At 49.7% G+C, this 57671-nt stretch carries 40 protein-coding genes (1 of these 40 cut by a window edge); 11 read left to right on the forward strand and 29 right to left on the reverse strand.

Annotated elements, in window-relative coordinates; translation table 11 throughout:
- Window positions 1-288: 288 nt before the first annotated feature.
- The gene (locus EKK48_19220; protein ID RTL39181.1) at window positions 289-1827 is read left to right on the forward strand and encodes an aldehyde dehydrogenase family protein; all 1539 of its coding nucleotides are present in this window, start codon (window positions 289-291) and stop codon (window positions 1825-1827) included.
- Here EKK48_19220 and EKK48_19225 read toward each other — a convergent pair.
- The 8 genes from EKK48_19225 to EKK48_19260 form a co-directional block, all read right to left on the reverse strand.
- Window positions 1824-2477, reverse strand: a complete 654-nt coding sequence (locus tag EKK48_19225; GenBank protein RTL39182.1) for a histidine phosphatase family protein — start codon at window positions 2475-2477, stop codon at window positions 1824-1826. The two genes, EKK48_19220 and EKK48_19225, sit on opposite strands and share 4 nt — an antisense overlap.
- Window positions 2478-3275 (reverse strand): 3-deoxy-manno-octulosonate cytidylyltransferase, encoded by a 798-nt coding sequence (locus tag EKK48_19230; GenBank protein RTL39183.1) that lies wholly within the window; start codon window positions 3273-3275, stop codon window positions 2478-2480.
- 258 nt (window positions 3276-3533) lie between these two features.
- Complete coding sequence (locus EKK48_19235; protein RTL39184.1) at window positions 3534-4085, reverse strand: hypothetical protein; 552 nt, start codon at window positions 4083-4085, stop codon at window positions 3534-3536.
- Between the two features lie 59 nt (window positions 4086-4144).
- Entirely contained in the window at window positions 4145-4357 is a 213-nt protein-coding gene (locus tag EKK48_19240) for a hypothetical protein (GenBank protein ID RTL39185.1), read from the reverse strand.
- A 64-nt stretch (window positions 4358-4421) separates the two neighbouring features.
- Window positions 4422-6224 (reverse strand): hypothetical protein, encoded by a 1803-nt coding sequence (locus EKK48_19245; GenBank protein RTL39186.1) that lies wholly within the window; start codon window positions 6222-6224, stop codon window positions 4422-4424.
- 90 nt (window positions 6225-6314) lie between these two features.
- Window positions 6315-7463, reverse strand: coding sequence for a hypothetical protein (locus tag EKK48_19250; protein ID RTL39187.1), 1149 nt, complete (start codon window positions 7461-7463; stop codon window positions 6315-6317).
- Window positions 7464-8154: 691 nt separating this feature from the next.
- On the reverse strand, window positions 8155-8805 hold the full coding sequence (locus tag EKK48_19255) for a hypothetical protein (GenBank protein RTL39188.1): 651 nt from the start codon (window positions 8803-8805) through the stop codon (window positions 8155-8157).
- Between the two features lie 369 nt (window positions 8806-9174).
- Window positions 9175-9894: a response regulator transcription factor gene (locus tag EKK48_19260; protein ID RTL39189.1), complete on the reverse strand. Its 720-nt coding sequence runs from the start codon at window positions 9892-9894 to the stop codon at window positions 9175-9177.
- A gap of 127 nt (window positions 9895-10021) precedes the next feature.
- Between EKK48_19260 and EKK48_19265 the strand changes: the two genes are divergently transcribed.
- On the forward strand, window positions 10022-11524 hold the full coding sequence (locus EKK48_19265) for a hypothetical protein (protein ID RTL39190.1): 1503 nt from the start codon (window positions 10022-10024) through the stop codon (window positions 11522-11524).
- A 514-nt stretch (window positions 11525-12038) separates the two neighbouring features.
- Window positions 12039-15548, forward strand: coding sequence for a HAMP domain-containing histidine kinase (locus EKK48_19270; GenBank protein ID RTL39191.1), 3510 nt, complete (start codon window positions 12039-12041; stop codon window positions 15546-15548).
- A gap of 45 nt (window positions 15549-15593) precedes the next feature.
- Here the strand turns inward: EKK48_19270 and EKK48_19275 are convergent, their stop codons facing one another.
- The 3 genes from EKK48_19275 to EKK48_19285 form a co-directional block, all read right to left on the reverse strand.
- Window positions 15594-16748 (reverse strand): hypothetical protein, encoded by a 1155-nt coding sequence (locus EKK48_19275; GenBank protein ID RTL39192.1) that lies wholly within the window; start codon window positions 16746-16748, stop codon window positions 15594-15596.
- A 108-nt stretch (window positions 16749-16856) separates the two neighbouring features.
- On the reverse strand, window positions 16857-17612 hold the full coding sequence (locus EKK48_19280; GenBank protein RTL39329.1) for a tetratricopeptide repeat protein: 756 nt from the start codon (window positions 17610-17612) through the stop codon (window positions 16857-16859).
- 307 nt (window positions 17613-17919) lie between these two features.
- On the reverse strand, window positions 17920-18153 hold the full coding sequence (locus tag EKK48_19285) for a hypothetical protein (protein ID RTL39193.1): 234 nt from the start codon (window positions 18151-18153) through the stop codon (window positions 17920-17922).
- Window positions 18154-18412: 259 nt separating this feature from the next.
- On the opposite strand from EKK48_19285, the gene EKK48_19290 reads away from it, so the two are divergent.
- The 3 genes from EKK48_19290 to EKK48_19300 all read left to right on the forward strand — a co-directional run bounded on the left by EKK48_19290 (window position 18413) and on the right by EKK48_19300 (window position 22555).
- Window positions 18413-19210 carry a hypothetical protein gene (locus tag EKK48_19290; GenBank protein RTL39194.1) on the forward strand — a complete coding sequence of 266 codons (798 nt, stop codon included), beginning with the start codon at window positions 18413-18415 and terminating at the stop codon, window positions 19208-19210.
- Between the two features lie 168 nt (window positions 19211-19378).
- Window positions 19379-22036 (forward strand): GNAT family N-acetyltransferase, encoded by a 2658-nt coding sequence (locus EKK48_19295; protein RTL39195.1) that lies wholly within the window; start codon window positions 19379-19381, stop codon window positions 22034-22036.
- Between the two features lie 135 nt (window positions 22037-22171).
- Window positions 22172-22555 (forward strand): hypothetical protein, encoded by a 384-nt coding sequence (locus tag EKK48_19300; protein RTL39196.1) that lies wholly within the window; start codon window positions 22172-22174, stop codon window positions 22553-22555.
- A 45-nt stretch (window positions 22556-22600) separates the two neighbouring features.
- Here EKK48_19300 and EKK48_19305 read toward each other — a convergent pair whose 3' ends face one another.
- From EKK48_19305 to EKK48_19330, 6 genes are all read right to left on the reverse strand, one after another.
- On the reverse strand, window positions 22601-23794 hold the full coding sequence (locus EKK48_19305; protein ID RTL39197.1) for a PAS domain-containing protein: 1194 nt from the start codon (window positions 23792-23794) through the stop codon (window positions 22601-22603).
- Between the two features lie 117 nt (window positions 23795-23911).
- Window positions 23912-29212: a hypothetical protein gene (locus EKK48_19310; GenBank protein RTL39198.1), complete on the reverse strand. Its 5301-nt coding sequence runs from the start codon at window positions 29210-29212 to the stop codon at window positions 23912-23914.
- A 164-nt stretch (window positions 29213-29376) separates the two neighbouring features.
- Window positions 29377-29832 carry a response regulator transcription factor gene (locus tag EKK48_19315; GenBank protein ID RTL39199.1) on the reverse strand — a complete coding sequence of 152 codons (456 nt, stop codon included), beginning with the start codon at window positions 29830-29832 and terminating at the stop codon, window positions 29377-29379.
- A 96-nt stretch (window positions 29833-29928) separates the two neighbouring features.
- Window positions 29929-30789, reverse strand: coding sequence for a hypothetical protein (locus EKK48_19320; protein ID RTL39200.1), 861 nt, complete (start codon window positions 30787-30789; stop codon window positions 29929-29931).
- Window positions 30790-30935: 146 nt separating this feature from the next.
- Entirely contained in the window at window positions 30936-32309 is a 1374-nt protein-coding gene (locus EKK48_19325; protein ID RTL39201.1) for a LysM peptidoglycan-binding domain-containing protein, read from the reverse strand.
- A gap of 15 nt (window positions 32310-32324) precedes the next feature.
- A complete protein-coding gene (locus EKK48_19330; protein RTL39202.1) occupies window positions 32325-34466 on the reverse strand; it encodes a hypothetical protein in 2142 nt (713 codons plus the stop codon).
- 248 nt (window positions 34467-34714) lie between these two features.
- Here EKK48_19330 and EKK48_19335 point away from each other — a divergent pair, with 248 nt between their 5' ends.
- Complete coding sequence (locus EKK48_19335; protein RTL39203.1) at window positions 34715-35287, forward strand: hypothetical protein; 573 nt, start codon at window positions 34715-34717, stop codon at window positions 35285-35287.
- Window positions 35288-35458: 171 nt separating this feature from the next.
- Here the strand turns inward: EKK48_19335 and EKK48_19340 are convergent, their stop codons facing one another.
- From EKK48_19340 to EKK48_19365, 6 genes are all read right to left on the reverse strand, one after another.
- Window positions 35459-36565, reverse strand: a complete 1107-nt coding sequence (locus EKK48_19340) for a hypothetical protein (protein ID RTL39204.1) — start codon at window positions 36563-36565, stop codon at window positions 35459-35461.
- A gap of 84 nt (window positions 36566-36649) precedes the next feature.
- Window positions 36650-37114 (reverse strand): sel1 repeat family protein, encoded by a 465-nt coding sequence (locus tag EKK48_19345; GenBank protein ID RTL39205.1) that lies wholly within the window; start codon window positions 37112-37114, stop codon window positions 36650-36652.
- 247 nt (window positions 37115-37361) lie between these two features.
- Entirely contained in the window at window positions 37362-38102 is a 741-nt protein-coding gene (locus EKK48_19350) for a response regulator transcription factor (GenBank protein RTL39206.1), read from the reverse strand.
- A 62-nt stretch (window positions 38103-38164) separates the two neighbouring features.
- The gene (locus EKK48_19355; GenBank protein RTL39207.1) at window positions 38165-43522 is read right to left on the reverse strand and encodes a hypothetical protein; all 5358 of its coding nucleotides are present in this window, start codon (window positions 43520-43522) and stop codon (window positions 38165-38167) included.
- Between the two features lie 75 nt (window positions 43523-43597).
- Entirely contained in the window at window positions 43598-45364 is a 1767-nt protein-coding gene (locus EKK48_19360) for a hypothetical protein (GenBank protein RTL39208.1), read from the reverse strand.
- Window positions 45365-45560: 196 nt separating this feature from the next.
- Window positions 45561-46634, reverse strand: coding sequence for a hypothetical protein (locus EKK48_19365; GenBank protein RTL39209.1), 1074 nt, complete (start codon window positions 46632-46634; stop codon window positions 45561-45563).
- Between the two features lie 558 nt (window positions 46635-47192).
- Here EKK48_19365 and EKK48_19370 point away from each other — a divergent pair.
- Window positions 47193-49106, forward strand: coding sequence for a hypothetical protein (locus EKK48_19370; protein ID RTL39210.1), 1914 nt, complete (start codon window positions 47193-47195; stop codon window positions 49104-49106).
- Window positions 49107-49273: 167 nt separating this feature from the next.
- Here EKK48_19370 and EKK48_19375 read toward each other — a convergent pair whose 3' ends face one another.
- The 5 genes from EKK48_19375 to EKK48_19395 all read right to left on the reverse strand — a co-directional run bounded on the left by EKK48_19375 (window position 49274) and on the right by EKK48_19395 (window position 53807).
- Window positions 49274-49600: a hypothetical protein gene (locus EKK48_19375; GenBank protein ID RTL39211.1), complete on the reverse strand. Its 327-nt coding sequence runs from the start codon at window positions 49598-49600 to the stop codon at window positions 49274-49276.
- A gap of 78 nt (window positions 49601-49678) precedes the next feature.
- Window positions 49679-52057 carry a heavy metal translocating P-type ATPase gene (locus tag EKK48_19380; protein ID RTL39212.1) on the reverse strand — a complete coding sequence of 793 codons (2379 nt, stop codon included), beginning with the start codon at window positions 52055-52057 and terminating at the stop codon, window positions 49679-49681.
- Window positions 52054-52683, reverse strand: coding sequence for a cation transporter (locus EKK48_19385; protein RTL39213.1), 630 nt, complete (start codon window positions 52681-52683; stop codon window positions 52054-52056). Before EKK48_19385 ends, EKK48_19380 begins: the two co-directional genes overlap by 4 nt.
- 79 nt (window positions 52684-52762) lie before the next feature.
- Entirely contained in the window at window positions 52763-53029 is a 267-nt protein-coding gene (locus EKK48_19390; GenBank protein ID RTL39214.1) for a hypothetical protein, read from the reverse strand.
- Between the two features lie 376 nt (window positions 53030-53405).
- Entirely contained in the window at window positions 53406-53807 is a 402-nt protein-coding gene (locus EKK48_19395; protein RTL39215.1) for a hypothetical protein, read from the reverse strand.
- A 394-nt stretch (window positions 53808-54201) separates the two neighbouring features.
- On the opposite strand from EKK48_19395, the gene EKK48_19400 reads away from it, so the two are divergent.
- The 3 genes from EKK48_19400 (at window position 54202) to EKK48_19410 (ending at window position 56154) form a co-directional block, all read left to right on the forward strand.
- Complete coding sequence (locus tag EKK48_19400) at window positions 54202-54642, forward strand: hypothetical protein (GenBank protein RTL39216.1); 441 nt, start codon at window positions 54202-54204, stop codon at window positions 54640-54642.
- Window positions 54643-54788: 146 nt separating this feature from the next.
- On the forward strand, window positions 54789-55490 hold the full coding sequence (locus EKK48_19405; GenBank protein RTL39217.1) for a YdcF family protein: 702 nt from the start codon (window positions 54789-54791) through the stop codon (window positions 55488-55490).
- Window positions 55491-55680: 190 nt separating this feature from the next.
- Window positions 55681-56154, forward strand: coding sequence for an ArsR family transcriptional regulator (locus tag EKK48_19410; GenBank protein RTL39218.1), 474 nt, complete (start codon window positions 55681-55683; stop codon window positions 56152-56154).
- Between the two features lie 142 nt (window positions 56155-56296).
- Here EKK48_19410 and EKK48_19415 read toward each other — a convergent pair whose 3' ends face one another.
- On the reverse strand, window positions 56297-57671 hold the 3' portion of the coding sequence (locus EKK48_19415) for a TolC family protein (protein RTL39219.1). 137 nt of this gene lie beyond the right edge of the window; only the last 1375 of its 1512 coding nucleotides appear in the window; its start codon lies beyond the right edge, outside the window — the gene reads right to left on this strand; it ends in the stop codon at window positions 56297-56299.

A 57671-nucleotide genomic window follows, 5' to 3' on the forward strand; every position in this document is an offset into this window, starting at 1 on the left:
GTCGATAAGAAATTAGATGGCATAGGCAGTTACCTCATCTCACTCGATAAGCACTTTCGAGCCCACGATAGGCGCTTCGAACGTTTAGAGCGTCGTGTCGATCGCATTGAAAAGAGACTGGGCTAGCTCGATTTTCTGTTGAGGTGGATTCCCCTGCCTCGCCAAGTCGCAGGATTGACTTTCGTTTTCAAGAAGACGTCAAAACCTGATTTGGCGCTAAAATACACACTTCTGGTGCAAACAGTCGCGCACCAAACTCTTCCCTCTCACTTCGGACAAGGAGAATACATGAGCACGGTTACAGAAACCCGCTTTGGACTGAGCAGTGAACAATCCGCTATTCACATCGGCAATCGAGCGACCAAAGCACATGGCGCAAAACTTGAAGTCCGCTCACCCATCGACGGTGAACTGATGGCAACACTGCAGATAGCCAGTTCAAAAGACGTAACAGCCGTGGTCGAGGCAGCAAATAAAGCTTTCCAGTTCTGGCGGAATGTACCTGCTCCAGTTCGAGGAGAATTCGTACGCCGCATCGGCGAAAAAGCACGCGAACGCAAGGCTCAACTGGCTGAAATACTTTCCAATGAAGTAGGAAAGACTACGCAGGAAGCCCTTGGCGAGATTCAAGAGTTTATCGATGTTTGCGATTTCGCTGTCGGGCTGTCACGCCAGCTACACGGGCTGACGATCGCGTCTGAGCGCCCCGCGCACCGCATGATGGAACAGTGGCATCCACTCGGTCCGATCGGCGTCATAACAGCGTTCAACTTTCCTGTGGCCGTCTGGGCTTGGAATGCCATGCTTGCGTTTGTTTGCGGTGATTCTGTAATCTGGAAACCCTCGGAAAAGGCTCCCCTCTGCGCTTTTGCCTGTCAGCAAGTAGTGAATGATGTCATTTCAGAATTTGACGTAGTCGACTTAAAGAATGTAGCTCTGTCAAACATTGTTGTCGGATTAGCTGACGTTGGGGAGGCAATCGCATCATCGCCAGAAATTCCTCTGATATCAGCGACTGGTTCAACGCGAATGGGCATCGCAGTAGCCCAGACAGTCGCGAAACGTCTGGGTAGGTCATTGTTGGAGCTGGGCGGCAATAACGCAATGATTGTCACACCAACAGCAGATCTCGAAATGGCTATGCGCGCAATCGTATTCGCTGCAGTCGGCACGGCTGGCCAGAGATGTACAACATTGCGACGCCTGATTGTTCACAAATCCCAGGCAGATGCCCTTGTATCAAAGCTCAAAAAAGTCTATTCCAATCTGCCCATCGGCGATCCGCGCGAGCCAGGGAAATTGATAGGTCCGTTGATAGACAAAGCCGCTTTTGATCAAATGCAAAACGCACTGGCAAAAGCTAAGGCAGAAGGCGGCAAAGTCTTTGGCGGAGAGCGCGTTGAGAAAGGCGTTCCAGCAAACGGCTACTACGTTAGCCCAGCACTGGTTGAAATATCATCTCAAACGGAAATCGTACAGCACGAGACTTTTGCCCCAATTCTCTATGTGATGACGTACGAAAATTTCGATGATGCGGTCGCCCTTCAAAATGGAGTTCCACAAGGATTATCCTCTGCGATTTTTACCTCCGACATGCGCGAAGCCGAACTGTTCATGTCTCCCTCGGGCAGCGATTGCGGCATAGCAAATGTCAATATAGGCACAAGTGGTGCCGAGATTGGCGGAGCCTTCGGCGGTGAAAAACAAACCGGTGGCGGTCGTGAATCTGGCTCAGACTCATGGAAAAATTACATGCGCAGAACAACCAACACAATCAACTACTCAAAGGAGTTGCCGTTAGCTCAGGGTATTAAGTTCGACGTCTAATAAGTCAAAAGTCCCTGCAGACTTTCAGGCTGTTCATTCCAGAGTCGCAACGACGATGAACCATTATCGACATCAAGCAAGCACACTTTGCCCGTCGCAACCTTGAACGAATGGTTTTGAACTCTTTTTTCAAACTCTGTTTCCACAACCTTGAGGAAATAGCGCAGTCTGCCATTGCTGCTAACCACCAGTACATGAGCATTGTTCGGATAACGCTCAGCTATTTCGTGGACAAATTCTTTCACTTCGCGGGTCACCGTAGCTTCGTTGCTTGTCCATTTGCAGTTTTCCGGCCAGATGCTGCGATCAACCCAAGCACGCAGGGCTTCCTCTCCGAATTTCTCCACAATCTCGTTATCAGAAAGCCCACTCCAGAGCCCATAGTCAAGCTCGGTGAGCCTTGCATCCGGTATCAAAGGCGGTGGCAGCGACGAAGCCTCGGCAACGATTTCGGCAAACTTTTTGGTTCGTTGCAGTGGTGCAAAATAAATTGCTGCAAGCGGAACATCCTTAAGTACCGCGGCTGCCCGAGCGGCCTGTGCTAACCCTGACTCAACCAGCGGCAAGTCGTTCTGGCTGCCGACCCAACAAACTTTATCGTTCGGACCGAATGTATTTCCATGTCGAGCTAATATCAGTTTCAATGGCAGTTACCTCACAGCAAACTCGAACAGTTCACCTTGCTCCGCGATAATCTTCTCGACACGTTCAATATCGTCTGGACTATCCACTGACCAGTGCGTTCTGCCTCGATAATCTACAGGCACAACCCTTATTGGAATACCGTTTTCGAGAGCGCGCAGCTGTTCCAGCGACTCAACTTTTTCCAGAGGGCCGACCGGAAGCTCCAGGTATTTTCGCAAGGTTTCATAAGTGTATGCATAGAGCCCGATATGACGGTAAAGAGGAGCATCTGTCGTCGTCGAACCGGGGCGTATGAAGGGAATCATCGACTTGGAAAAATAGAGGGCGTTGAAATTTTTGTCGAACACCACGAGCGTGCCACCGACGATGCCACTAGATTTCTGAGCAGCGAGATCTCTATACTGCTGCAAAGTCAGCTTAGATGCCGGTGTCGCAAGCTTAACGGTCGGATCATTTTTCATCGCAGCGATCAAGTCACTCAGCACCCACGGCGGCGTCAAAACTGCATCGCCCTGCAAATTGAGCACAATATCGGGTGTCTGCTTTACTGTTGTAAGCGCCTCATAGACCCGTTCAGTGCCGTTTGTGCAAGCGTCTCCTGTACGCACGACCGTAGCACCAAAATCTTTCGCCGCCGCCTCGATGCGATCATCATCTGTGGCAATGATCAATAAGTCTGGTCTCGCCTCTTTAGCGATGCGCCATGTTCTTTCGAGCATTGTCAAACCGCATATCTGAGCCAGCGGCTTTCCAGGAAATCTGGACGAGCCGTATCTAGCCGGAATTACGATAGCTGACTGCATTTTTAGTCTCCGGAATGTGAACTAACTGATGCTAACAGCTAACAGCTGACAGTTGAACGCCCACCCGTCTGATGTACACATTAAGCTCCTTTCCGTTTGGACAGAAACACTGCCATCTCCTCGTCGATTCGATACTGCCAGTCACCCGATTGCAATAGACCGGTCTACTACAATCGGAGAATTTTTTTTGAATTGAAGACCCCCGAACAATTGTCCGGGAGTCTTCTTGATGTAAAAAGGTCACAAACTCTGTGAACCTCAGATCCAGTCATTCTTCGGGTTGATCCCGAAAATTCGCTGCAGGAAGCAGCTTCCGAAGCCAAAAATGGCGCCCAGCAAAGCAGCCTTACCGAACAAGTGGTCGATAAGAACATCGAGGGCGGGCGGATGCTCCATAGAGAACTCGAAGTAGCCGACCATCGTAATCACTGATGCCAAGGCACCGAAGCCCAGAAAACTGCCACCGATAACTGAGCCGCCGTCGACATTTGGCCAATCGAAATACCAGCTCATCAGCGACAGAACCAAGCCCACCGCAAGAGCGAGTCCCAGGTTGGACCACAAAACGACTTCCGACGGATCGCCCACTCCGAACACCACTAAAACGGCGCCAGCCAGCGAACCCAGGACGATAAGGGCGGTGTTGAACCAGCCCGCCAGTTCAGGAGGCAACCGTTTGCGAATGAACGAGAAGGCCCAGCCGATCGCGGCAAGACCGATGAGATAGGGGATGAAGACCGGGCAGGCAAACAAGAATCCTACGCCTGCGACCACAACTACCCCACTGAAAAGAAGTCCAAGACCGTGCATTTCAACCTCCACTATTTGGATGAAATCGGAGCAGCAGAATTGCTGCTCCGTATCTGGTATCAAATGGTGATCACCACCATGGCTACTGCTGTCAGCGCGAAGCTGGCAGCCTGACAGTACTCGCCGAACAGGGCAAAGACGACGGCGATGATGATGAAGAACGCAATGAAGCTCATCCACCACTGGTGCCCCGGACCTTTGTGCCATTGCTCGTTGATGTAGTTACACAGCTTCTTCATCGGCTCGTTGATATAGTTCCAAAGCTTTTTCATTGGCTTCTCCTCTCACTTTTGGAACTGAGTCAAATGAGCTCCCGAGGGAACTCATTTGTTGCGCTCACACGGCGCCCGCCACCCAGGATGCATACTCGTCATGGGTACGACCGGACAGGTATTTCTTCTGCCAGGCGGTCGTCTCGTCCAGCTCTCCCGTGAAGGTTGAGCGTCCGGTCGAAACCAGATACCGCCACATGAAGTGGCTGTAGACGTCCATGATGTGTGTGAAATATGCCTGCACAAGCAGTCGATTCTCGCTCATTACAAGCATGGTGTCGTCGTTGGAGAACCCGGCCTTCATTCCAAGATTGTCGCTTGCTGCGCCAATGACGTAAGGATCAGCGCCGAACGGATCGACGACGATTACCTTCGAGTGAATAATGGCATGAGCATCCGGCAGTTTCAGCAACTCGCTGTGCCAATCTTGCCAGCCATTTTCCAGAGCCGCCGCCGCAATGATAGTTGGAGTCTTCTTGCGGCTGTTGAACACGGCGATCTCTGTCGGCACACTGGCGGCGGGCTGAATCGGTCCTCCAAACCGCAGCCGCTGCACATCGGGGAAATGATCGTCAGAGATTTCGAGCTGGCTCTTTGGCAGTGCTTGCGCCGAACTCACAGCGCCTCGAATGAAGAGGTGCGGACGCCGCTTCTGCAGCCAGGTGACGACATCGAGAAACGAAGGAGCGCCTGGATAGAAGGCCAGGAAATAAATGCCCTGCTTTGCGTTGAGCAAGATTTCCTTCGTTCTGTGGGTGCTAACAGCCAGGTCCAGCAGCGGAAATGTGCGCTGCCCTGGTGTTTTCTTCGGTCTGGTCCGTGATTTCGTCGATGGCGAGAACAGAGCCTGTACCTTCGTGCCGTCACCGAGAGTGATGGGGTCCATCACAACAGCGTTGGCAGCCCGAAGTTCGTCGCTTTGCATGGGATCGGCGCTGCAGTCAGCCAACACCAGATCATGATGTGCCTTGCCGATAGCGGCAAATTCAGTTGATCTGAACTGAATTGCACCATTCGCTTGAGTGCACACCCCAGTCAAGGTCGGGTTCACACTGCCCAGAGCCCACATAACCGGCTTGCCGTGCCGGTCAAGGAGGACCGCTGACTTGTCGTGACCAAGCGAACTCGAAGGCAGAAACCTGTCTGTCAAGTCACAACCTTCGTCGTGCAGTCTCTGCCGAGTGGCAGCGTTCGTCTCGTCATTCTTACCGGCGTTGGCCAGAATCATGCTCCAGACGTCTTTGTGCTCTACCAGAAAGTCGACGATGAACGGTGCGGCAAGCTCGTAGTACCGAGCAAGCACATGTCCGCCCGTCCGCTTCGCTTCTTCGTAGGGTTCCTTGATGAACGCAGGCAAGCTGGCACCAAGAAACCTGGCGATTTTGCTCTGCGGGTCGTTGATAGCCTCGACCAGAGCGATCGGGTCGGGTTTGCCATCAGTTCCCTTGGGCAAAAGACTGGCAATCTTCTGCGAAGAAACCAGATGCCCGCGATTGAAGCAAGCCCTGACGAACGGACCGTAGTCGACGCCAAGAGTCACTTCCTTTGTGGTCACGGACTTGCCGGGACGCAAATTGCCCGGCTTGCCGAGCATAGGAGTGATCTCCCAACGATAAGTGCCGCCTTCCAGCGCCTCACCGTCGGTCCACTTGCAGCCCTGAATAGGGTGGGTGCTGGTATCACCCTCGGTTCTGGCAAGCTCGCCTTTGAATTTGACATAGCGCGAGCTGAGAACGACTGACTTGCCGGTCTTGCTGTCGATTCGACGAATCGAAAAGCCCAGACAATCCTCAATCAGTTCGTCCCAAATCCACACGAGGATGACACCCGCGTTGTTTGCCAACGCGACTGCCTTGAGCGATTTCATTTCAAGTTCCTTTCGCTGATTTTCCGAGCACGCTATTGGGCTCGAACGAAAAATCAGAGGTGGCACCGCCGCCATAGACGGTGCTCTCCTTTAGTCGTCTAGAAAAATCACCAGATCAGCTTTCTCTCCTTCCTTGCCAGGGACCGCAGCAACAGGCGGCTTCGGCGGCTCCTTGGCTTTACAGGCAAGGGCATACTTACGATCGACGTCTTCCCTCAACTTTCTCTGTTCATCCGTCTTTGCGACAAGCAACAGCTTCGAGAGCATGTGCTCGAAGATCCTGATTGCTACGCGCTGGTGCCTCTCGAAAGACTCTCGCCGGTAGCCATTCCGACCGCTGGTATGGTCGAATTCGGGCAGCGAGACGATGCTGATTTCGAAAGCAGTAGAGAAATCGCCCGCCTCCAGGAATCTCCATTGAACAGGCGAAATCTCCAGAAACGTATGCGCATTCGGGTCGTATTCCGGAGTTCCATAAATGCCCATACCCAGCAGACCCTTCACTCTGCCGATATGCCAGTGTTGGCGCCGCAACTGGGTCAAGCCGGTGGCTCCTTCGTACCACCCGGGAGCTGCAGCGTGCTGACAGGCGCAATAGACCTCAGTCGCCGCGACGCCCGCTTCTTCGGCTCGAAATTGAAGCCAGGCGTCACTGTTGAGAATCTTGTACTTGGTCTCGTCGAACTCGTCGAAGTTCGGCCGAAAGTTGTCGAGCCAGATCAGACCAAAACGAGGAGCGATTCTGGTCAGCTCGGCTATGACGTCGAAGTCACCATGCCTATCGACGTAAGCTATGTAGTTTCGAATCACCTGGCCATCAGGCCTGTGAGTAGGCGTTTTGAAGACCAGCGGAGCAGACGGCAAAGAATCGAGCGCAGACAGCAGAGCCGCCCGCTCGAAACGCTGCGAATGCTGGTCTATGTGTTGCAACTCGGGGTGGTGAGAGTGCGGTACGCCACTATGGTGTGAATGGACGATGACGTTGTCATGCGAATGCGACTGTCCATCATGTCCATGTCCAAGCAACACGGCCTCGTGAATGACGCCATCGCGAGATTGCTCACCACCGCAACTGGCGCCCACTTCATGGTGTCCGGAATAGGCCGCGGAAAACTCGCCTGATCCGGAACTGCCAAATGCTACATATCCCCCCTGATGGTCTCCATCATTTCCAGCACCATCAATACCCATGGCGCCGTGTGGACCATGTCCATCTCCATGTCCATCTCCATCTTGCATTGCTACCTCCAAAGTTCGAGTCCGACACAAGTGACCATGTCACAAGCGGAAAGCGCGTCTATATGGCAAGAAATGAGTACTGCGAAAATGCCCTAAGAAAAAAAATGGATGAAAGATACCTTCAGAGTGAACTTCAAAGAGCACTAAAATCAAGACTAAGCACCATTACCTTATTTATTTAAGGTGATGAAGCTACGCACGCTAGCGCTCCCACGCTAATCAGCAACGCTAGAATAGCAAGTCTGGCTGACACAGCTGATTCCGCTTCGCGAGCACCGCTAGCTGCGCCACCACATATAGTGGCACAAACCAAAACAGACGACTCGATCAAATCGAATCGTCCAATATAAAAATTCTGTTTTTAAGCGTTCGCTAATTTTGAAAAGCCACACAGGAACAGTATGGCAATATCAGCTAAAACAGCGACTCTTTCAAGAACCTTCGCCGTTCATTGCCAAATACACTCAAAGAGTACAGGCAATTGAGGATGGTCGTAGCCCATCATAGTGAGCACGTCATCAAATACGTATAAAACGAGTGAAATGCTGAAATACAAAAACAGCGAAAGACATATTGAGGTAATTGAGATAACGCCTCGCCAGAGAAACATTTCACCTCTCCAAATCAGAGCCGTCCATAGTAAACGCAGCACCAATACGTTCTCACAATCGATGCTGCGCTAAGTGCAATCCTAGTTAGCGAATGTCTTTTTCCACCAGGAAGTTTGACTCGTGCGCTCTTCAAGATTTTTCAGCATTTCGCGATGCTCACGCAATTCTGTTGTGAGGAAATCGATTGATGAATGCTGATCTTTGAGAGCATATAACTCTTTGGCTGCGGAATTGGCAGACTGGGTTTGTTCTCGCAAGATTTTCAAATCCGCGCAAAACTGATCCATTTTGGCACTCAATGATTCGATTCTAGCTATTGCGGCTTCGAAACGTTCCGCTTTCAACGAAAGCACTTGCAGTTCACGGGCAATGATGTCAACCTTCGCCGTCATTACGTTGTTCAGATTGTTCTTTTCTTCTTCAGATAATTTCTGAATTGGCGGCTGCACCTTCGCCACTCGCCACTCAGGTCCCTTCGGACCATCGACCTTACGACCTAACAGTCTTCCTTCCTTTAGAAGTCTCTGAATCTGGCGCGGCGATTTACGATAGATTTTTGCAGCATCAGAAACATTGATCTCGCCATCGCGCTTGTCTGCGAACATTTCGATCACTGGGCTGAGCGTAACGCGCGCATCCAGCGGCTCTTTGGCCTCGTCTGCTGTCTCGGGGTTGAAGTCCTGCTCATTGTATTCAATCACAGGTTGCTCAGTGCGATTCACGAATAACATGTTCAATCTCCTTTCAATAATCTGCGCATTTAAGCGATATTTAGTTGATGGGCAATAGTGGTGCACGATCGTCGAAATTAATGGAACATCGCGCTTTCTGCATATCCGATACGCTTTCTCAGTTTTGGAGAGTACTGCGTCGGTCTTGAGAACACAATAGTGAACGTGGTATCAAATGAGCATAAAACTGGAATCGTAAGAATACGCTAATCAAGCACTGGTGCGTATTTTGCGCATAAGGATGAGGGTTGTACCACAATCAGCCGGAACCGGGAACACTAAATGTAGTGGCATGTTAGGTGCACGCGAGACGCGTGCGCTCCATGTTAGGTGCACGCGGGACTCTTGCGCTCCATGTTGCGCGGGACGCTATGCGTCGGATTCCGAGGCGCTTCTGTTTGCCTCAGTTGTATCCCCGGTCATATCAATCTGGTAGCCAACTTTGGGAATATTCCGGATCAACGATGGCGTATCGGGCGTGTCAATCTTCAAACGCAATCTATTTATGCATGCTCTGACGGTATCAGGAGAAGCTTCAGAATCTGAGCTCCAGACGCGCTGCATCAGCTCAGCTGTCGTAAAAACATTATTGGGATTACGTACAAGAAACTCGAGCAAAGCCAGCTCTAAAGGCGGCAAATGCACTTCAACTTCATCCTTCCAAACGAGGTGATTGGCAAGATCGATCTTCAATCCTCTAAAGCATATGGCCGGTGCATACTGCTTGGTTTGCCGCCGCATAGCAGCGTTGATTTTCGCAGACAAAACACGCACATCACAAGGCTTGGTGACATAGTCGTCAGCACCAGTGTTGAAACCAGTTTCTATTTCACTGATATTGTCGCGACCGGTTAGAAATAAGACTGGAGTATCTGCTCCTGTCTTTCTGAATTCTGCCAAAATCGATGGGCCATCCATTTCCGGCAAATTCCAGTCAAGCACGATCACATCGAATTCGAAAAACTTCAGACGCTCTAAAGCATCGAAACCCCGCTCGCAATGCTCCACGGTGTGATGCTGGTGCTCAAGCCAAGTGATTAAGCTCTTCGCAAGCTCTCGATCGTCTTCAATTATCAGAATTTTTGCCATTGACTATCATTATAGCGGTCCCTGAAAGAGAACTATATTCGAACTCTGCAAGCCTCGTCAAATCGGACAAAAGTCGCGTATTTGACGATGATTTTACAATTTATCCGTACCCTGAAACATTGAATAAGTGCGCAATCGGTCAGGCAACAAAGTTTTTAGTGAGCGCTCGATGCGCAATGCACCAGGAATAGAAATGGAAGCCTTCGATAAGCCAGTACAATCAAAAACAGATACCGAGAAGGAAACTGTCAGTACAAAGCTGCTCAGAGAAGCAGAGCTGGCACTGGTATCAGTTCCGCTTGCAGCCAAAGACGCACTGCAAAATCACAAACTGGAAACACTTGGAAAAGCAGCGGCATCAGCTGGTTTGACAATTGGCATGTCTTTCCTCTCTAAATCGACAGCTATACCTCTGACAGCCGCCGGCATCGTAGCAGGTGTATCAGATCTTGCCTCAAACGGTGGAAAAATAGCTGACGCTTTTGTCGACAATTGGCAATCAGATCGCAATTGGCAGAAAAACCTGAATACAGTTCAGAATACGTTGGGTAAGTTTTCAGTTGATTTCGCCATTGGAAGTCTCGCAGGCACCGGAACCAACATGGCAATGCAAAAGCTAGCCTTCAGACCAAGCGCCGAAGTCATTCCCTTTCCACGTGCCAACTTCCCTGTTATCCCCGGTTCAGACTTCCAATCAACAATTGTCAGCGAAGGACGCCTGCGAAAGTTCGATATACATCTTCCAAAAGATTTGAATCCGTCGGCACCCACAGATGTTCTTCTAGCATTTGATGGAGTGCAGATCAATCGCCAACCTGCCATTCCGGGACTGAATAAACTAGCCGACAAACACAATTTCATCGCAATTGTTCCTCATGCAGATACGAACATCTCGCTGCCTGGCTTCAAAGTCTCATCATGGAACGCGCCAGGAGTGGGTGTATTCACCCCGGGCAAACCATTTTTCGGACACAATCGACCGTATGACGATACGAGATTCGTACACGATATTCTCGACCAGGTAGACAAGCGCATTCCTATAGGAAAAATTGGACTGGCTGGATTCTCGGAGGGCGCCGGCATGGCCATGCACCTGGCCGGCATCTTGCCCAAAGAAAGACTTCTTGGAGTAGCATCGCTGTCAGGCGCTGTGCTCGGCACTGAAGCTCCAATGCACAAAGGCTTAACGACCTTAATTGTCCTCGGTGGAAAAGACAAAACCCTACCAATTGAAGGCGGCAGTAATGGTCCGACGAAGTGGCTCGACTGGCTCGGACATCGTAAAGTTACTGAACTTTCAAAACCGCTCTCATTAGCTCCAAGGCTAGCCGAGCACCACGGAATAACAAGTCAACCTGTGATCAGCGAAAGCAATGGCGTAATCGAAACAGTCTACAGCGCAGGCGAATCGTCGCCAGCTAAAGTACACCAGTTTCTCATCAAAGCCGGTGAGCATGCCTGGCCAGGAAAAGATGAACCTCCAGCCGGACTGAATGCGCGCTTAATGCGATTGGTAAATGGAAATCCTTCTGATTTCGATATAAACGAGCGCATCGCGAATCTGATTATGAACAGGGGAATTCAGAGAAACTTCGACGCACCGCCCACGATGCACGCCCGGGTCGCCTGAGTATTCGCGACAGTTCTATAAGCTAGCGTGACCTGACTGAGAAGCTTGCAAGACCTTCGTCAAAGATGGTTGTGACACCTGTCAAAAAAGCTAGCGTGATCTGGGCCAGCGTGATTCGAACGGGTGTGCTCCGGATATGCCGTGCCCACTTGCCACGCTTAAAAGAGTCGCTTGTCAGAAGGAATTCTTTTGACAACCACAGCGTTACTAGCGCGAAAAGACAACTCACAAACTCGCCACAGCGTCAGCACGACACAGAGATGTCGTTGTTAAAGTCCATTGCAGCCCGGCACCGCTGATTCGGTTAATTGCGGTCGAGCAGCAAATCAATGGCGTAAAATTATGAAGTCAGCCGTATAAAATACACGTAAAATGCGCTTATTGGACAGAGAGGCTTAAGGATTAGATGGTTAGTGCGCTCTGTTCATCCACGAATTCAATACCACAAGGCATCACACGGCACAAAAGACAGGTATGTTCTCATACCAACACTTTAAAAGCTGGCAGACCATAGGTGAAAACATTAGATGCTGTGCAAGCCGAACCGACTCTGACCTCAGAGAAACCGAAGCGCCCCTACACTCCGAGCATTCTTCGAAAGGGTCTGGTTCTGGTCCTCGTGCCCAGCATCCTGGGCAGCGCTCTAATGCTATTGCTGAATGGAATCTGGTATTCGACCAGTAAACTAACTTTTGAATCTCAAAAGAAGAGCCAGATCGTTTTCAAACTAAATAACGCCTTCTCAGGGCTGATCGACTACGTTTTCGATTTGATGACGTATAGCTTCAAACCGACTGAACGAATTAAAGAGCGTCAGATTGAAGTAAGAAAAGTGCTGGCAAATGAGCTAAAAGAGCTGAAAGAAGCAGAACAACTCGATCAAAAAAAATACGCTGAGATCAAATCGATTGAAAAAGAACTCCTGGAAATCGTCGACGAAGCTGACAAACTCGCCTCAGACCTGGCAAATAAGCCGCCCCAGAAGAGCGTCTCTCAACCGATCACAAAAATAAGCGAGTATCAAGACAAGGAAGGAAACATACGACACGTCGGGCCAAAAGAGTTCGACAACTACGCTTCCAGCGTGCAAAAGGGCAACATCCACATTCGTCTTTACCCGCGAGAACGCTCCCCCGAGTCTAATGAATTCGGGCTCGTCATCACATTTCCAGATGGAAAAAAATCAGTATCAACAAAAAACGGCAAGCTCGGCTATGTCGAATATCCGACAGGTATCACGCAGTACTTCGGACCGATGGATGGTGACAACTATCGATATGAGAAACGAAAAGATGGGGTTATCGTCAAAACGTTCACTGACGGCTCATTTGAATATGACTACCCCAACGGTGCCAAGAAGTACACAACCAGAAATGGCGATTTGGCCAGTCCAAAACCACGTTCGGTGCGTAACACTGTTGCACTGGGCGATTGGGAACCACCAGTCAATAGCAACTACAAAGACAACCGGGACCGGTTCGCAAATATTGCCAGCCTGGTTTCACACGGACAACAGCTCGCCGACAGTGTCGAATCAGTAATCAAATCTGAGAGATTAGCACAGCAGAATGCTCGCTCCGAGCAAGACTTCTTGAGATTACTGTCCAAGGTTATTGTGGTTTTTAGCTTCCTCAGCGCAGCAGGACTTTCTGCCTTCGTTTTGATGAATTTTGTCCGACAGATCATTCTGCGCTTGCGCGTACTGAATACGAATGCCGCAGGTCTCTCACAACTGAAAAAATCAACTACTCACCTGGACGGTGACGATGAACTAACTTACCTCGATAAGGTGTTTCAAGAAACAGAACAAGAGTTAGCGGAAGCAGCGGAGCAGCACAAATCAATTATGCAGATGGTGGCGCACGACATGCGATCACCGATTATGGCAATGCAAATTTACATCGAAGTATTTCAAGACATGGCGCAGGAATTGCTTCAAGAAGCAGCAGCGCAGTGGTGCGACAGCATCAAAACCGGATCGAATCGCGTACTTGCGTTCGTCACCGACTTGCTAACGTTAGAGCGACTGGAGTCAGGTGGCGTTACGCTGCAACCGGTCGAGATTTCATTGAAAGAGCTGGTCGACGAATGCGCAAATGCTTCACTACCAGACAAAAATACCAAACAGATAGTCATCGAGAATCAATGCCACCTCGACTCAATTTCTGCCGACAGGGAGAAAGTCAAGCAAGTAATCGCCTCTTACCTCGCTATCGCGGTTCGATGCGCATCCCCGCAATCGGTAGTAGTGGTCGAAACCGAGCGAACATTTGACACAGTCAAGTTGAGCGTAACTGAAAATAGTGGCTCCTGGACCAACTCAACAAACAAGACATTCGGCAGATTTCAGTTACCACAAGATCGAGATGAGAACTCAGAGTTCAGACTTTCACTGGCAACAGCGAAGCTGCTGATTGAAGCACATGGTGGCGAAGTTGGTGCCCTAACCGCTCCAGGCGTAGGCAGTAAATTTTGGTTCTCACTGCCGATAAGAAGACTAGCCGCGCCTGAACCAATGGAAACCACTGCAAGCAACAAAGTATCTTTGAGAGAGTTTTTCAAACCAGGCTTAGCCAGGCATTCTGTAATAATTGCTCTATTTCCGCTGTTGCTGCAGGCGGCCTGGTTACTATGGATTAACAGACAGCTCGACGAATCGGAACGCCTGCAACGCATCGAACAGCGCCAGTCAGACCTGGTTGCACTAACAAACAACATTGTAATGTCAGTGTTTAGAGCTAATAGTGGCATGGCAGGCTTTCTTGTTCAGAAGGACCCAATATCGAGAGATTTGGCGACGAGAAACTTCAAACTGCTGGATGAACAACTCACACAGCTAAATCAACTAATGCCTGATGATGGCAGCCAAAATAAAACTTGGGACGATCTGAGAGTATTTGTGCAGGACGAGCTGACCCAAATGGAGAGAACCCTTTCACAGGAAGAAGACGACAGTAATACCGGACTTACCGAAATGGGTAACTTACTCAATCGAGTCGGTGATTTATTCGCCGAAGTTCCGGCACTGATGGCTGACGACTTGAAAAAACTGGCAGTAATTCAAGCAAAACAAGAAGAATTCAGATTACAGGTACAAAATCTGATCGTCCTCACCATTCCCTTTAACATTGCCCTTTCACTTGGACTGCTCTGGCTATTCAACCGCAACATCACTAGCCGCTTGTACGTTGTCGTAAATAATGCTCGCAAACTGCCTGGTCGCGAACCGCTAGATGCAGCACTGAAAGGCGATGATGATATCGCTAACCTCGATATATTGCTGCACAATGCGGCTGAAGAATTGGCACGATCGGATGAGCAACGACGTGGAATGATGGACATTGTGGCGCATGATATTCGCTCGCCTCTTGTTGCCGTTGAAACTTCACTGTCGCTCTTAGAGCGCGGTGTTCCAGCTGATTTAGATGAAAAGGCTGCCGACTGTCTGAAGTCAGTGAGAAACAACGTCAATCGAGTGTTGACCCTGGCAGATGACTTGCTAACTATCGATAGCCTTAAGGACAACAGCATCGAAATCAGGGTCAGACGCTGCGAGATGGGTCAGATTGCAAAAGATGCAGCTGACTCGATTAGAAGCCTTGCACAGGCGAAAAAGATTGATATCAAGATCGATTGTCCTGATATGACGATATACCTCGACGATCAACGCATGATGCAAGTTCTCATCAATTTGCTGACGAACGCTATCAAGTTTTCCGACAACAATACAAAGATTACCATCGGTGCCCGCAAACAGAAAAACGGTTTGCAACTCTTCATCGAAGATGAAGGAAAAGGCATGGACGCAGAGACTGCCAGCAAAGTATTCGAAAAATACGTCACCGGCAAGCAGAAAGAGAAAGCATTCGGTCTGGGATTGGCCATCTGCAAGTTAATCGTAACCGCGCATGAGGGAACGATAACTGTCGACAGCCAGATCGGGCGAGGCAGTACGTTCTTTATAACGCTGCCGCACGCGCTAGATCCAAGCGCTTGCCGGTCAACCAACGAATCGCTGGTTTAGATCACGAGATCAGACTAGTCCAAAGAACGAACATCAGGATTCCGATTAGTTATCGAATTCCGCCTTTCCATCGGCTGAAAGGTGACCGTGATAAACCTTGCCTTTGATAGTCCAGGTCATATTGTAGCGACCGTTTGTGTCACGCTCACCGTGTGCTTCTGTTACACCACTCATTGTGATGTCTTGATGATTGCTTGCGGCTCTCGCCTGGATTTCGGCACCATCGCCACCGTATTTAGTGGTGAAACTCTTCACACCGCGACTATCACGCTCCGATGTCGTCGTATAAGGAGTCCTCATGTCAACGTAATTTGCCTCGTCGTGGTACCCAAGATTGTGCAAAGCGTTAGTGAGATATCCTCCGCCCCAATAGTGCACACGACTATCATTTAGACGTCCACTTTCGGTCGTTTGCTGAGTTCCAGAGGCAGTTGTCTCAGTATTTCGTGCATGTGCTTCCCGACTGTTTACGTTTTCACCATAAGGAGTTTCGCCCTGACCTTTAGGCATCTCACTAAAAGACGCAGATCTCAAATCTGCTGCCGGAGCGTGCATTTCGCCCGGCTTAAGATGCTTCGCCCATTGATTGACAGCATCTTTACCGTGATAGCCGGCTTCCGCAGCCATTCTTCTCTGAGCATTCGCAATATCAGTATTGCTCGCATGCCAGTCGTTCATGCCGCGCTGATGTGCTTGCGCTTCAAGAACCTGGCGGGTAGCGCCCCAGGCGCCCTGCTTTCCACCATCAACGTTGTAAACTCCAGATCCGTCGGCTTTAATCTGGCCGCCACCCTGGTCGTTAGGTACAGTAACGTTCTTACCTTTACCAGCGGACTGTTGTTCACCGACGATTCGATGACCATTACCATCAGTGGCAACTGGACCTGCTTTTCCACCGTCCTTCATGTGAACTTTATTGCCGTGCGAATCCTGTCCAAGCAATTCGCCTTTTGAGCCAGTTCCTGTTATGAAAACATCAGGAAACCCGTGGCTATGAACGTATTGATTAGCTGACGTCAAAGCATTTCTCACATTCTCAGAATTGGAATATGTGCCACCAGAGCCGGTGCCATGATCTGAGCCATGCTGTCTGGCTTGTTGCACTTCAGTGTACAGACGTCCGATCGGGTGTTCGTCGTGTCCACCCTCTGTAGGGGTCTTATGCTGTTTCGCTTCTGGTTGTTCTGTTCGAAGTGCCATGATGTGCTCCATTTTGAAAATCAGCCGCTCGGCGAGGTTTCAATTGCCTGCCTTACAAGTGAGATTAGTCTAAACATCCACCCATAAAATAGAGATAAAACGCATTCACTAATTTGCGAGAGCCAGGCTTGCCAGCGCCGGGTTTATCTGAATAGCCCGGTAATAATCGGCCTGCGCCAACTCCTCCTGGTACAAAAACGAGTATGCGTGCGATCGGAGCCAATAAGCAATTGCATTACCGGAGTCAACTTCCAAATATCTGGTCAAATCCTCGACGGATTGCCTGAACTCCTTGAGCGCCAACAGTGCCTGCCCACGGATCAAAAATGCGAAAATGAGCTCCCGAGATGATTCCAGCGCGATACTACAATCTTTAACTGCCTGCTCGTACATCTTTATGACGTTCAATACGGCAGCTCTCTTTAAATAGGATTCGCCAGAACCACTGATCGCAATATCGTGGTTCAAGTCTTGCAATGCTCCATAATAGTGCTCACGCTTATATAAGATCGTTGCTCGATTTGCATAAGACAAAGAAGTTTCAGGCGCGAGCGAAATAGATTTATCAAAATCTCTGAGCGCCAAATCATCTTGTCCCAATTGCGCGTAAATGCAACCACGCGCATTGAAAGCCTGTTCAAAACTCGAATTCAGTCGCACCGCCGCAGTAAAGTCTGCAAGCGCATGCTCCAATGAACCTCGCTGATAATGCGCTAAACCTTTATTGTAGTAATCCAGAGCGAGGTTATCGTTGAGGATTATCGTGTTACCGCAATTCTCCACAATTCGTGGCGTTTGCCCAGTCGAACAAAAGACCGCGCTTCTGCTCTGCATGGACTGGGATGGACCTGAGTGCATCTCCATTCGTCACCTACCTCTACAAAATCTGAACACGTTCAAATCATGGATAATCGTGAATAAAATCGATATCAAATCTGATTCGTAATAATACGCAGAGCCTGACAGTTTCAAGCTTTCAAAGAATCGAAAGGATGTACAGCCATCCTTTTGTATACAGTGGAAATCGCTGGTAGCCGAAAAGGCAACAACAACAACAACAACAACAACAACAACAACAACAACAACAACAAACCGCTGCTAGCAAGAGAGAAAGCCGCTATTCACTCCATTGAATAGCGGTTGCCGAGGAATCAAAAAGCAATCTACTTATCTAACAACCTGCCGACGGCGGAAGTCCGACACCATAGTCGACAATTTCCCATTGCATTGCCGTAACCTGCGTGCGACCAGAATGGATAGCCTCAGATGGAGTGAAGCTAGCGGTCGGTGTAGCCGTCTTGACAGGAGCTTTCGTATGCAATAACTCGAGTGGTGGTGCGGCATTGGTTGCCACCGCAGAAGACATTCTTTCAAAGAATGAGCGCACTTGTGATTGGTTATGCACCGCTGTACCCTCTCAATATCATTAGTAAGTAGAACGAACATTCAGGCTTTGCTTTTGCTATTTCGCCTGCGGAGCAAGGCTCCAACTTTGTGAGAATAATTGAAGCCATATCAAATTGCTATAAAACAGAACACGATGGCACCATTTATAGTGCTGTGCAAAATCTCTGAAATTCACCGCAAATTTTACGACCATTTTATACGCAATGCTTATGCTCAAATCACCGAGACGAAATTGTTCATCGCTCAGGAGAGCAGACGTGGCTGAACTAAGTGATAGATTACCGACTACTCCGCCGACGGATGAATGGCGAGCATTGGTACTACACCAGTCAGCGTATGGTGACCCACCAGCTGCGCCTCACTTCAAAAGAATCGGGCCGGCTGAAGCCGCTGCGCAAAATCGAGTCAACCCATCCGAAGAGACACCTAAAACCGGTGCCTTGATCGGCTATCAGGAGTTTCCGAGAACAAGAAACATAGCTCCAGCCTATGAACCTAACAACATACAGGCTGCCACCGCTTGTGATGCTCCGACCGTTAAGACAGTCGATTCGCCAAAGGCACAGTCCTCCACCGCAAGCGAAGAACTTGCTAAAGACAAAACAATAGCTAGAGACGAATCAATAAATGCTGAAGAAGAAGCTGGCAAAATTATCGATCTGGCAAAAGCTCGCCTAGACACGATTGACTCGCTGACAGGTTATGCAACGCAAGAAGGGATCGAAGCATCAAAAAAACTAGCTGACGAGGTTGCCAAACTGACTCCTGCTCAAGCAGCTGATGCAAACACATCTATGATCGCGCAATATCAGAACATCTACCCGACCTGGACACCTGTGCCCACCTCGATAGTCAATGATTATGGTCAGTCGATAGGCATGGAAATACGCGCGTCGAAATTCGATATCTGGCCCGGACCAACAAGCTTGCAAATACTTGATGACGGCAAAACGGTCACGGTCCGCCGTCAGGTAGCAGCTGGCGAGGTAGTAGATGGTAAGCAACTTCCTCCCACCTACGTCGTTGATGCGCAGGCGGCAAGAATCCATCGATAAATCACAAGTTCGATTCGAACACTAAAAAGTTTACTGAAGGGGCGATCACCATGCTGAATAAGCATGGTGATTGTGTTTTCGGAGAGAATCTGTTGTCTTTTAAAAGATAAAATTCGACTCGATGCCGTCATGGTGAACTCTTAGTAACATTCCTTCGCCATACTAACGATGAAGCGCGCCAGAAGCCCAATTTATCGGCGTATTCCGATTCTAAGAGACCTGAACATATCAATTATGCGAACCTCTGACTCATTCGAGCCAAATCAGGTAAACAAACTAGCTGACGAGCTAACCAATAGCGCCCTGTATGCCGCTGCCATCGAACCTATGCACGGAGCGGCTCAAGTAGTCGACCATCTAGCGACCACGCAGCTCGATCAAAAAGTGACCGACCTATCCAAGAATTTTGGAATCGAGGCGCCGAAACCAGCAACTGAAGGATCAGCGCACTGGTACGCCCAGCAATTCGGTGGAGCGCTCGGCACAGTCATCCCGTTTATGCTCGTTCATGGTCGTGTCCAACATGCAGCTGGCAGCTCACTTAATAAGACGCTCGAAAAAGCAGCGTTAGCATCTGAACAGGGTCATATTGCTCAAACAGCAGGGCTTAACGCAGCAATGCTCGGCACCTCCGGGTTTATCTACGGGTCGATTCTGAAGCCTTCAGATGCAGCCCATTCAGGTCAGGGGAATTTCTACCAGGACCGATTGGTCAATGGCGCTACAGACGCTTTAATGTTTAGTGCAATCGGGCTAAGTCATTCCTTCATGGAAAGCGGTCTCGGCTCGGCTCGCAAATTCTTGGACAATTCTTCGCTCCCGCTAGCGCTCAAACAACCAGCAATGGGTGCTCTCGAAAGTAGAGTTTTGCCGGGCGTCATTTCGGGAATGCCAATCGGCGTTGCAAATGCCGAGGTTTCAGCATGGAAGGAAGGACGTTCTGCGAGCGCCGAAGAGACCAAAAGTAACGCAATTTTGATGGGAACACTCGGCGGTGCCTTTTCATGGCTTACGCCTGCCAGCTCATTCAAGGCAGCGCCCAAGAACGAATCTGCGTTTCCACCAGAAAGCAACAGAACACTTGCCGGCGGCGACGTCAAAAGCGCAACTGGCGAGGCGAGCTTCTCGGTCTCGCCGCCTGCGGCAGAACATTCCTCAAAAGCAGAGAGTACTGCACAGGCGAAACTAAAGGGACTGTTTGGGGACAAGGGTGGCGACTGGATCGAGTACGCCTCACCTTTCATAGGCGCTGAAAATGCCTTGAAAGTCTTACCCGAGCCGACACCTGGCAACGATGGACTGGCCAGATACTTCGTTAATCAAGTTCAGAACATCAGCGAATCACAAGAAATTTTTCAGTTAAAAGAGATAGGCAAAAATTGGTCACAGGTTGACAAAGCTGATCGTGCGCTACCGATAAACGACCTCTATTTCAAAATGAAAACTGGGATGAACGTGAGCGATTACACGGCGAACCCGGCAAAAGCCGTTTCGCTTACGCCGCTCGATGCGAACCACCCGAATTTTGCCGTTATGGAAGCATCAATCGGGAAAGCAAAAGTTGGAAGCGTTGTGTTTCACCTGGAGCCACCGTTTCTCCACATCGGCAATATCCAGGTGGAAGAGGGATTCAAGCGACTTGGTATAGGCACACAAATAATCAGCAAACTTGAACAGGCGTCGGACCCACGAATTACCAAGGTCTCACTGGAGGTTTCGAGCACTAACACCGCGGCTCGCAACCTCTACTCAAAATTAGGTTTTGAATTCGTAAACGAGACAGGCGACGGCTGGTCTACGCTAGCCAAACCAATAGACCGACAGTCACAATCGGCACCTCCCAAAGCTGATTCTGACGTGTTCGAGCTATTACAAAACGGACCATTAAAAGTCACCAGAGACTTTACGAAGAAAGACACAATCAAAATGGACAGCGAAACGTCCGGTTCTGATCCCGTCCCAAATTCAGCCGGAGCAGAATCAAGACCTGTATTGGGCGGTTTCACAGAAGATGAACTCGGTCGCGTGCGCCAAGTATTCATAAGAGAACACCGACCGCTCGAGGCAAAAGCAGCTAAGTTCCACAGCATGACCAATTTCGATACTGTATTTCCGCAGACGGCTACACGACCTGTGGATAACATCAATCCACAAGTATTGTCCTACTTTCCGTGGGAAACAAAACAACTCGACGTGCAGGAGCGCATCGGGAAATCAATCAAAGAACGCACAGCAGATGGAACTTTGAAGCGGTTAAACATCGATGTGCTGCAGAGCGATCTCTTGCAAGATGCGATCGCTGAACGCGCAATCATAGGAGACCAGGACGCGCATCTGGGTAACTTCAGCGTAACCAAGCAGCACGGCAAGGTAGCGGTAGGAACGTTAGACATTGAAGAAAACGATGGCGCATTTGGCTCCCATACCATTCCGATTATTCGGAGTCCCCTGCCAGATAATGCAATCGCACCGTCAACTCTCGCAAAAGTCAACCAGCTAGTCGACAAATTGGAAACGAGAGAGGGCATGAATCAATTGCGCGATCTTGGACTCAATCAAAGAGAAGCCGAGGCGCTTTTACGACGAGCTCAATTCCTATCTCAATACAAGCGTTTTCCAGGCTCCATAGCAGAAGTAACGCAAGACCCCAAATTGCCTCCGCCTCTAATTGACTGGTTGGCAAATGATCCGGATGCTATGGTAAGAGAATCACTCGCCCGAAATATTCGGTCGAACCCAGAGGTATTGGCTAGACTGGCGAGTGATGAAAACACATGGGTTAAGTCGGCAGCCCTAGAAAACCTTGCGCAATCAGCGCGAAGCTAGTGTACCCTTGTTTTATGGAGATTTGACAGAAATAAGCTATCATCCGAACAATTGATTCTGATACCGACCCGATGCAAAACTCCCTGAAAAGCGAGCTCTCTGCATACCACAAGTCACAAAACGGAGACTAAATCAATGGCTTTTACAGCACCGAAAGAATTGCCTGCTCAGGGAGACCACCAGCCCGACAGAGCGGCAGAAGCGCACCCCGGCTTGAATGAAAAATTGCAACTTGCCGCCAGTGACAGCAACCAAGCTGCATGTTTAGCGGGCGAACAAAAATTCATAAACGGCGTTCGAAAAGACCTCCAAACACTGGCTGATAGTGCGGGTTTGTCCCAGAACCAAAAGACAGATGCCCAAAAGTATATTGACGCCCTAGTTCCCAAAAACTGCGGCGGAGACGGTCAAGAAGCAGACAAGCAGGCGAAGGCGCTGGAGCAGAAGTACAGACATGACCCCAAAATGTCCAAGTTATTCAAAGACATGAAGTCTGAAGCAACGCTTTCGTTCGACTGAAATTTTCTGCAATCTTTTTAGAACATTAGTGGAAAGATAGCTTGCTCAAACCGGCAGCTTAACGGTGAATGTTGTAACTGTGCCAGGTTGACTCTGGCATAAGAGTTCTCCGCCATGCGCTTCAACTATCATCCTGCACAAGTAGAGTCCGAATCCGGTCGAAGTCGAACCGAGGTAAGAACGAGTAGCTACACGTGATGATTCAAACAGTGTCCGAATTTGATCTGCTTCTATCCCCCGTCCATGATCGGTAATGCTGACTTGGACGTGATCATCTGTTGTGTCAATCACAATCTTAACGACTCCTCCGGTTGGGCTCGCCTTGATAGCATTCTGCACAAGATTGTGAAAGACCTGCCTCAATCCAGAGAATATTCCATGCAAAATCGGGGGTTGACTCTCGCTGACCGAAATTTGAATATTGCGAGCGGCGGCCAGTGGTCGGTTCAACTCGAGCGCTGATGTCAGCAGTCTATTAAGCTCGATCTCACCGCGGCATGACTCAACTGCGTACAGGTCTGTTCTATAAAGTTCGATCAATGAGTTAGAGATTTGCAGAAATTCTCTATTACTTTCGCGCACATCGAGAAGGATTGGACAATCCTGGTCATCTAGAGTGTTAGCAAAACTTTCGCCTAAGACGTCCAGAAACATGTCGATGCTGACGAGATGGTTTTTCAGATCATGAGTAAAAAGAGTCGCAAGAGAGTCGCGTTGTCTCTGGAGTATTTTTGTCTCAGTGATGTCCTGGAAGATGGTTACTACTCCAAGGACTTCACCATCTTTATCTAGAACAGGCGAGGCGTTAACACGAAGCCACATACCTTCTGGTCCGATATTAGGACCTCTAACAAAGCCTTCTTTTTGTACAGTCTTTTTCTCGCGAAGCGCGACCGCATAGGGCTCAGCGCTCTCAGAAATTGGCGTTATTCCATCGGCTTCGAAGAATTTGTAATTATCGAGAAACTGTCGCCTGGGCTGTTCGTTTATCTCAGCGCCGACCATCCGAGCCGCTTCTCGATTTGCCAGAATAATATTCTCGTCTTTGTCGACAACAACTAATCCATGACCGATTGAATCAAGAATTGCATTCATCATCAGAGCATGATTGGAGGCAGATGCACTCGACTCAATCAATTTATCGACATAGAGCCTTGTCAAGTCCTCAAGTTTGCGACGCACCGCAAAGAGATGCTCTGGTACGTCCGGTGCGTCGGATGGTGAAACAGAATCACTCACTTTTTATCCCCTGAAAGGATCATTCTAGCTAGTTATGCCATGTGCAAGACCATAGAAAACTTTGCAGCGAAGAATTCTGTTATATTCACTCGGCACACCCGCGTGCACGCAGATAATTCAACGACTGCACTCGAAGAAGTTCTTACTATAGCCCTGCCAGTTCGCTGTAAGGTCATTTTGGATCATTTCTTGAGCAGCAAAAGATGGCAAGTCAATCAAGATCGAGCGCTTCGCGCCATTCGAGAGATATTCATGGCGAACTGAACTTGATTCTGAAATCTCATATCTGAGTGCAACCGACCAGGAAGAAGCGTCGTCGAGCACTTCCAACTGGGTCTGGATTACTTCGGTGCCACCACGCAAGATGTTTGAGCGAATAATTCGACACGTATCACTGAAAGTTTCTACAATGCGTGTCGTAAGCTGCACTTCGGGGGTGGTTTCGACTGAGCTGACTTCCTTCGCTGATTTGCTGGCTGTAGCTGACACATTTACCGTGCTGTCGCAAGGAACGATGGATGGCGCATTGAATTTCTCAATCTGAGCCTGAGTAGGCAAAATAATAGAAGTACCGCGAATCAAAGCAGCTGTGGGCATACCTTTAGAATCAGTGGTAGTGGGCATGTTGTTAATTTCCGCTACCAACTTCCACAGATTGACGTCTTTCAAAGCTGGATGCTTGAGTGCCACGGAGCGAAGCGAATCGCCCAGTCTAACGATGTATGTCAGATTTTCACCCTGTGATTTTGGACCAATAGGTCCAAGCAACTTTTCAATGTTTGCGCGGCGAATTGCATCCGCTTCGGTTCGCAGTTGGCTCGGACCATTCATAACAGAAGCGCTGCTGGGATGGAAAAGTTGACGGCGACTAAACTCCCGCACCTGACGGCGACTCGCTAAAGTAAGTAGAGTCCCGACCTTCACTGTGTAAACAGTCTTGCCTTGTTCATCAGTTACCGCCTGTATCGAGCGTTTGTTTAGCTCATAGAGCAGAGGAGCCAGAGCAACCGAACCCAGTTTCTTCTTAGCGATACTCTCAACAGTGTCGTTACCTCTTACGATATATTTCTCCTGCTTCGTTTCTTCGGCGAGCTTTTGCTCGCGCTGTTGAAGCTGTGCTAAACGTTCTGCTTGCAGCCTTGCATCTAATTCCTGCTGCCGTTTCGTCGCCATTGCTGTCAGCAAAGTATCGGATAACCGACGAGCATCCTCTTCACGTTTCTGTTCTCTTTGCTTTTCTTCATTTCTCAAACGATCCGATTGATACTGCGTATCCAGCATTTCTGCAGTTTCGCGGCGTGTGCGAGCTGCTGTTTCATCCACCTGTCTAACGGCTTCCTGATCAAGAAGATTCGACACAGACTGTTCAATCATTGCTACGATCTGCTCACTCTGTGCACCAGCGCCAAAAGTTGCATCAGTCGCAGATCCATAAGCATCGTCAACCTGTTCCACAGTTTCTTTACGATCCGCTATCTGCATCTGCTTGGCGTCGTAATCAGAACTAGAATGCTTGCCGGAATGATGAATTGAATGATTGTGGTGGGCAACATGCTCATTTTGACTCTGCGTGTGACCGTACTCAGTCCGGCTTTGCGGAGTGTACTCATCAGTCCGACTTGGCTCTTGCGTCTGACGCGGACTTACATATTCGATCAGGTCAATAGCAGGACGCACTGAAAAATCAATTGTATTGCTCTGCGTTGGATCATAGCCAACGTTCCAGGGTAGAAGCGGAGCCTGAGTGATAGTAGATGTTTCGGCAGAAGCGCCCATTGAATTAGTGCCATTTCCAACGTAAGTAGGAGCGGTGCTCACAGTGGCAGATGCACCATTTCCAGTTGCAGAGGCAGAAACTGCTTGTTGTTGTTGTTGATTCGGATCTTGCGCAGGAATAACAACAGGAATTGCGGTTTGCTGCGCAGCAGTGCTGTTAGTGGAAGGATCTTGTTGCGAAACACTGCTCTTGTTATTGGGATCTTGCTGGGAAGCATTGCTATTGTTAGCTGGATCTTGCTGCGAGGCACGAGTATTGTTGGTCGGATCATGCTGCGATCCACGAGTATTGTTGGCCGGATCCTGCTGCGATCCACGAGTATTGTTGCCAGGATCCTGCTGTGAGGCACGAGTATTGTTGACAGGATCCTGCTGTGAGGCACGAGTATTGTTGCCAGGATCCTGCTGAGTGGTAGGCAATTTGCTATTTCCGTGAGCAGGATCTTGTGCAGGAATTGCTCCTGTGCCACGTGCGGTAGGATCGTTATAGCTGCTATTGTTTCCTTGCGCATTCGAGCCTTGCGATGCGTTATTAGAGTTGTTCTGAATTGACTGACCATACTGCGATGATTGGGTCGACTGATTTGAATTTTGAGTTCCGCTACCGCCCGAAGAGCCGGTACTAGAGATGGAACCGCTAGTTTTATTCTCGACTGCATCTAATTTCGAAGAATCAGAAGTCTCTCTCTTCGGCGGTGTGTAAACGAAAACAGCATCGTTTCTGGTTGCAGAAGGAGTGTCTTTAACTTGCGGCGCAGCAACAGAATTGTCGCGTACGGTAGCTGTCTGGTCTTTCTGAGCAATGCCTGGCTGCACGGTGTCGCTCTTTCCGGAATTCAGCATTCTGTCGGAAACTTGAGCCTGAGCGGCTTCCATGCGTGCATTCTGAACCACTCTATCATTGGTAGATTGTGTATTTTGCGCAACTTTATCGGTCTTACCACCAAAATCTCGTTCAGACTGATTTTGAGTCAAACGAGCGGAATCATTGCGAATAGCGTCCATGCGCGATGCAACTGAGTTGCTTGCTTCGGAGTTCTGCAGACGAGAATCAGGTTTGGCAGAGAATTGCGCAGAATTAAGTTCGTTTTTCGCAAAGCCTTCGGCATTGCCACGCACACTAGAGCCGGAATTCAAATCATTCTTCGCGAACACTTCAGTGTTGCCACGCACACTTGAACCAGAACTCAAATCATTCTTTGCTAAGACCTCACCGGTGCCACGTGCAGCTGTGGCAGGATTCACTTCTGTCTTTCCGAGCGAATCTCCACGCGAAATAGCACCTTGATTCACTTCATTCTTAATCGAACCTTCGCCCAATCCATGAATGCTTCCAGGATGAATTTCATTCTTCGCCAGTACCTCTCCGGCAACTGAACCACGATTTCCAGTGAACACTTCGCCTTTTGGAGCTTCGTTCTTTGCTACTTCTCCGAGACCAGCACCACGACTTCCAGTGAACACTTCGCCCTTCGGAGCTTCGTTCTTTGCCAGCGCTTCCCCAAGACCAGCACCGCGATTTCCAGTGAATACTTCGCCTTTTGGAGCTTCGTTCTTTGCTACTTCTCCGAGACCAGCACCACGACTTCCAGTGAATACTTCGCCTTTTGGAGCTTCGTTCTTTGCCAGCGCTTCCCCGAGACCGGCACCACGACTTCCAGTGATTACTTCGCCCTTCGGAGCCTCGTTCCTTGCCAGCGCTTCCCCAGCACCAGCACCACGACTTCCACCTGCAACTTCACCCTTTGTTGTCATATCGACAGCACCATGAACGTTTCCAGGATGAATATCGTTCTTTGCTAAAACCTCAGTACCGCGAGCACCTGATTCACTTCTTGCTGGCGCATCTACCGTACCGCGACTGCCAGACACGACTTCACCCTTAACTGGAACTTCGCCAGTAGGACGCGCCGTTGACTGTTGCCCTTCACCACGAGTCGTCATTTCGACACTGCCGTGCAGAACTGGTGAATGTAATTCGTTTTTTGCAGGCGCTTCCCCAGGCGATCGCAATGGAGCAACTACGGTTTCGTTCTTTGCATTTTCGATCTTGACTCCGGGCTCTGCGCCACCGCGTACAATGGCAGCTTCTTTCACATCGCTCTTCGCCAATGTATCACCACCGCCATGTACGGTGGCTGTTGGACGAAGTTCACCTTTAGGCACATCCTGACCAGGTCGCGCAGCAGCCCCCAGATCCGCGTCACCCCTGGCTGAAGCTATCACTTCCCCAGCGCCATGTGCGTTGGTTGTAGGACGAAGTTCTCCTTTGGTGACATCTTGAGCATGTCGCAGCGTTGCACTGGGATCTGCATCTCTTACGGACCCAGGTTCTGTCGGCGCTCCATGAATGGCCGGATTTCCACCGCGCGACGTCAATTGTGGCTCTGCAGGCGGTGCCACCACACTGGCTTGAGCACTAGGAGTAGACGGACGCTCTTTTGCCGGTGACGGTCCTTCTGCTACTGCACCAGCTGGAAGTCCGCCGGGAGCAGCTGGACGCTCTTTTGCCGGTGACGGTCCTTCTGCTACTGCACCTGCTGGAAGTCCGCCAGGAGCAGCTGGACGCTCTTTTGCCGGTGGCTGTCCTTCGGCTACTGCACCTGCTGGAAGTCCGCCGGGAGCAGCTGGACGCTCTTTTGCCGGTGGCTGTCCTTCCGCGGTCGGTACTACTGCGTCTGAATGTCCAGGTTTAGCTGTTGGTCCCAGATTAGAAGGCAGCGTAGCAGGAGTTGGCAACTTTACTGCTTGCGGAGTAGCAGGATCATCTTTAGTATCAGACTTTTTCCCTACTGAAGTGGGCTCCGCTGAAACTTCACTTCTGGCGAGCGTCGTACCTGATGATTTCCGTGCAGGCTCGGCACCTTTAGGCGCTTCGCCTGATATTGCAGCTTCGGCAGCAGCACCAGCGGCAGCGGCAGCCGCAGCCGCGGCAGCAGCTTCATCATGAGGATTCTGCTCAGTTAGAAGCTTCTTCTTTGCCTTTTCGTCGATGACTTTTTCGTCCCGTTCTCCAGGCAGTTGTGTATGACTCGTTGTGCCATGTGATGCCGGTGCTGATTTATCGGCACCATTTGTAGTGGCAATTTTTCCGTCAACTGCAGAAGAAACAGGAGCCTTATCCGCAGCCGGAAGAGCGACAGAAGCTTTACCATCCGCAACAGGAACGGCAACATGCTCCTTGTTCACGGACGGACTACCGACCGGCGTTTTCACATCTGCAGCAGGACCCGCGCCATGTAATTTATCTACTGCAGGAACTTCGACTGAAGGTTTACCTTCGGCAGCGGCAGCAGCAACATGCAACTTGTCTGCAGCAGGAGCGACTCCCGGCGCCTTAACTTCTGCCACGGGAGCAGCAAGCTCCTTAGGACCTTTTGCACCAGTACCGGTGATAGAAAAGTCGTCCGAGATTGCTGATGGACCATGCATATCAGCCAGAACACCGCGTAAATTAGTCAGCGTCTTTTGAACCTGCTGACCAACTGTCGCAGGACCCTCGTTGCTGGTGCCTGCACCTTCTCTCGCCAAACTGGTCAAATTCAATTCGCTGGGTGCATTCTTCGGATGTGCGCCGCGATCACCTGCGTCAGCATGCGACTTGATTGCTCTTCCATCGTTAACTGACGACTCGATACTCATGTAACACTAACCGTCTGGTAAGGAATCCGCAAATCGTGCGGCCGCTGGGCTTGCTTACCATGGTTATAGAGATTACTTGTTACCAAGTTGTCATGCGCGATTCGAGACTTTAGTCACGAAAATCGTGACTATCAGAACCGCATTCAGACTCAGTCAAAAACCGATTATTTTGAGCCGCCAACAGACAACAACAAAGAGTCCATTCGTTTTGCCAACTCAGTCATAACAAAGGGCTTAGCTAAATATTCATTTGCACCGGCAGCCAAACCCGCCGCAATTTCAGCTTCTGCTGATAGTCCGCTCAACATAAGCACCGGACTTGTGCCACCACCTGACCGGTAATGACCGCAGATCTCGACTCCTGTCATATCCGGCAAATGCCCGTCAAGAATAATCAAATCGAACTTTTCGAACCGGATGCACTCCAATGCCTCGGCTCCTGTCGTGACATTTTGAATCACATAGCCTTTACGTTCGAACCACAATTTGATTGCAAAAGCCAGATCAGTATCATCTTCAACTAGAAGAATAGAAGCCAATGTCTCACTCCTCGCAAGCTCCCTGGTCATCAGAACGCACTGATTTACCGAGCGCTCCAAACCGGCAAAGTCCCCATACATGGGATCTTAGCACCGCAGAGCTGCTGCAGGCGGAAAGTTTCTTAGTTTTCCAACAATTACAAAAGGAAATGAGCAAAACGATTTCGAGTTTGCGCGCTAAGGGCGGATGTCTAAACCGTCCGATACAACCGGAATTCCGTCGCTGTGCAATCTTGTAAGCCAGTTATCCAGGGGCACTCTCTCACTTGTTGACCACGGTTTTGGTCCAGCTGCAAAGGGTCTTCCCTCGAAGCCAAAGAATACCTTGCTAACGCCCAATGAACTGAGCTGGCTGGCTGTGGGTAGAGAAGCTACCGTCTCCACTGAAAGTGCGGGTAAGTGAGAGTCTAGGACTAAGAGTGTTGAACTACCAACCCGTCCGGCTTGAAGTGCATCGTGAATACCTTTGAAGAAGGTCTGACCTTGGTCTTGAATGCGCATCATAGATATCGCATCTTTGGCTCGAGGCAAATGCATGAAGATATCAGAGCGAAAGCGGTTGGCCATGGCGTAACCAATTGTCGCTCCGTGTCCTGTATCTGCTACGAGCAAAGTGCTTGAATCAATATCCCCCCTTCTGAAACGCGAGTTCATCGATTCGAGCCAGTAATCCTCATTTCTCTTGAAATAGCCGCTGGCTATTCTTCCTTGTGGAATGATTTCAGGAGCGGCGGTAAACGCATTGAGATTTTCAAATTGCTTGAAAGGCGAACTCAAACGCTTCGAAGCAATAAGCTTTGCGAGCTCCTTGTTCGTGTAACTGCCATCCGCTAATCCATATTCTGTCGCAGACCCTAGACTTCGAACTTCCCCAATTGGGCGAAAGGATTTTCGGTAAGTTTCTAAAAATTCGACATTCTTGGACGAAGCTATGAATTCTTCAACAAAACTTCGGCAGGCCGCGATAGCAGCTTTGCCTGCTGCCGTTTCTGCTCCGAGTTCGGCTGCCGAAATTGCAGCTTTGTCTAAAAACCCCATACAATCAACTCAATGCTCGGAGAAGACTTTGCTCTGTTTACAGTGTTCTCTCTTGAATTTTTTGAATGATCAACTGCCATTAGCGCTTACTCTGTAAATGCTTTGCTTGATGCGGTCACAATACTATTTGAGATCCCCTTGCTGCTTTATCTTTTCCCGAAGATTCCGGCCAAACCGTGCCGTTGAAGATTATTCAACGCCTGCGTCATACCCGGGTCATCAAATCTATCGCCCCAACCGCGGGCATTGTTCATATTGGGATGCCATCGGTGTTCAGGATTAACGTTAAACATGTCCTGCTGAATTTGTACACTTCTATCGGGAATCATCGCCACCGCTCCGCCCGAAACCCCATAGCCGGAACGCCAATTCGAATATGGGTGTTGCTGTTGCATATATTGCTGCTGTCGTAACAGCTGCTGTTGTTGCAGATATTGCTGCTGTTGCTGTTGCAAATATTGTTGCTGTTGGAAATATTGTTGCTGTTGCAAGTAAGGCGACTGTTGCCAACCATCGTAATTTTGACGACCGTAAACATTGCCGGCTTGTGCAATTCGTCTTCCGTATTGATCGACAATGTCTACATCTCCGTCGCGCTCAATAGCAATACGCAAAGGACTTCTCATTCCCTGCTGCGCAGCGGACTGTTCCGCAATCTGATTTGCCTGTTGGATAGCGCCGATGCCATTGCCTCTAGCAATCTCCGCACGCAGAACCTGAACGCAATCTTGTACGTTGCCTTGCAAAAGATCCTGAGCCAACCTGAAAGTCATGCGATCACCAGGATATTGCTGTCCGTAATCAGGCGAACCAAATCCACCCATGCCGCCACCCATGCCGCCGGTCAGTCCCCGCAAAGCCTGGCCCAAAATCTGCATCGGAATTTGCGACTGGTCAAATTGCGGTGCTCCCTGGCGCTCATAGCCTTGAGGCGGAACTTGAGGTGGCGGCTGTAATCCCGCTCGCTCTGGTGGAAGCGGAGGAGGTTGCTGGCTCTGCGGCGGAGGCAACTCGCGCGGCGGACCAGGTTGAGAATCTCGTTTTTTGTCTGGGTCCGGGTGCTCACCAGTGTGACCTCCACCGGACTTATGATGAGGCATCTTCAACTTCCAACCAGCAGCAAGATATTCTTTGTTGCAGTCAAGATCTTTGTACTTCTCGTGGTTGAGAGCAACAATCTCCTTTACTTCATGAGCAATTGAAGATTTATTTGCGCTTTTGCCCTCTGCTTTTAGCTCTCTTGCCGCAATCGTGCTCAGCGCATCTCCGTGCTTAACGGTATAGACACCGTCCTTTGTCTCAATCGACTGATGCTTACTCTTTTCGTTCTGCTTATGCCATTCACGCGCATGAGGCGAACTCAAACTGTAGTCGGGATGCCAGTTTTTGACATGTGAATCTTTGCAGTGATCGGTATTGTCGGATGAATGTCCGCCCGAATCCTTCCGACAATGTCGACCATTACCGGCGCCATCTGGCTTGCTGTCTTCGTTTTGATAGCTATCGAATTGACGATTCACAAAATCACTCCTGTTTTAGCTGTGCTGCGACACAAATAACTGTGCCGAAGGGGTATAGTCTGTTTGACCAGAACGGTCAAGGCGCCCAAGAACTTCGTTCCAAAGAAGCTGACTTTCAGTCGAAGTGCCAGCAGGATCCTCCTTCAAAACTTTTTCTAGCTGCCTCGCAAGTCTGTCGTATGGCAACTTCTTAATTTGCGTATACAAGCGCTCAATTTCCGGAGTTCGTGTGTCCAGAACCTCGGATGGATCGAGAGTAGGTTCAGCCTCTTCGACAACTTTCATCTCTCCATTGTCTTTAAAATGGTCCAGGTCATTTCGAAAGTCGTAGGGACGTCCGTCGCTCTCAGGACCAGCATGATGAACAGCGCCGCGCTCTATTTCTTCGGGAGTTGCTGCTTCAGCCACAGGCACTTCTGCTTCAACCACAGGAGCTTCTGCTGCCACCGTTGGAGCATCGACTTCTGCTTCGGCTGATTGTGCGAAATGATCTGGTTCTTCTTCTACGGTGAACGTACTGCCGTCAGCCTTTTCTCCATGATGCACTTTCGGTGACGCATCAGCTTCCACCACAGGCGCTTCCGTTTCGACTACAGGCGCTTGTGCTTCTACCGTTGGAGCATCGACTTCTGCTTCGGCTGGTGATGCGAAATGATCTGGTTCTTCTTCTACGGTGAACTTACTGCCGTCAGCCTTTTCTCCATGATGCACTTTCGGTGAGGCATCAGCCTCGACCACCGGCGCTTCCGTTTCGACTACAGGCGCTTCTGCTGCTACCGTTGAAGCATCGACTTCAGCTTCAACTGGTGATGCGAAATGATCTGGTTCTTCTTCTACGGTGAACTTACTGCCGTCAGCCTTTTCTCCATAATGCACTTTCGGCGATGCATCAGCTTCGACCACCGGCGCTTCCGTTTCGACTACAGGAGCTTCTGCTGCCACCGTTGGAGCATCGACTTCTGCTTCGGCTGATGGTGCGAACGGATCGGGTCCTTCTTCTACGGTGAACTTACTGCCGTCAGCCTTTTCTCCATGATACACTTTCGGCGACGCATCAGCTTCGACCACCGGCGCTTCCGTTTCGACTACAGGAGCTCCGGGTGCAGGGGTTGATTCCGCAGGCGGTGAAACGGTCTCAGCTTCTGCAGGTTCAGCACTTGCAGCACTTCGCCCCTTTAAGAAAGATCGGACTTGTTCAACACCGGATTGAATTGCATCCGAAGCCTGCTCAGCACCAGATTTGATTACAACGGAAGCTTGTTCAACGCCGGTCTTCACGACATCAGAAGCCTTTTCGTAACCTGCTTTAGCTGCATCAGAGGCCCTTTGAACAACTGGAGAATTAAGCGCTCTTTCTCCCGCTGCTGGAATTTCGCTAACTTTCGCCTTCAATTGCTCCATCGACGGCAAATCACCGACCTTCGCCTTCAGCTGCTCCATCGAGGGCAAATCGCCGACCTTCGCTTTCAATTGCTCAACTGCCGGTCCAACCTTCGCCTTGAATTGCTCCGTCGCAGGTTTGACCCACTCCGGGTCTTTACTCCAATCAACATTCAACTTGCTTCCAGCCTTCAAACCAGCGCGAATATCCGGGAGAATCTGTTCCTTCGGAATGAGTCCGGTTCTGTATGCATTTACTGGATTCACAACTGCGGGGCCAATTTCCGGAAGACGCATTCCGAGACCGACACCTCCGAGTCCTACGCCAAATTCAGCCAATCCACCACCAAAACGTTCGAGCCCAGCATGAGCCTGAGCCAATTCCGCGGCCGTTTTGGCCGAACCGTTTACCACAGTTGACGCATCTGAAATCCATTTAGGAGCGTTTTGACTGACATCGTATGCACCCACTGCTAGACTGCCAAGAACCATTCCAGCACGAATAGGCACGGGCGCATAGCGAAGAGCCACACCGGCTAAAGCGCCTTCGCCAGCGGTGGCAAGCAAATTCAAAGGGTGCTCAATGAACTCGTTGACTACACCCTTACCTACATCTTTTGCAGCACCAAGATAATTGGTCGTCGATTCACCATTGGTGACAGCAACTGACTTTGCATTTCTTGCCATATCCTCAGCGAGGTACTGACTGAGAGCTGCCGACATATCGTGAGGTTGTTCAGGCTTATTGCTAAAGGTAATTCTGTCTAGCTCGTTCATTACTTAAGAACCTCGGGGGCATCTTTTAAAATCTGGAAAACGAATTTGTGTCAACAATGTGCAACTTTCGCCATAAAATCCGCATAAAACGGTGCGCGTGATATACGCAACGGTGGAAAAGCTGTCACCAAAGGGAACGAACAGGGCTTAATAGCTCTGTTTATCGTGTTCTACGCATCAAGTTTTACATCAGTTTTATGCGTCTCGCCGGAAATTGTGCGTAGAACGTATAAACGAGGATTCAGAAGATGACCGTCGCAATCAATTACTTGAATGTTGCAGGTGCAGGTGCAGGAATGTTTTCGTCGACGGTGACGCCAGAACGACCAGCGCTTGTTCCAAGAAGCAACAGCAACAGCAGTAATAGCAACAGCAGTAATAGCAATAACAACAATATCTACGCACAAACATCATTTGATACCGGACGACCATCGATGGTTGAATCCGCAATCGACAGAGACGCTTCCACCTTCAACCAGAAAGCTTCGATAATGAATCTAACCGAATCCATATTGAAGGATGCGAAGCTCTTTTCTCGTGACCCTGGCACGATCGACAAAGCCGTATTCGCATTGGTTCACTGGATAGATTCAGAACTCAACCAGGGATCAGCGCTGACTGAAGAACAACAAGAAGTAGTCCGCCAGGTGAGGCGGAAAGTCAACCTTCTCATAGCTAAAGGATTCATCTCGCTTCAAAGAACGAATCTGAACCAGACCTCTGACTGTCATGAACAATATTGTTTTGGTCCGGTTGTTTGTAGCAGCAATGACAACGTTCACCAAATGCACAATCTGGCAGATGCTCTTATGTCGATATAAGAGCATCTGCTTTCAGCGATTGAGTAGAGACTTGCACGCGGGACGCGTGCGTTCCATGCGGGCGCGTGCGTTCCATGCGAGCGCGTGCGTTCCATGCGAGCGCGTGCGTTCCATGCGAGCGCGTGCGTTTCATGCGGGCGCGTGCGCGCATGCGGGACGCATGCGCTCCATCTATACGGGCTGATAGTTTACTGTCGCCGTATTTGGTATCACAGAGTGAGAAACAGTTGATTCTGGTGTTTCGACATTTGAAGATTCGAAAGCAAGCCTGGTCTGGGTGATCTTTCCGCTCTCAATCTTATTGACGACAGCTTCAACATAGCGGTCCTGATTGGAGCGAAAGGCAAGAACAACATGCCTGTTCTGTAAAAGCAACTCGCCTTCACCTGTGAACGGATCAAGACGCCATTTGCAGTCGATGCAATTTCTAATAAGCTTTCTTTCAACAAGGCTCATTACAGCTGGATTTTGACCGTACGATTGGAGTAATTGAACAGTGCTCTTAATATCTTTCGAGAACAATGCATCGCAAATCTGATCACAGGCGAAATAAGCAGAGTTGAAACTCAATCTATCATGATCAGAGTCATCAATCCACGCATCAACATGGAATTCGAGGGCACTATCTGAGTCGGCGAAAGTTTCGGAATCATCCAAACTGCTGTAATCGGCGAAATTATCGGATTGATACAAAATGCCGGAATCGACAATACTTTCGGACTCGTAGAGAACGCGTGACTCTGCCATCGTTTGATAAACAAGAGCGGGTTCCGAGTTGAATACGGTATCGGAAGCATCTTCAGTGCACGTGAAGCTCAAAGCGTTTTCAGAAGCGTTCTCTGCTTGGGAAAAGCTTACTATTGGACCTGACTCAGAAACAACGGGCTCATGTTCTGTCGGGCAACTTAATATCTGTTCGGGCTGATGATAGTAAAAATCGGAGTTTGAAAAATTTCGTCTGGATGATTTTGAAATCAGGTGATCGTAAAGCGTCGTGCCGTCTCTTGGCGTAGAGTCTCGTTTCGCTCGCATCGGTCTAGCCAGGCAGTCCATCCGCGCGCCCCGACGAATGAATTTAAAAACCAGCTGCCACGAAAGTTCCAGCAAACAGATTTGTAGAAGCAACACAGTAATGAAAAAAGAATTCTCGGTCAGTTGCTCGACGAAGGAGGCAGGAATTTGCGCATAACCTGAAAGCACATCATGCAAATTTGAGGCGCAAGCTGGAACTTGACTCACTAGAAACAATGACAGTGCTCTGCGTACATGATATTTCACAAGAACATCCTCAAAAGATCCAAAGACACCACAACATTTTTCGGATTCCTTATGCGGACAAATGGCACGCCCTGTAGGCGTCGATCAAGCAATCAATTCCAGATTCTTGCGTGCAGCAACCACGCCTCGCTTAGCAGCAATGGCGAAACTTACTTTTGCAAGAGTCTCATCTGCTTCTTCCGTGAGACCAAAGCCGATGATTACACCTAAATTGTTTTCGGCGTGAGGACAACCTCTCGCAGCAGCTTCCTCAACTAGAAATCTAGCGATGCTGTAGTTGCGCTCGACATAAAGACCTTCAATGTACATATATGCCAGGTTCGACATGGCGTTTAAGCAACCGAGATTACAAGCTGATTTAAACCAGAAGTAAGCCGCCGCCAGGTTCTGATCGACATCGACACCCTCGAGAAACGCTGTACCCAAACAGTTCTGCGCTTCAGGATCTTGTTCCATCGCTCTCAACCATAGAATGCCAGTGGGAACGTCGAATCTGATCTTTTGTTCCGTTTGAGGACTTTGTTTTCCCATTTCATAAACTTGTCCCATCTGAAACTCCTCATCAAAAAGCTGACGTATTAGCCCTGACGCTCATGTTTGGCTTAGAGCGTTTTCACATCGCTAATATGCCAGCCCGCCCATAAAATGAGTGTCAAATGCTGAGCTCGCGATTGCGTAACTTGCCCATCCCCAAATTGCCGAGACGGCGGGGACTTATAGGTCATTTGACTGAATTGACGAATGCTTAATTTGCTGAGACGCAAATCAAATTGATTATCAGCCGAAGAGAAACTGACTAAGCTTCTTTGTCTTCAATCATGTAGCCCGACCCGGAAATGGTCTTGATCAGGTCAGTCTGCCCGATGCTCTCCAGCTTTCTGCGCAACAAATTCATCCAGGTGCGCACTGAGTTCGTCGTGCCTTCGCTATCAGAGGGCCAGACGGCGTTAAGCAACTGTTGTGCGTTGAAAGTGCGATTCGGATGGCGCATCAAATATTCGAGAAGCGCAGTTTCTTTTACGCGTAAGCGAATTTCAGACGAAGTGGTTATAAGCAGATTTGATTCAGGCTTGAGCGTCAAATTGCCAATCTTCAATTCCGGAACATATGTTCCAGATCGTCGGCGCAACAATGTTTTGATGCGAGCGAACAGTTCTCTCACTTCGAAGGGTTTGACCATATAGTCGTCAGCACCCGAGTCTAAAGCAGTCTCCAGGAACGAAACATGCTCTTTACCGGTCAAAAATATGATTGGAGTCTGACCGCCCCTTTCTCTGAAGGTCTTGCAGACATCGTGCCCACTGATTCCAGGTAATGACCAATCCAAAATAATGACGTCATAGTCAAATGACGACAGTAATTGAAGGGCATCTTCACCGTTGTCACAGACTTCAACTAATTGCCCGAGAGAAGTGAGATACAGCTTAAGGGCGTTTGTCAGTTCCTTGTCGTCATCAACAGTAAGAATCTTCGACATATATGCCTTTCGACGCGGCTTCCCCCGTAACCGCACATTTATACCTGACTTTGGGCACATTCGACAAGAAGTCGTCAAGGTATCGCAATCGTCATTACTGCTCTTTTCAGGTTGTCTAACGGCTACAGCTCTGACTTCCAGAAGTTTGCAGGCTGCATGGCTGTTGCCGATTTCTCACAAACAATTCGGAAGCTCTTAAAAGCGGCTGCTTGCGCAGTCATGTTTTTGCGCTCGAACAAAAGCACAAATGCGTCCAAAAGAGACTGTACTTTGGGGTCGCTGAATTGACACTTAGCCAGGTTTTTCAGAGCACACTTTGCAACCTGCTCAGCCTCCCCAACTTTGCCCGCATTCAACAGAGCTTGAATGGAATGGAAGTCCATTACAGCACTGTTCAAATACTCTTCGGGCTTCTTTGAAGCGACAGAAGCGCTATTGGCGCGACCAAGCGCAGCACCAAGAACACTCGCCGCCATCGGATGCACCCGAGCACCTGCATCGACTACCTGCCTTTCAAGAGAACCAGCCATTCGAGAAGGTTCTTCAGAACTGCGCGTTTGATTGGCGCCTGGCAGGAATCGGCTTAGCTGATCGCCAACTCTGTTAGAGTCGTTTGCGTCAGAACCCGAATAGGCAACAGTATCGGTATTCCTTTCCTCCGATATTGATGAATTTTGTCGGCCTTTGTTGTTATCGATGTCATTGAAAATGGCCATCAACCCACGCGGTTCACCATTGGAATAATCAGATTTGGAGCTGGCTGACGATTCGATAACTGATGCTGTCGAATCTGGGCCGCTTGACGCTTGTCCAGAAGAGTTAACCTGAGAGTTCGCCTGATAGTTAGCTTCAGTGTAAACCTGTGAGGAAGCGATATCAGTAGCCAGAACGTGTTGAGCAGGGTTCAGAGGCACCGCACGCGTGACATTAGGCTCCTCTATCGAGACCGCTCGCAGCAGATCTGAATCCTGAGCCGAGGGAACTGGCGCAGGCATCGCCGGCAGTGGCGCCCGCATCACGTCGCCTTCATAGCCTGTCGCAGTCGAGTTCACTTCAGAATTGCCGTTCGGTGCTCCAGCATAGACGCTGTTGCCCAATTCGTAAGTTGAAGCACTGATGTCACCAGACTGCGAGTAAAGGGTCTGCTCCAGCGAGACGGGCGCCTCAGAACTGCGCTCAGCGGCTTTAGAGTATTGCTCAACGGCAGATGCTGAGTAAGAGACGGCTGGCGGCACTACATCGACCGAAGCAGTTGTAACGGGACTGAAATAGGCAACATCAGCGGTTTTACCTTGCTGCGCGTCTCCAGCCTGGGCATACGAGCCCGCTACGTTACTGAACTGAGTTTCGGAACTGGCGACCTGAGTACCGGCGATATCGACAGGCATAACACGCTGAGACTCTCCTGCTTGTACATGAACGTTTCCGGCTGACTCAGACTGGGCGGCCGAATAATGCACATTCGCACTAGCTCCCGAAGCACCGGAATCTTGGGAAGATGCCTGGTTTGTGCCCTGTTGCACTGCGGCGGGGCTGGCATCGAAAGATGGTGCAGCTGGTGCTGCGTAAACACTGTTACCGAGCTCGAACGTGGAAGCATTGAGATCACCGGCTTGCGCATGAAGCGTCTGCTCCAGCGACTGCGCCAGGTTTTGATTGTCCAAAGATTCTCTGCCGAAGTGCTCAGCGGTCGAAGAATAGGAGGTAGCGGGTGGCACGACGTCCACAGAAGTTGTAGTCACAGGGCTGAAATAAGCAACGTCAGCCGTTTTGCCCTGTTGAGCATCGCCGGTCTGAGCATATGTGCCAGCCACATTGCTGAATTGATTTTCTGAACTTGTCACTTGTGTACCAGCAATGTCAACAGGCATGACTTTCTGCGACGTGGCTTCTCCAGGAATAGATACCTGTCCATGATCGCCAGTGGAGCGCGACTCCATAGGTGCAGGTACGCTCGTACTACCAGCGTAGACACTGTTGCCCAGTTCAAACGTGGATGCATTCAAATCACCCGCTTGAGCGTGAAGAGTCTGCTCCAGCGAGAGCGACGAGTTATGGGAATCAGCGGCGGCATCTCTGGCGAACTGCTCCGGCGAAGAGTTATATGAGGTTGCAGGAGGAACGACATCAACAGAAGCTGTTGTCACAGGACTGAAGTAAGCAACATCTGCGGTGTTTCCTTGCTGCGCCTCACCAGTTTGAGCATAGCTACCGGCAACATTACTGAACTGAGTTTCAGGGCTGGTTACCTGAGAGCCGGCAATATCAACAGGCAATGCTTGTACAGAGCGCGTTTCAAGCCTTTCACCAGACGAGGCTCCAGACGGAGCATCAGTCGAATTGCGACTCAAAGATTCAGAACCACCATGCATGGCATGCTGATTCGCCGTAGCCGGGTCAAACACTATAGGTGGTACCACGTCAACTCTGGCCGAAGTAAACGGAGTGCTGTAATTGTTCGCCACCGAGTCGACATTAGTGCCGGATGCTTGAGTAGAAGCAGCAACATGAACGGCATCGCCACCAACAACAGTACTGGAGAATACACCACCTTCTGGATGCACTCCACCAGCGTCGCCCCAAACGGCACCACGAGACAAATCACCACCAAACGGAGAAGAAGAAGAGAGCAAATTGCCACTCTGGTCGAAATTGGACACGGTCGAGCTGGTCACATCTCCGCCAGGACCGTAGTGAGTATTGTTCATCACATAGCCGCCGTCGGCTGTTGGAATTTGCTGTTGGCTACTAACGATATTATGATTGGCGTCTCTGAGAAGTTCGAGTGATCCGCCATTTGGCAGATTCTGGAATTGCGAACTAGCAACGAGTGCATTATTTGCATCGAAATAATTCGTCGTGTAATCATCATTATCGTTGTAGTGAGTCTCTGATGCGCCGAGTAGATTCTGAGCGTTGGACGGGTCGTAATATTCGGTGCGGCTCATGTCGCCTGCAACGGAATCTCTTTGATAAAGTCGGCCGGCGTCATCATAAGAGGCTGACGAAAGTCCACCATTTGCCGCGGCAGAGAAATTGATCATGCCGTGAGGAATGTTGGCGCCGTCTGCATGACCAACTGAAATGGAACCGTTCGGATTATGAATAACGGAGAATGCGTCAGTTTGCTGATGCGCAGCGTTAAACACTGATATATCAGCGCCGTTCGCCGCAGATGCAGAAGAAACTGTGCTGCCGTCAGGAAGATTGAACGTTCCGCTTGATGACAGGTCAAGATTAGTGATCGATCCATCGTTGTTTAAATAGGAAAGGTTCTGTCCATCGTTAGAAAGGAAGAGCGAATCTCCACCAGCGGTTGGTAAGGCGATACCTTGCTGACCGTTGTGCGAAACAGGATGCATCTCTGCATTCGGGTTAGTGTGATTGAATGCCAGCTGCTCTGTATGTTTGCCATCCGACATAGTAAAGAGTTCAGAGTTGCCGCCACTCTGATATGTGAGCGATCCACCCTCGAAGTTCATGCGATATTGCTCACCGGCAGGAACTGAAGCAGGGTTGAAGGAACCAACGACGTTGCCGTGGCTGTCGCGCAGAGTGTCTTCGCCCTGACCGCGTTCAAGCGTATAACCACCCATCTGGAACTGGTTCTGTCCTGGAAGATGGCTGACCATACCGTTATGCGCATCTCCGTGAGCACCTGGTGGCAATGGTATTGGACCAAGATCGAGTGGTTTGACAGCACCGGCATCACGATGTGCCATGGACGCAAGACCAAGGCCTCCTGCGAATTGCGGATTAACCTCAGAAGCCATTTCTCCGCTATCACCGGCTTCGCCGCCAAAACCACCGGCACCACCGGCAAAGGCACCACCGGCCGCACCAGGAGCGGATCCAGCTCCAGCGAATTGACCATGTTGACCGTGCACACCGTGTGAGCCATGCCCGCCGTGCGCTCCATGTGAGCCGTGCGCTCCGTGCGAACCGTGAGCGCTTCCTTTGCCGCCGCCCTGTCCGCCGCCACCCTGTCCGCCACCTTCCTTGGCGCCTTCCTGCGCTTTCTTAGTAGCTTCAGCACCGGCAGCCTTAATCAGACCCGCAAAGTCAAAAGCATATTTAACCGATGACGTAGCGAGAAAATTCAAGGCACTGACGATAATGGTGCCGGATTCATCCACACCCTTAAAACAAGCGATTAGTAAAATAGTCGTGTTCCAAAACAGACTCCAGAAGCAGATTGTCACTACACCTTCGACCCAATTTGGGAATGCCTCACGAAAGTTTTTGATTGGCCACACCCAGAGTCCAGCTACAACCGGGCCGACAAAGAACAAATAAAAGAGATAAGCCATCTGGAAAGCACAAAGAATATTCCAGGTTCCAGTGAGCCCTGCGTTGCCGCTAAAAGATATTGCCCGAGCCGCCATTGCTCCCGCGGGCATACCCTCATCGGTCTTGTCAGGCATGGGTTCATTGACTTTACTGCAAGGATCTTCCTTCTTATTTTCGAGAAAGAATTTTTCAAAATCAGCCTGACTTTTTACTTTACCGCCAGGCCAATTTTTGCCGACACCTGTGTTCTGATTCGATTGAGGTCCACGCGTCGGGAAAGCCTTGATTTCGGCACAAAGCGCGTCATCATACATGCTATTGCTGAATATACGCTGATATTCACTGGCGATTGTGTAAGTGATGGAATTAGATAAGTCGATACCCCAATTAACAATCAAAAATGACGATGGAATCAGAAACAGCGCGATGAAACTGCGCAGAATTCCTTCAAATGGATTGCTCTCGTTCAGTACAGGATTTCCGGCAGCCATGATTGCCTTCACTTGCGTCAGCACCGCACCTGGTAGCAGCAATAAAATCCCAATTGGAACAAAAAGCTGGTCGCGCACTTTATTCCACTTGTTGCCGTCTTCTGCAGTAAAGTTTTGCATGAACTTACCGCAATAATCGATCGCGCTGGCAGCTTGCCCCTTCGCCACATCGCCCATTGCGTTCCCGGCTGCCATGCCCTGTGCCTGCTGCGAAGCCTGCGCGGCCTTGGCGGCGTTGCCAGGCATTTGCACAGTTTTTGCCATATGGTGAGCTGCAGTTGCGGCTTGCTGCGCCTGCTGTGTATTTGAGGTAGTATCACCGTTTGTTGGGTTTTCCTTGGCAAATTCGTTTAAAAGACCAGCTTCAACTGAAGTTGTCTTGAATTTGGAAGCAGACTTCAAGGTGTCAGGCCAGCGCGTCAAAAACGGTCCGCCAGGCCATTTGCCCGGGTCGACCTCGACTTGCTTCTGATTATTCTGATCATCGCGATCGTCCGAGCCGCCCAATGAAGCAGGCAACAAATATTTCATTTCAGGATTCTGTTTGCCCCATTGCTCCATTTGTTCAAGTATGGAGCCGGTGCCGGAATACTGCCCCCCGGAACTATCGGCTGCCAGTGCTTTTGTTATCGCTAAAGAGAGCAGAGCGATAATCAGAACGAGCAGCTTGGAGAGTTGGGCGGTAGCTTTGAAATTCATATTGTGCACCGATTAGTAACGGGAAGATCCAGAAGAAAGAGAGGTCAAAATGAAAGAGAGTTCGAGAGATAGAGCCTAGGCAGCTTTAGCATGGTGAGCCTTTGAATGACCCGGCTTGCCGCCGCCACCACCCTGTCCGCCACCGCCACCGGTAGCATTTGTTTTTTCAAGCAATTGATCCACCATATCGCCCGGTCTAAAATCCAGAGCCATAAACGGAATGTATGAAAGCATCACCCCGAAAGCAATAAACACGATAGGCTCCCAGGGACTTTTCGGATCATAGGCCCCCGCCTCGCTCAGCCACTGAATACGGGTTGACATACAAAGCAGAATCACGCACCACCAGAAGCGCCAGAGAACAAGATTCAACAACCCTTCCAGCCAACTCGAAAAAACCGGGCGAAATAATCTTCCCATCCCCGCAGGCCAGGCTAAAAACGCAGCAGCAATAGGACCCAACAGATATAGATAGCAAACCATCACTACCTGGTACGCGACTAAAACCATCAGACCATAATTCAAAAGAGCAGAGATAATGCCGAATCCAGAGCGCATCACTGCTTCCTTTCCTGTCTCCTTCTGAGCGGTTTCCTCTCGTTGCTTCGGCGACTGGTTTGGATTCGGATTGAACATCGCATCAGCCCAACTCGTAATAGACGACGGGCTGACAAATTGTGTAACTTCGTAAGTAAGCGAATTTCCAACATCGATAGAATAACTGACGATCAGCTGCGTGGAGAAAATCAAAAACAATGCAACCATAGCTCGCAATATGCCGGAGAACGGATTTATGTCTTCATCCTTTGTGCTATTAACTCCGTACTTAACGAGACTCATAGCCTGAGTAGCGACAGCACCCGGCAACAAAAACAAAACTGCCATCGGAATGAAAACGCCTTTGAACATCTGCTGAACCATCCAAATAGCCTGGCTCAACGTCTTCTTTGAAGCGCTGGCACTCACTTGCGAACCGGCACCTTCGTTTGCCACGTTGATCAAATTGGTCTGGACGGTCTCAACATTGGATCCAAACTGAGCATTAGCAGCACTTTCAGTAGCATCGCCCATGTGCTGGATGCCGCCTTGCAGTTGAGCCTGAGAAGTGTGTAACGATGGATTATTCATTTCATTGGCGCCCTGGTGGGCAGCATTAGCAGCGGCGACCATGGCCTGGCCATTGCTCGTTGTACCAGCCGACGTTTTCATCCAGTCCGGCAAATTTGCGTTGGTGGCGGGATTCGCAGGTGCACCGAGCGAACTGGGGTTAGTGGGGTGATGGCGAAATGGTCCTAAAGCAGGATTCGGAGGTCCCCACAAACCGTGCCCTCCCCCCATGTTCTTATAGTCAGTCATTTCTTTATGATGAGGGATTTTAGGCGGTTCCTGATCGGGCTGTGCCTTTTTAGCCACCGGTTCAGGCGTGGGAACCTCGGCTGACGGCTCAGCGCTACCGGCCGTCATGCCACCATGCTTCTGCGGTCCATATTTTTCAGTGGGATCTTGCCCTTCCTGCTTCTGCAGGCTCTCTGCGTTTACTTCTTTGCCGACTTGAGGAGCCGTCTTAAACCATACCTGAGTCTGGTGGTCAACAAACGAGCCGGTCCATTGAGATGACCCCCCGGCACCACCAGAGCCACTACCAGACCCAGTGGCTCCTCCCGCGCTTGAACCGCCGCTACCAGCAGAGGCACCGGTTGTAGCACCGAGAAAACCATTCTGTGCAGCTACCGGCATGGCGTTGATGGAAACGCTGATATAGGCAGACAAAACCAGCAACAAACTCGCGCGAACAACGTTTGAAGAACGACGGGGAAACACTGCAAAATTCAGTAATTTCATGGCTGACAACCAGCAGCGAGGCACTCTGATGCACCGCTACCGCCTTTTGCTTGGCTTTACTAGTAATGTCGTGAACAGCTAAGGCCGTCATGTGCGACAAAAGTGAGAATAAACAAACGAACATCAAATTGGCATAAAATCTAAGGCTGAATCAGCGACAGCCTATCGAGTTACACAATTCAAAAACTTTCTCTGGCTAATAACCGCCAGGTCGACTAGCCACGAATTCTACGCCTGATTGACCGGCCCGCTTATGACCATATCGATCTTGAGCGTAGCGAATTCCGGCGATAAGATTCGAGAGCGGGTCGTGAATATTAGAGTCGAAGCCCTTCAGCGCATATTGCCTGAAAGTGCTTGGAATAGTCTGCATCAGACCGGTTGAAGGATGTCCATTCTGAGCATTGATATCCGTTTTGTTAGTAATGTTCGGGTTCCAGGAGCTTTCTCTGGTGACAATCTTGTTCACTGCAGCTATGTTCGACTCGGTGGCCTCCAGACCCGAAAGTTCCAGAGCCTTGGCGATTAGCTCCTTTCGTGCCCCGTCAGGAACGTGACCACCAACTGCGTCTTTATCGAAACCGCCGTCTGCACCATGCCCGCCCTCAACGCTGTCATTGAAGCCGTTATACTGACCATTCTGATATCTCATGCCGTGATAAGCCTTTTCCAGCTCCGGAGATTCATCAGGCTTATGGTGACTGGTACTGATAATGGTGCGCTTATGCGGCATACCCTTTATGCTCGGATCCTCAGAAACGACGTCATAGCCGCGTTCAGTCTTGCCATTTTTTCCAACCTGGTCATCCTGAATGATGTCCAAATGCGGTAAAAATTTGTCAGCGTGGAGCTTTTTGTTGAGTTCCTGCAAATCCTGATTGAAGTGCTTTGGATCCAGACGGCGAAGAGCTTCGACTTCTTTGAAAACATGCGAGAAATCATGCTCGTCATGCTTCAAAATCTTTTCGATTTTTTGCGCAGCTTCGTCTACTAGTTTGTGATGATTCGGACTGGCAGCATGCCTTTCCGTACCATCGTCTTTGTCTTTCTTAGCATGGTCATCGTGCTTCCCGTGACTGTCATGCCGGTCGTGACCATCGGGCCTGCCGTGCTTATCGCCTACGTCCTGTCTTCGATGCTCGTGTGACTCTGACTCCGAATGTTTTCCATGTGTCGGCTGAGAATGCGTTTCTCCATGCAATTTGTGATGCAACAGAGCACCAGCATGATGTCCCGTCGAATCTGAGTGTTTGTGAGCACGATCAATCATGGAATTCCTGAAACTAATAGTCGTCGAAACGGCAGCACCAGTGTCTAGTAATTGGAGCTGAAAACGAGGCGGGCGATCGATCTGTTGACCGGATCAGTACCAAGATAGCCAGATCACATAAAATCAACGTAAAACAGAATCTCACTCGCACTCGCACTCGAACCCGCACCCGAGCACCGCCATCCGGCACACCCGCACCCGGTACGCCTACCCCCGGCACACGGACGCCTGGCCACGGACGTCATACCCTTGGTAATGTCTTGGTTATATAAAAGTCGCATTATTAGACTCGGAAACCCGAGAAGTACTCTCTCTTCAGGCAAATTAATCCAGTCCATGCACCCAGTGCCACCCATCTCCGCATCGTCACGATGACGTAACGCCGCAGAGATAACCTGTATGAGAAACCAAAGATTTCTGCGGTTGTGAGTCCTTTTCATTTTTTACCAGGACCGAGAATAAAGCGCATCAACGGCAGTCACCTTCTGTTGAGCAGCAGCATGTACAGCCGCCGGCAGCGCTCTAAAAAGAAGTTCTCCAAGATCCAGCGAGTAGTCTATGTCAGAAGGCGAAGTCGCAAAACCTGCCCCAAAGAAGTCGGATGACAGATCGGCTGCCGTTGGTGACGGCGGGCAAGAAAGCGCACGTTTGAAATTAACGACTGAGGCTGGTCTGGCAGATCCAAAAAATTCTGCCGGTGGCGAAAAGAAACCCACCGAAGGTCAACAATGTACTGTAAAAGATTCTGGAAACAGCGAACTGGTGTTCACACCCATAGCAGGCTTCGACGCAGAACGGCATGAGCGGTCAGGCGATCAGGCAGTTCGCGCCGCACACCGTTCCTACAAAAAATTACCTGATGGTTCGCTGGAGCTCGGGCATGGTGACCGTTCAAGAGTGATAAAAGAAGCAAACGGCGCCATTAGCGACCAGGGTGACGTTAACGGACAGCACTACGACATAACAGCGTCCAAAGACAAAGACTCGATTGTTTGGAAAGACAAAGACGGCAAAGAACATCGATTCGAACGGAAGAAAGGCGAAAACCATAACGAATACGTTGACGGCGATGGCACAACGTTAGTACAAAACGGCGACAAGAACACAATTACCTTCAAAGGCGGCTACCAGGTAGACATAGACGCGCGCACCGGACGAACGATAATCCAGCACGATCAGAAAGAAATTGCCCAATATAACGGCAAAGATGCAGTCAGACGACAATTGGATGATAACAACGTTGCTTTTCAGGTACGAGGCGACGTCAGCACCACTGTCGATCAAATAAAAGATTATCAAAGGCGGACAGGGCAGCCGCAGCACGGCAACATGCTGATTAAGAACGAGAAGGGTGACACCGTCGTTCTCCAGGAAGACGGCACCGAAATAACGCGTAAAGCAGATTCCAAAACCGTCTCGATCAAGCGCGGCGACACGGTAGTCGAATACACTCCGGGACAAGAACCTAAAATAATCAGCGGCGCCGACCATATCACACGAAACAACGGTGGGCTTCAGATCGACGGGAAGGAAATGCTCACCAAAGACGGCTGCGTGGCAATCAGCGGCATGAAGGACGGTCGTCTCGACTCGAGTCACGGTCGCATATATGGAACTACCGACCAGGGCGGGCAGGTTGACCTGGGAACAGGTCGTGCTATAGCCGACAGCCTCACCACCACAAACACCGGCTCGGGAGTGGAAGCCACTACGGCTGATGGCAGAACTATTTTGAAAACTGGACCAGACAGCAAGCAAATACAGTCAGGTCCAGTGACTACTAACGTCGATCAGGACCATCCCACCACTACTGTTCATGGCTCAGATGGCAGCACCATTAATATCAATAATGTTGATGGCTCATCAAAGATCACAGACAGCAACGGCACCGAGATCGCCAACATAAATGGAAACGGTGATGTTTGCACATGGGATGGAACCTTCCTCGGTGCCGACGGTGAAATCTTCAATGCGGACATGGATCTTTCTGGTTGGACAAGCTTCGACGCTGATGGACCAAGTTCGTTCAGTAGCTCTGATTCTGACTCGGGGGCATATGAAGCACGCCAGGCCACCGCAAACGCAGTCTCGAACAGCACGACCGCCGTCACATCGGCAGATACCATCTGTTCCAATGCGAGAGCTCTGGCAAATAATCTCGATGCAAGCCCCGGTACGCTCAGTCAGATAGACAGCGGAATTGACAATTTGGGTGCCGCGGCTGCCCAGTTAACGGCATTATTACCATTCAATCCCGCCCTCGTCGAACAACTCTACGCCGTAAATCAATCATGGGCAAAATTGCAGGATATTAGATCGGTCGTTCAGAATCAAGTCGCGGTCCAAAATCTGCTCAATCAACAATACGGCACATCGCCAAAAGGCGTAATTGCAAACGCCGTCGGCATGGGCGGAACACCGCAAGCAGTTGAGTTGGCAGCAGAAAGATACCAGTTGCCTCAAACTGCATGACGAACAGAGCAGAAGGACTGTAGGCTTTTAAGGACCGATTCTATTACGCAACAAAGTGTTTGTCGAATTTCCGGAAATTACCGCCGGTGGTGATGGTTGCAAACACTCAATGAAATAATTGAGACCAGAAGTTTCCCCTGTGTATTCATTTCCTTCAATGCGGATATTCACAGCGGAAGGCGCAGACGCGCGCCAGACTCACCGCGCAGAAAAATACCGTTTACTGTCAATTCTTGGTCATACAGATAATCGCCTTCCGGAAACAGAACAGTGTTGCCCGTACCTATTCCGGCTGCAGTTATGGCAGCTTTAATAGCGGCAGTGTCATTAGTTTTACCATCGCCTTTCGCCCCATAGGTTCTGACATTGAAAGTTCGCAAAATAGGATTGCGAATTGGGTTACGAGCGTCACACTCAGAAGCGGCAACGCCTGAGGACATTAGAAGTAAAACGGGAAGCAGAAGATTAGTAAGCGACCTTCGATCCATCGGCATACCTCTTAGACAAACTCAGCCATTCAAGGAATAATCTACCCAATGGACAAAAAAACTCATTAAATTCGCGAGTCTTCGTCAGCGCGAAACATCCGGCAAGGCAACGCTCTGGCGCGGCTCAAGGGCCGAATTTGCATCAACAGACCAATCGCTAAGAAACAGTGGTCGCAGACTGTTCACAGCCGCAGCGATTGCTGAACCATTGTTCAATAGTGTCGCACCAGCCGGTCCGATCACTCCCATAGCAGCAAAAGTAAGTCCGAGACTATTTGGTATTACCGCCAGTGTCAGATTTTGACGAACCAGATTCATAGCTCCGCGTGCAATTTCAATGGCTTCAGGAAGACGATTGAGATCATCGTCTGTTAGCACAACGTCGGCGCTTTCTCGGGCAGCCTCGGTGCCGCCATGAAGCGATACTGCAACATCGGCATGAACGAATGCCGGCGAATCATTAATTCCGTCGCCTATGACAGCTACAACATAACCTTCGGCTTTCAGTCGCTGCACGAGATCAGCTTTCTGTTCAGGGAAAGACCGAGCCAGGACCTCAGTTATGCCGCACGACTTAGCAACACGATTGGCGGTCGCTTCACTGTCGCCAGTAGCCATGACCATTTTACGAATGCCCATGCGCCGCAATTTTTTAAGAGCTGATGTGGATTCTATTCGCAATGGATCGTTATAAGTGATCACGCCAGCCAGCTTTCCATCAATTGCAATGTAAACAATAGATTCACCAGCAGTGGTGCTTATCATCTCAGTCGGATGAGCATTGACGGTCGAGATTCGCTCAGATTCCATCAGTTTCTTGCTGCCTACAATCACGCTCATATGATTGATGCGAGCCTTAATACCCATGCCGCGTAAGTGCGTAGAATTATCCCGATGCGGAATTTCCAGACCTTTTTGCAATGCGAACTTGACGATCGCGCGTGAGGCGGGATGGTGCAGACGTTGCTCCACAGCTGCCGCGACTGCCAGAAGTTCATCCTTATCGATATCACACAAGCTAATCACATTGGTGACCTTGGGGTCTCCACTGGTCAATGTGCCGGTTTTATCGAACACTATCGCGTTGACTGAAGCAAGGCGTTCAAGAGCACCGCCACTCTTGATGAGAATACCCCTTCTGCCCGCTCGGTGCATCGAAGAAAGCACCGCAGTCGGTGCGGCAATTCTGATACCAGTGCTGAAATCGAAAATTAACATGCTCATCAAACGAATAACGTTGCGCGTCATTGCGTATGTGACGCCGGCACCGATAAATATTGGCAGAACAAGCTTGTCAGCCATGACCGAAGCGTAATTCTGAATTTTGGTTTCGTGGAGCGGCGCATCAGAAACTGTCTGCAAAACCATTCCGGCCTTTGTATCAACGCCTGTAGCCTCACAGCGCAGATGGATTTTCCCTTCCACCAGCACTGTCGCGGCCAAGACCTTCGAACCTTTCTCGACTTCGACTGGAATCGATTCTCCGGTCATTTTCGACTGGTCAATGCAAGCCTCTCCTGTCAGTACAACGCCATCGACAGGCACCATATCGCCCGGATAAACAACAACTATGTCTCCGACTTTTACTTCGTCGGCTGGAATACAAATTCTCTTTTTGCCTTTTACCAACCAGGCAAAACGTCCAGACAATCCCAGCAGATCAGCAACTAGCTTTTGACATTTCCGCGATGTTTGTTCTCTGATAAATTCGCCTGTACTAATCAAAGCGGTCATGAAAGCAGCTTCGACATACTTACCATTCAACATCATCACAGTCGCCGCAACGCCGTCGAGAGCATCGACACCAAACTTCCGTTCGTCAACCAGTGTGTGGAGAGCCCGAGAGGCAACAGGTGCAACCGAAGCGGCAACCAGCAACCGCGTCACGAATACCGGCATTTTGAGCGCGGCAGCAGCAAATGCAGCTCCGCCGAGAGCGAGCTGGACAACACCAGGCATAATCTTGTCGAGCCAGTTCAAAGCTCGTTTCAGAATCTTCGCGACAACCGCACTTTTTGCTTCCGATTTACTCTCAATCGGTTGCACCTCGGCCAGAGAATCAGGATTTAAATTTCGAACACACTTGAGTACATCGAACTGATCCAATCTGGAATCGTCATACTCGATTACGACGCTACCGTTCCAATTATTTGTCGAGATGGAAAGGACTCCGGGGGTATTAATCAGCGCCATCAAACAGCGACCGATTTTCTGCGGCTCGCGCTTTAATCGTTCAATTTTTAGGCGAATTCTGCCGGTTACCGAGTGAGCGACAACGTAGCTGAGCGGAACGAAATCGTCCTGTTCGAGCGCGCTCTCGTCAATTACCTCGTCAATTGCATTTAGACAACTGATTGACGTAACTTGTTCGGACAACTCCGGAGCATCATCCCACAGACTCACTCCTTCCGAAGAAGAAGGTCCAAGTTTCAGCTTACTGGGATCAGGGTTCGGAAGGGTCAAGAACCGTTCGTTCGCCTCCCGATTCGGCGAGGTATCTGTGTTGTCGCTATAACAGCACTGCCTTCGCCATCGATTTCTTCGTCGCGCAAGGGAATTGTTTCGGCAAAACCAACACCGTGAAACTTCATGTAACTGTCATAGGCGTAATAGAAAAGAACCCAGGCAGGCACTTCTCCCCACCAATTGACTGACTGCCTCGACTTGACGATACCTGCGCCGAAAAACAGCAGCGGCACAATCATTTTAAGGTCGACCATATTTCTGGTCTCAAGGGCGACTCTGGAGTCAGCTTTCGACAGTGTGTTGCGAATTAGCTGCGCAATCACACTCAAACCGGGGAACTCGACTTCTTCGACCGCGAGCAGCTCATGGAACAGATCCTCAGCGATATTCTCAATCGCCGTACCCATGAGTTCAAGCGTATCGCTCCGCTCATCGTGGTGCACAACGACGCTGCCCGTGCGGTGATTCACCTCTACATGATTGACGCCGGGTACATACTCGAGCTGTCTCTTAACCGCTTCCATAGTATGTTTGCTGCGATGATGACGGGGCACCTTGATGCGGGTGCGATGCGGCAAGTGATGTCGAACGCCGGCAGATTCTTTGTTGAGCTTACGAGTCATGTTCTCTCCAAACAGAAACTAACACAGCGAAATAACAACCAACCATCTCTCTGAGGCTGGTTGTTACTTCACGCATCACCTATTCGTGAGCTTTTCCGGCGTGCTGCTTTTCGTGCTTGTGGTCGCTGTTTTTGCGTTCAGCTTTAGCTTCAGCAACGACATCATTTGCCTCGTCCTTAATTTCAGCAACGAGATCCTTAACACCATCGGTGACTACGAGGCCTGCTTTAACAGCCTCTTTCGCAACAGAGCGCAGCCCTTTTCTAGCCGCCGGTGATGCCAACAAAACAACAGCCAGCAGACCCCATTTACCAGTAGCGGCTCCCCAAATTTCTTCTAGCATCATTCACTCCTTTTTCGAACCTTCTCATTGGACAGTTGTCAATACACAACTTCTCAGCAACCAGACCGCGTGCAAAGCGACACGTTGCTTCAAACTTTTGAGAGACGGAATAATAGCGAGTTGGTTCCGCCCTGTATATCTTACTCTCTACGCCAGGAACAATGAAATATATCTGCAATATGTGCAGAATTTGTGTAGATTTCTTATAAAACGGGCTCTGCAGTGCTTTACGGACGACTGAAGCGAATCCGCCTCGGCGCATTTTTGATTAAACATTGGGATGTGCAAACAAATCTGAGAGCGACACAGATCTCATTAGAATTTGGTGTCGCGGCTCGGATTTAAATTCAGTTCTTTCTATCGCAGTTAACTAAATCTATCAGTCTTTCTTATCGCATCCGGCAGCCCATTTTAAAAGATCAAATGCACCCACTTTCTGAGCGAATTGCTGACTGGCGTAAGCCATCATAACGCCTCGCCTTGTCATGAAATCATCCTGATTGTCGACATCTGCTTGAGTCCTGTAAGTACATTTATCTTTTTTGACTGCCGCCTCTTGCGCCTGTGGAGCACCGGCTGTGGTACCGCCGTAGAGTTTATGAGTATCGTACAGCGGTGTATTTGTGTTATTGAAAGACGTCGCGTCGTACAGCTGATGGTCATGCCGTCCAGTTCGGTTAGGATCTGAGATTAGTTGGCTGCGGAAGGCCTCCGAACTATCTAGGTGTTGTTGTTTATCGCCTTTGCCGCTCTGATACTCTATCCGTGCATGAACTGTCATTAGAAACTACCTCTCATTGTCTCGTCGACTCTGATTCGTATGTGTATATGCCGCTACCTTCGCATTCCGCCTTCTATGACTCGTATTCGGGAAATTCTCCCTTTGAGTTTTTCACCAGCTGTGGCAGTGCGAGCATAGCTTTTCTGCTTACCAGTTTGCTGGGTGTTCGGCGACTAGCTTAGTAAGTGCTATAGCAGAATTGTATGCATCCTGTGTAAAATCGATATCAAACGACGATTCTGACGACCGTTTCGCCAAGAGCAGACCAAGAAAGAATTTTAGTGTTTTATGTCAATTTGATTCAGGCAGGCGCATGCTTTTGGGCAGGAGCAATCATCACGATTCTTTTGTCTGATGAGGTCCAGATGCGCAAAATATGATCCGAGGATGAATCGTGGCCGCGCCAGATGTACTACTCACTAATCAACTGCAAACCACGAGCAACGCCTGGTTGCACTCGAGAAAGCCATCAACAATAAGTTTGATCGCGTTTGAACTTATCACCGCGACCGGTATCATAGAACAAGACGTTTTGGAACGAGCGCAGTGGAATGCAGCCAAAGACGATATTCCCTTTGGAAGAGCATTGATTAACACCGGCTGCCTCGGTGAAGGGGATCTGACATCGTTATTGCAGGCAGCACAGCTGGTCAAGCAAGGAAGCATAAGGATGCACACCGCAAAGGTGATACTGATCAAAGCGCTGATTGAATGTCGCAGTTTAGCAAGCGTTATTGCAGAGTCGGGAACGATAGCTGAAAGCTCTTCAATCGAATCGTTTGCGCGGCATGGTATTCAAAAGCAAATGCTCACCAGGGCGATCAATTGCGCCTGACCAAGGGCGATTAACAACTTACGATCCCGAGCTACAGATGCTTTCGACCTGGCCCTGTAACCTTTTGCACCGGGCTGGTAAAGTAGATGTAACTACCCGCCAAGTCGATGTGCCCGTCAGGCACATTAAATGTGCCGTAACGGCACATGGAAACCACCGTGAACATCCGCAATTCTGTCATATCCAAGATTTTCCGCTCAATAGTCGTGCTTGCTTTCATAGCCCTCGTAACGCTCAATCTTCTTCCAGATTATTTGGCGGGTATACCGGCGCAAGTAACTCAACTGACAAAATCGGATGTAGTCATCGTGCTGGGAACTCCTTCTGATTCAGAAGGCAACCCGAGCCCGGTCATGAGAGAAAGAGTTTTGCAAGGCGTCGAGTTGCTCAAGAAGAACTATGCTAAATACATTATCTTCACCGGCGCAGCTGCTCACAATGAGTTTGTAGAAGCGGAAGTGATGGCGAATCTAGCTAAAGCTAATGGTATTAAGCCCGAACAAATTGTCTGTGAGCCAAACGCTCAAAACACCGCACAAAATGCTTTCAACTCGGTTGAACTAATGCGCGAGCATGGATGGAAATCCGCCATAGTAGTAACCTCGGCTGCGCACCTCAGGCGTGCCAGCCACATTTTTTCGCACTATCCAATCAAATATTGCCTGGCGAGCTGCAACGAGCCTGCGGGACAACCTTTCTATAAAAGCATTGTTTTCGATCAGCGAGAGAAAATCTTTATGCTGGGCGATCTGTTTACACGGCAATCGTCGACATTTGGACTAACACCTGCTCAGGCAGCGAAATTTCAAACGATGGAAGTATCAAGTTTCCGAAGTGAACAAGATTGATCTTCCGATCAACCCGGATCGACGATCTGGAGATTCACTAAAGTTCTGCCAATGGGCTCAAATGGGAAGGTATGCACCTTTCGCAACAGCATAGACAGATTGAGAATTTAGTGGCTTGAAGCGCAATAACTTGTATGCTATTATCCAATAATTATGATATGCAAATATTTGCAAATAAGCAACAGTTAAAATGGGCGGGGGTGTTATGCCGCATAGAGTTTTAGTCGCAAAACAATTGTCAGAACTCTTCTCAGTACTGGCTCACCCGGTTCGGTTGCAGATAGTCGTCGAATTACGCAACGGTGAACTCTGCGTCAACTCCTTGCAAGACATCCTTGGTGTCAGACAATCAGCTGTCTCACAGCACCTGGCACTACTGAAAGCACACCACTTGATCAAGGAGAGACGTCATGGCAGGCAGGTGCTGTACCGGCTCACATCACCAGAAATAGCTCCCTGGATAGTGCAAGGTATACCACTCATTTTGCCTGATGCGTCCGATTCACGATTGCTTAAGTCGGCAGCTCAACGAGTAGTTGATCTGTGGTCAAAAACCACTGAGAGCGAAAACATTCAGCAGCAAGGAAATCAGGATGAAGTCCTGGAAGAAACTGAAGAAGAACAACTAGAGGAAAGACTCATGTCACTCGTAAAATCGCTGTAGCTTTTTCCTTTCAGCTGTAGCTTTTTCCTATCAGCTGAACCTTCTTCTAAGTCAGGGCAGCATATAGTGGAATAGCCAGCCGCCAGCTTGAGAAAAAATCGACAAACGTGATTTTGCAACCTAAAATTAGCCAGCTCGAGGTTCACAGCCGACCCGTTACTGCTCGGAATGCAGCCATAGACTGAAGATACTCGACGTGCACCTCAGCGAGCCGCATTTCAGCCTCTGCAGTCGCGCGTTCTCTCTGGTTAACGAGAAACAACGTACCATCGCCGGCACCGAAGCGCATCCGCTCACCACTCTCGACTTGCCTTGCTTTCTTAACTTCAAGCACAGTCGCTTCCCATTTTTCGTAAGAAGTATTGATGGCGGAGACAGCGTCATCGACTTCAGCCTGAATTCTTTGCTTCTCAGCCTTCTCATCCAGATTGAGTTTCTGTATTTTCAACTGAGCAGCCTGTGCCTGCCCTCTGGCGGTGCGCTGCCTGAGAGGCAAAGACATAGCCATTCCTGCGCGAACTACCGGACCAATTCCCTGGTAGCCAGTGTCAGCTCCCTGCAGCACATAGGCATCCACCGCGGGCAGTATCATATTTTGAGCCAATCTCAAATCTATTCGTGCCTGCTCTCGTTCGAGCGAAATTCTCTTCAACTCTGGACGAAGAGCAAGTGCAGATTTGCGCCCTTCCAACCACTCTGAGTCAGTAAATTTGCGCGGCTCGGGTTTAAGATCAGGCACATCCGCTAAGTCAGGCATCGGTTTTGGAGTGCCGGAATCGTCCCAGAGCAATACGGAAGCTGAGATAGATGCCTTTTGAAACTCTCGCGTGTGCTTAACCACCGCAGCCTGTCGTCTCTGGATCTCCTGTTCCTGTTCGGCAATATCCAGTGCCGGTAAATCACCTTTTTGAACACGTTCTTTTATCTGATCGAGGCGAACCTGTGACACCGCAAGCAAGTTTCGTGCCACCCCAATCCGCACCTTAGCTCCAACCCATTCCCAGTAAAGAGCAGCTGCTTTGAGGAGAATTTCCAATCGAGACAAGCCATAGACTTGAGCAGCAACCGGTTCACCAAGCTTGGCTTGATCCTCAGCCGCCTTCTTCTCATTCACTCTCAGACCGCGCAAAAGTGGAACAGTCATTCCAGCCGCATATTCGCCGGCTCTACCAGTAGGAACATATGGAGTCTTTGTATCATTCGGATTGAGTCTTGCTGTTGCGAAGAGTTTGATACCAGATCGCGTCAGCAAGTCAAGCCTGGATTCATTGTGTATAGCATCTTTGGCTACTCCCGGCTTAAAAATATCCTGCACTCTTAAATACTCATTGATGCTGGTAATGACTGGGTCGAAAGCTCCAGCTTTTTCAAGCCGTTTCGCGCCTGCAATGCGACGTTCCGCATCTGCCCCCTTCAACTTCGGATAATTCTTTTCCACAAGCTGCAGAAAAAGGTCAAGTGAAAGCTTATCTCCGTCACTGTTGGACGCTGAAACAGCTCCACCCAAAATCTGACCC

It is taken from the genome of Candidatus Melainabacteria bacterium, assembly GCA_003963305.1.
Lineage (GTDB): Bacteria > Cyanobacteriota > Vampirovibrionia > Obscuribacterales > Obscuribacteraceae > PALSA-1081.

Excerpts from the sequence above, each read along its gene's own strand:
- EKK48_19220 (RTL39181.1), top strand. The coding sequence starts at position 289 with ATGAGCACGGTTACAGAAACCCGCTTTGGACTGAGCAGTGAACAATCC.
- EKK48_19230 (RTL39183.1), bottom strand. The coding sequence starts at position 3,275 with ATGCAGTCAGCTATCGTAATTCCGGCTAGATACGGCTCGTCCAGATTT.
- EKK48_19235 (RTL39184.1), bottom strand. The coding sequence starts at position 4,085 with ATGCACGGTCTTGGACTTCTTTTCAGTGGGGTAGTTGTGGTCGCAGGC.
- EKK48_19240 (RTL39185.1), bottom strand. The coding sequence starts at position 4,357 with ATGAAAAAGCTTTGGAACTATATCAACGAGCCGATGAAGAAGCTGTGT.
- EKK48_19245 (RTL39186.1), bottom strand. The coding sequence starts at position 6,224 with ATGAAATCGCTCAAGGCAGTCGCGTTGGCAAACAACGCGGGTGTCATC.
- EKK48_19250 (RTL39187.1), bottom strand. The coding sequence starts at position 7,463 with ATGCAAGATGGAGATGGACATGGAGATGGACATGGTCCACACGGCGCC.
- EKK48_19255 (RTL39188.1), bottom strand. The coding sequence starts at position 8,805 with ATGTTATTCGTGAATCGCACTGAGCAACCTGTGATTGAATACAATGAG.
- EKK48_19260 (RTL39189.1), bottom strand. The coding sequence starts at position 9,894 with ATGGCAAAAATTCTGATAATTGAAGACGATCGAGAGCTTGCGAAGAGC.
- EKK48_19275 (RTL39192.1), bottom strand. The coding sequence starts at position 16,748 with ATGGCACTTCGAACAGAACAACCAGAAGCGAAACAGCATAAGACCCCT.
- EKK48_19280 (RTL39329.1), bottom strand. The coding sequence starts at position 17,612 with ATGGAGATGCACTCAGGTCCATCCCAGTCCATGCAGAGCAGAAGCGCG.
- EKK48_19295 (RTL39195.1), top strand. The coding sequence starts at position 19,379 with ATGAAGCGCGCCAGAAGCCCAATTTATCGGCGTATTCCGATTCTAAGA.
- EKK48_19300 (RTL39196.1), top strand. The coding sequence starts at position 22,172 with ATGGCTTTTACAGCACCGAAAGAATTGCCTGCTCAGGGAGACCACCAG.
- EKK48_19310 (RTL39198.1), bottom strand. The coding sequence starts at position 29,212 with ATGAGTATCGAGTCGTCAGTTAACGATGGAAGAGCAATCAAGTCGCAT.
- EKK48_19315 (RTL39199.1), bottom strand. The coding sequence starts at position 29,832 with ATGTATGGGGACTTTGCCGGTTTGGAGCGCTCGGTAAATCAGTGCGTT.
- EKK48_19320 (RTL39200.1), bottom strand. The coding sequence starts at position 30,789 with ATGGGGTTTTTAGACAAAGCTGCAATTTCGGCAGCCGAACTCGGAGCA.
- EKK48_19330 (RTL39202.1), bottom strand. The coding sequence starts at position 34,466 with ATGAACGAGCTAGACAGAATTACCTTTAGCAATAAGCCTGAACAACCT.
- EKK48_19335 (RTL39203.1), top strand. The coding sequence starts at position 34,715 with ATGACCGTCGCAATCAATTACTTGAATGTTGCAGGTGCAGGTGCAGGA.
- EKK48_19345 (RTL39205.1), bottom strand. The coding sequence starts at position 37,114 with ATGGGACAAGTTTATGAAATGGGAAAACAAAGTCCTCAAACGGAACAA.
- EKK48_19350 (RTL39206.1), bottom strand. The coding sequence starts at position 38,102 with ATGTGCCCAAAGTCAGGTATAAATGTGCGGTTACGGGGGAAGCCGCGT.
- EKK48_19355 (RTL39207.1), bottom strand. The coding sequence starts at position 43,522 with ATGAATTTCAAAGCTACCGCCCAACTCTCCAAGCTGCTCGTTCTGATT.
- EKK48_19360 (RTL39208.1), bottom strand. The coding sequence starts at position 45,364 with ATGAAATTACTGAATTTTGCAGTGTTTCCCCGTCGTTCTTCAAACGTT.
- EKK48_19365 (RTL39209.1), bottom strand. The coding sequence starts at position 46,634 with ATGATTGATCGTGCTCACAAACACTCAGATTCGACGGGACATCATGCT.
- EKK48_19370 (RTL39210.1), top strand. The coding sequence starts at position 47,193 with ATGTCAGAAGGCGAAGTCGCAAAACCTGCCCCAAAGAAGTCGGATGAC.
- EKK48_19375 (RTL39211.1), bottom strand. The coding sequence starts at position 49,600 with ATGCCGATGGATCGAAGGTCGCTTACTAATCTTCTGCTTCCCGTTTTA.
- EKK48_19385 (RTL39213.1), bottom strand. The coding sequence starts at position 52,683 with ATGACTCGTAAGCTCAACAAAGAATCTGCCGGCGTTCGACATCACTTG.
- EKK48_19390 (RTL39214.1), bottom strand. The coding sequence starts at position 53,029 with ATGATGCTAGAAGAAATTTGGGGAGCCGCTACTGGTAAATGGGGTCTG.
- EKK48_19395 (RTL39215.1), bottom strand. The coding sequence starts at position 53,807 with ATGACAGTTCATGCACGGATAGAGTATCAGAGCGGCAAAGGCGATAAA.
- EKK48_19405 (RTL39217.1), top strand. The coding sequence starts at position 54,789 with ATGGAAACCACCGTGAACATCCGCAATTCTGTCATATCCAAGATTTTC.
- EKK48_19410 (RTL39218.1), top strand. The coding sequence starts at position 55,681 with ATGGGCGGGGGTGTTATGCCGCATAGAGTTTTAGTCGCAAAACAATTG.